Annotated in this window: 54 protein-coding genes and 1 pseudogene (2 of these 55 cut by a window edge); 18 read left to right on the top strand and 37 right to left on the bottom strand. The window is 34.6% G+C overall.

Annotation, left to right across the window (positions count from 1 at the left end):
- Together ASE21_RS11470 and ASE21_RS11465 are read right to left on the bottom strand one after the other, a co-directional pair.
- Positions 1-910, bottom strand: the beginning of a protein-coding gene (locus ASE21_RS11470) for an efflux RND transporter permease subunit (RefSeq protein WP_057122807.1). Its footprint begins 2,213 nt before the window's first position; the window shows 910 of its 3,123 coding nt (coding positions 1-910); its start codon is at positions 908-910; its stop codon lies off the left edge, out of view.
- 101 nt (positions 911-1,011) lie between these two features.
- A complete protein-coding gene (locus tag ASE21_RS11465) occupies positions 1,012-1,392 on the bottom strand; it encodes a DUF6660 family protein (protein ID WP_242410259.1) in 381 nt (126 codons plus the stop codon).
- Between the two features lie 198 nt (positions 1,393-1,590).
- On the opposite strand from ASE21_RS11465, the gene ASE21_RS11460 reads away from it, so the two are divergent.
- Complete coding sequence (locus ASE21_RS11460) at positions 1,591-2,712, top strand: hypothetical protein (protein ID WP_057122806.1); 1,122 nt, start codon at positions 1,591-1,593, stop codon at positions 2,710-2,712.
- A gap of 10 nt (positions 2,713-2,722) precedes the next feature.
- The gene (locus ASE21_RS11455; RefSeq protein ID WP_057122805.1) at positions 2,723-3,496 is read left to right on the top strand and encodes a porin family protein; all 774 of its coding nucleotides are present in this window, start codon (positions 2,723-2,725) and stop codon (positions 3,494-3,496) included.
- Here ASE21_RS11455 and ASE21_RS11450 read toward each other — a convergent pair.
- From ASE21_RS11450 to ASE21_RS11430, 5 genes are all read right to left on the bottom strand, one after another.
- Positions 3,493-4,083: a chemotaxis protein CheB gene (locus tag ASE21_RS11450; protein ID WP_057122804.1), complete on the bottom strand. Its 591-nt coding sequence runs from the start codon at positions 4,081-4,083 to the stop codon at positions 3,493-3,495. The two genes, ASE21_RS11455 and ASE21_RS11450, sit on opposite strands and share 4 nt — an antisense overlap.
- Positions 4,065-4,874, bottom strand: coding sequence for a CheR family methyltransferase (locus tag ASE21_RS11445; protein WP_057122803.1), 810 nt, complete (start codon positions 4,872-4,874; stop codon positions 4,065-4,067). The genes ASE21_RS11450 and ASE21_RS11445 overlap by 19 nt, the downstream gene beginning before the upstream one ends.
- Before the next feature lie 7 nt (positions 4,875-4,881).
- The gene (locus ASE21_RS11440) at positions 4,882-5,247 is read right to left on the bottom strand and encodes a response regulator (RefSeq protein ID WP_057122802.1); all 366 of its coding nucleotides are present in this window, start codon (positions 5,245-5,247) and stop codon (positions 4,882-4,884) included.
- Positions 5,248-5,312: 65 nt separating this feature from the next.
- Positions 5,313-8,885, bottom strand: coding sequence for a response regulator (locus ASE21_RS11435; protein WP_057122801.1), 3,573 nt, complete (start codon positions 8,883-8,885; stop codon positions 5,313-5,315).
- A 15-nt stretch (positions 8,886-8,900) separates the two neighbouring features.
- Positions 8,901-10,115, bottom strand: coding sequence for a response regulator (locus tag ASE21_RS11430; RefSeq protein ID WP_057122800.1), 1,215 nt, complete (start codon positions 10,113-10,115; stop codon positions 8,901-8,903).
- Between the two features lie 374 nt (positions 10,116-10,489).
- On the opposite strand from ASE21_RS11430, the gene ASE21_RS11425 reads away from it, so the two are divergent.
- Positions 10,490-11,338, top strand: coding sequence for an SDR family oxidoreductase (locus ASE21_RS11425; RefSeq protein ID WP_057122799.1), 849 nt, complete (start codon positions 10,490-10,492; stop codon positions 11,336-11,338).
- A gap of 45 nt (positions 11,339-11,383) precedes the next feature.
- A complete protein-coding gene (locus ASE21_RS11420) occupies positions 11,384-11,644 on the top strand; it encodes a SemiSWEET family sugar transporter (protein ID WP_057122798.1) in 261 nt (86 codons plus the stop codon).
- Positions 11,645-11,757: 113 nt separating this feature from the next.
- Here the strand turns inward: ASE21_RS11420 and ASE21_RS11415 are convergent, their stop codons facing one another.
- Positions 11,758-12,552, bottom strand: a complete 795-nt coding sequence (locus ASE21_RS11415; RefSeq protein ID WP_057122797.1) for a hypothetical protein — start codon at positions 12,550-12,552, stop codon at positions 11,758-11,760.
- 308 nt (positions 12,553-12,860) lie between these two features.
- Complete coding sequence (locus ASE21_RS11410; protein ID WP_057122796.1) at positions 12,861-13,199, bottom strand: hypothetical protein; 339 nt, start codon at positions 13,197-13,199, stop codon at positions 12,861-12,863.
- Positions 13,200-13,422: 223 nt separating this feature from the next.
- Between ASE21_RS11410 and ASE21_RS11405 the strand changes: the two genes are divergently transcribed.
- Positions 13,423-16,629, top strand: coding sequence for a PAS domain-containing protein (locus ASE21_RS11405; protein WP_057122795.1), 3,207 nt, complete (start codon positions 13,423-13,425; stop codon positions 16,627-16,629).
- Positions 16,630-16,669: 40 nt separating this feature from the next.
- Here ASE21_RS11405 and ASE21_RS11400 read toward each other — a convergent pair whose 3' ends face one another.
- Entirely contained in the window at positions 16,670-17,101 is a 432-nt protein-coding gene (locus ASE21_RS11400) for a response regulator (protein WP_057122794.1), read from the bottom strand.
- A gap of 213 nt (positions 17,102-17,314) precedes the next feature.
- On the opposite strand from ASE21_RS11400, the gene ASE21_RS11395 reads away from it, so the two are divergent.
- Positions 17,315-17,815, top strand: coding sequence for a pyridoxamine 5'-phosphate oxidase family protein (locus ASE21_RS11395; protein ID WP_057122793.1), 501 nt, complete (start codon positions 17,315-17,317; stop codon positions 17,813-17,815).
- Positions 17,816-17,959: 144 nt separating this feature from the next.
- Here ASE21_RS11395 and ASE21_RS11390 read toward each other — a convergent pair whose 3' ends face one another.
- From ASE21_RS11390 to ASE21_RS11380, 3 genes are all read right to left on the bottom strand, one after another.
- Positions 17,960-18,670: a DUF72 domain-containing protein gene (locus ASE21_RS11390; protein WP_057122792.1), complete on the bottom strand. Its 711-nt coding sequence runs from the start codon at positions 18,668-18,670 to the stop codon at positions 17,960-17,962.
- Positions 18,667-19,398 (bottom strand): DNA-formamidopyrimidine glycosylase family protein, encoded by a 732-nt coding sequence (locus ASE21_RS11385; RefSeq protein WP_057122791.1) that lies wholly within the window; start codon positions 19,396-19,398, stop codon positions 18,667-18,669. The genes ASE21_RS11390 and ASE21_RS11385 overlap by 4 nt, the downstream gene beginning before the upstream one ends.
- A 75-nt stretch (positions 19,399-19,473) precedes the next feature.
- Positions 19,474-20,046 (bottom strand): ferritin-like domain-containing protein, encoded by a 573-nt coding sequence (locus ASE21_RS11380; RefSeq protein ID WP_057122790.1) that lies wholly within the window; start codon positions 20,044-20,046, stop codon positions 19,474-19,476.
- A 188-nt stretch (positions 20,047-20,234) separates the two neighbouring features.
- On the opposite strand from ASE21_RS11380, the gene ASE21_RS11375 reads away from it, so the two are divergent.
- Positions 20,235-20,804 carry a hypothetical protein gene (locus tag ASE21_RS11375; protein WP_057122789.1) on the top strand — a complete coding sequence of 190 codons (570 nt, stop codon included), beginning with the start codon at positions 20,235-20,237 and terminating at the stop codon, positions 20,802-20,804.
- Between the two features lie 66 nt (positions 20,805-20,870).
- Here ASE21_RS11375 and ASE21_RS11370 read toward each other — a convergent pair whose 3' ends face one another.
- The 5 genes from ASE21_RS11370 to ASE21_RS11355 form a co-directional block, all read right to left on the bottom strand.
- Positions 20,871-21,518, bottom strand: coding sequence for a DUF5661 family protein (locus ASE21_RS11370; RefSeq protein ID WP_057122788.1), 648 nt, complete (start codon positions 21,516-21,518; stop codon positions 20,871-20,873).
- Between the two features lie 88 nt (positions 21,519-21,606).
- Entirely contained in the window at positions 21,607-21,768 is a 162-nt protein-coding gene (locus tag ASE21_RS21585) for a DUF1328 family protein (RefSeq protein ID WP_035644678.1), read from the bottom strand.
- Positions 21,769-21,848: 80 nt separating this feature from the next.
- Positions 21,849-22,931: a DNA topoisomerase IB gene (locus tag ASE21_RS11365; RefSeq protein ID WP_057122787.1), complete on the bottom strand. Its 1,083-nt coding sequence runs from the start codon at positions 22,929-22,931 to the stop codon at positions 21,849-21,851.
- Positions 22,932-23,036: 105 nt separating this feature from the next.
- On the bottom strand, positions 23,037-23,276 hold the full coding sequence (locus ASE21_RS11360) for a hypothetical protein (RefSeq protein ID WP_057122786.1): 240 nt from the start codon (positions 23,274-23,276) through the stop codon (positions 23,037-23,039).
- Between the two features lie 237 nt (positions 23,277-23,513).
- Positions 23,514-24,008 carry a hypothetical protein gene (locus ASE21_RS11355; protein WP_057122785.1) on the bottom strand — a complete coding sequence of 165 codons (495 nt, stop codon included), beginning with the start codon at positions 24,006-24,008 and terminating at the stop codon, positions 23,514-23,516.
- A 247-nt stretch (positions 24,009-24,255) separates the two neighbouring features.
- Between ASE21_RS11355 and ASE21_RS11350 the strand changes: the two genes are divergently transcribed.
- Complete coding sequence (locus ASE21_RS11350; RefSeq protein WP_057122784.1) at positions 24,256-24,843, top strand: DUF4142 domain-containing protein; 588 nt, start codon at positions 24,256-24,258, stop codon at positions 24,841-24,843.
- Positions 24,844-24,978: 135 nt separating this feature from the next.
- On the opposite strand, the pseudogene ASE21_RS11345 reads toward ASE21_RS11350, so the two are convergent.
- The 3 genes and pseudogenes from ASE21_RS11345 to ASE21_RS11335 form a co-directional block, all read right to left on the bottom strand.
- Positions 24,979-26,031, bottom strand: a pseudogene (locus ASE21_RS11345) (NAD(P)-dependent alcohol dehydrogenase).
- Between the two features lie 111 nt (positions 26,032-26,142).
- The gene (locus ASE21_RS11340) at positions 26,143-26,550 is read right to left on the bottom strand and encodes a cupin domain-containing protein (protein WP_057122783.1); all 408 of its coding nucleotides are present in this window, start codon (positions 26,548-26,550) and stop codon (positions 26,143-26,145) included.
- A 231-nt stretch (positions 26,551-26,781) separates the two neighbouring features.
- Complete coding sequence (locus ASE21_RS11335; protein ID WP_057122782.1) at positions 26,782-27,654, bottom strand: helix-turn-helix domain-containing protein; 873 nt, start codon at positions 27,652-27,654, stop codon at positions 26,782-26,784.
- A 200-nt stretch (positions 27,655-27,854) separates the two neighbouring features.
- Here ASE21_RS11335 and ASE21_RS11330 point away from each other — a divergent pair, with 200 nt between their 5' ends.
- Together ASE21_RS11330 and ASE21_RS11325 are read left to right on the top strand one after the other, a co-directional pair.
- A complete protein-coding gene (locus ASE21_RS11330) occupies positions 27,855-28,442 on the top strand; it encodes a Crp/Fnr family transcriptional regulator (protein ID WP_057122781.1) in 588 nt (195 codons plus the stop codon).
- A 101-nt stretch (positions 28,443-28,543) separates the two neighbouring features.
- Positions 28,544-29,521, top strand: coding sequence for an SMP-30/gluconolactonase/LRE family protein (locus ASE21_RS11325; protein WP_057122780.1), 978 nt, complete (start codon positions 28,544-28,546; stop codon positions 29,519-29,521).
- A gap of 57 nt (positions 29,522-29,578) precedes the next feature.
- Here ASE21_RS11325 and galA read toward each other — a convergent pair whose 3' ends face one another.
- Positions 29,579-32,398, bottom strand: coding sequence for a beta-galactosidase GalA (galA, locus tag ASE21_RS11320; protein ID WP_057122779.1), 2,820 nt, complete (start codon positions 32,396-32,398; stop codon positions 29,579-29,581).
- A 210-nt stretch (positions 32,399-32,608) separates the two neighbouring features.
- Between galA and ASE21_RS11315 the strand changes: the two genes are divergently transcribed.
- The 3 genes from ASE21_RS11315 to ASE21_RS11305 all read left to right on the top strand — a co-directional run bounded on the left by ASE21_RS11315 (position 32,609) and on the right by ASE21_RS11305 (position 34,439).
- Positions 32,609-32,992: a hypothetical protein gene (locus ASE21_RS11315; protein ID WP_057122778.1), complete on the top strand. Its 384-nt coding sequence runs from the start codon at positions 32,609-32,611 to the stop codon at positions 32,990-32,992.
- Between the two features lie 18 nt (positions 32,993-33,010).
- Positions 33,011-33,877, top strand: coding sequence for a chromate resistance protein ChrB domain-containing protein (locus tag ASE21_RS11310; protein ID WP_057122777.1), 867 nt, complete (start codon positions 33,011-33,013; stop codon positions 33,875-33,877).
- A 61-nt stretch (positions 33,878-33,938) separates the two neighbouring features.
- Positions 33,939-34,439 carry a hypothetical protein gene (locus ASE21_RS11305; RefSeq protein WP_057122776.1) on the top strand — a complete coding sequence of 167 codons (501 nt, stop codon included), beginning with the start codon at positions 33,939-33,941 and terminating at the stop codon, positions 34,437-34,439.
- 163 nt (positions 34,440-34,602) lie between these two features.
- Here ASE21_RS11305 and ASE21_RS11300 read toward each other — a convergent pair whose 3' ends face one another.
- Positions 34,603-35,097 carry a TlpA family protein disulfide reductase gene (locus ASE21_RS11300; RefSeq protein ID WP_057123178.1) on the bottom strand — a complete coding sequence of 165 codons (495 nt, stop codon included), beginning with the start codon at positions 35,095-35,097 and terminating at the stop codon, positions 34,603-34,605.
- 251 nt (positions 35,098-35,348) lie between these two features.
- On the opposite strand from ASE21_RS11300, the gene ASE21_RS11295 reads away from it, so the two are divergent.
- Together ASE21_RS11295 and ASE21_RS11290 are read left to right on the top strand one after the other, a co-directional pair.
- A complete protein-coding gene (locus ASE21_RS11295) occupies positions 35,349-35,651 on the top strand; it encodes an ArsR/SmtB family transcription factor (protein WP_012025367.1) in 303 nt (100 codons plus the stop codon).
- 7 nt (positions 35,652-35,658) lie between these two features.
- Positions 35,659-36,765, top strand: a complete 1,107-nt coding sequence (locus ASE21_RS11290; protein WP_057122775.1) for an NADH:flavin oxidoreductase — start codon at positions 35,659-35,661, stop codon at positions 36,763-36,765.
- A gap of 169 nt (positions 36,766-36,934) precedes the next feature.
- Here the strand turns inward: ASE21_RS11290 and ASE21_RS11285 are convergent, their stop codons facing one another.
- The 4 genes from ASE21_RS11285 to ASE21_RS11270 form a co-directional block, all read right to left on the bottom strand.
- The gene (locus ASE21_RS11285; RefSeq protein ID WP_057122774.1) at positions 36,935-38,071 is read right to left on the bottom strand and encodes an acyltransferase family protein; all 1,137 of its coding nucleotides are present in this window, start codon (positions 38,069-38,071) and stop codon (positions 36,935-36,937) included.
- Positions 38,072-38,191: 120 nt separating this feature from the next.
- Positions 38,192-38,839 carry a DUF1349 domain-containing protein gene (locus ASE21_RS11280; RefSeq protein WP_057122773.1) on the bottom strand — a complete coding sequence of 216 codons (648 nt, stop codon included), beginning with the start codon at positions 38,837-38,839 and terminating at the stop codon, positions 38,192-38,194.
- A 202-nt stretch (positions 38,840-39,041) separates the two neighbouring features.
- Positions 39,042-41,258 (bottom strand): glycoside hydrolase family 3 C-terminal domain-containing protein, encoded by a 2,217-nt coding sequence (locus ASE21_RS11275; RefSeq protein WP_057122772.1) that lies wholly within the window; start codon positions 41,256-41,258, stop codon positions 39,042-39,044.
- A 205-nt stretch (positions 41,259-41,463) separates the two neighbouring features.
- A complete protein-coding gene (locus ASE21_RS11270; protein ID WP_242410257.1) occupies positions 41,464-43,092 on the bottom strand; it encodes a DUF6377 domain-containing protein in 1,629 nt (542 codons plus the stop codon).
- Between the two features lie 157 nt (positions 43,093-43,249).
- Here ASE21_RS11270 and ASE21_RS11265 point away from each other — a divergent pair, with 157 nt between their 5' ends.
- A complete protein-coding gene (locus ASE21_RS11265) occupies positions 43,250-43,594 on the top strand; it encodes a 5-carboxymethyl-2-hydroxymuconate Delta-isomerase (protein ID WP_057122770.1) in 345 nt (114 codons plus the stop codon).
- A gap of 89 nt (positions 43,595-43,683) precedes the next feature.
- On the opposite strand, the gene ASE21_RS11260 is transcribed toward ASE21_RS11265, so the two are convergent.
- From ASE21_RS11260 to ASE21_RS11245, 4 genes are all read right to left on the bottom strand, one after another.
- A complete protein-coding gene (locus tag ASE21_RS11260) occupies positions 43,684-45,942 on the bottom strand; it encodes an acyl-CoA dehydrogenase (RefSeq protein WP_057122769.1) in 2,259 nt (752 codons plus the stop codon).
- Positions 45,943-46,039: 97 nt separating this feature from the next.
- Positions 46,040-46,828, bottom strand: coding sequence for an SDR family NAD(P)-dependent oxidoreductase (locus ASE21_RS11255; RefSeq protein WP_057122768.1), 789 nt, complete (start codon positions 46,826-46,828; stop codon positions 46,040-46,042).
- 60 nt (positions 46,829-46,888) lie between these two features.
- Positions 46,889-47,437: a Crp/Fnr family transcriptional regulator gene (locus tag ASE21_RS11250; RefSeq protein ID WP_242410256.1), complete on the bottom strand. Its 549-nt coding sequence runs from the start codon at positions 47,435-47,437 to the stop codon at positions 46,889-46,891.
- Between the two features lie 348 nt (positions 47,438-47,785).
- Positions 47,786-48,703, bottom strand: coding sequence for an EamA family transporter (locus ASE21_RS11245; protein ID WP_057123177.1), 918 nt, complete (start codon positions 48,701-48,703; stop codon positions 47,786-47,788).
- 97 nt (positions 48,704-48,800) lie between these two features.
- Here ASE21_RS11245 and ASE21_RS11240 point away from each other — a divergent pair, with 97 nt between their 5' ends.
- A complete protein-coding gene (locus ASE21_RS11240) occupies positions 48,801-50,225 on the top strand; it encodes a PLP-dependent aminotransferase family protein (RefSeq protein WP_057122766.1) in 1,425 nt (474 codons plus the stop codon).
- 158 nt (positions 50,226-50,383) lie between these two features.
- Here ASE21_RS11240 and ASE21_RS11235 read toward each other — a convergent pair whose 3' ends face one another.
- The 6 genes from ASE21_RS11235 to aspA form a co-directional block, all read right to left on the bottom strand.
- Positions 50,384-51,331, bottom strand: coding sequence for a bestrophin family protein (locus tag ASE21_RS11235; RefSeq protein ID WP_057122765.1), 948 nt, complete (start codon positions 51,329-51,331; stop codon positions 50,384-50,386).
- Positions 51,332-51,423: 92 nt separating this feature from the next.
- Positions 51,424-52,143 (bottom strand): hypothetical protein, encoded by a 720-nt coding sequence (locus ASE21_RS11230; protein WP_057122764.1) that lies wholly within the window; start codon positions 52,141-52,143, stop codon positions 51,424-51,426.
- Positions 52,144-52,220: 77 nt separating this feature from the next.
- On the bottom strand, positions 52,221-53,624 hold the full coding sequence (locus ASE21_RS11225) for a sensor histidine kinase (RefSeq protein WP_057122763.1): 1,404 nt from the start codon (positions 53,622-53,624) through the stop codon (positions 52,221-52,223).
- A gap of 1 nt (position 53,625) precedes the next feature.
- Entirely contained in the window at positions 53,626-54,300 is a 675-nt protein-coding gene (locus ASE21_RS11220; protein WP_057122762.1) for a response regulator transcription factor, read from the bottom strand.
- 206 nt (positions 54,301-54,506) lie between these two features.
- Positions 54,507-55,781: a BamA/TamA family outer membrane protein gene (locus ASE21_RS11215; protein ID WP_057122761.1), complete on the bottom strand. Its 1,275-nt coding sequence runs from the start codon at positions 55,779-55,781 to the stop codon at positions 54,507-54,509.
- Positions 55,782-55,920: 139 nt separating this feature from the next.
- Entirely contained in the window at positions 55,921-57,330 is a 1,410-nt protein-coding gene (gene aspA, locus ASE21_RS11210; RefSeq protein WP_057122760.1) for an aspartate ammonia-lyase, read from the bottom strand.
- Between the two features lie 156 nt (positions 57,331-57,486).
- Here aspA and ASE21_RS11205 point away from each other — a divergent pair, with 156 nt between their 5' ends.
- Positions 57,487-57,671, top strand: partial view of a pentapeptide repeat-containing protein gene (locus tag ASE21_RS11205; RefSeq protein ID WP_057122759.1) — the beginning only. It continues 394 nt past the right edge of the window; the window shows 185 of its 579 coding nt (coding positions 1-185); the start codon lies at positions 57,487-57,489; the stop codon falls past the right edge of the window.

The raw sequence follows: 57,671 nt of genomic DNA, 5'->3' as shown, positions 1-57,671 counted from the left end.
CAACGGCACTCGAATTTTCTCCTTTCAGCATTAAAACTAAACCGGAAACGATTTCTCCTTTACCATCTTTTGTCGAAGCACCGTAACGCAGCGCCACGCCTTCGCGCACCTCAGCAACATCACGAACGAGAACCGGAGAACCGTTTCTGTTTTTAACCACAACATTACCAAGGTCTTTGACTCCTTTTGCCATTCCGACACCGCGAATGAAATATGCATATTGATCTTTTTCAATATAAGCGCCTCCGGTATTTTGATTGTTCTTTTCAAGGGCATCAAAAATTTCGGTAATCGTTACGCCTAAGCTGTTTAACGTGTTGGGATTTACGGCAATTTCGTATTGTTTTAATTTTCCGCCCCACGTACTTACTTCGGCCACACCTTTAATTCCCTGCAGCTGCGGAATAATAATCCAATCCTGAATCGTTCTTAATTTTACTGCATCGTATTTGTTTTCGAAACCTTTTTTGGCATAAACATCATATTGATATATTTCTCCCAATCCGGTTGTAATGGGAGCCAGTTCCGGAGATCCCGCATAATCAGGAATGTTTTCTTCGGCTTGTTTTAAGCGTTGAAATATTTGTTCTCGAGCCCAGTAAATATCAACATTGTCTTCAAAAACAACGGTAACGACAGATAACCCAAATCGGGAAATACTGCGGAGTTCTATAATATCCGGCACCGTTTTTACAGCCTGCTCAAGCGGATAAGTTATTAATTGTTCTACCTCCTGACTTGCCAGAGTTGGTGCCGTTGTAATAATCTGAACCTGATTATTGGTAACGTCCGGCAGGGCATCGAGCGGTAATTGTTTAAGCGAATAGCTTCCCCAGGCTATTAAAACAAGGGTAAATAAGAGTATAACGAATTTGTTCCGTATACTAAACTGAATGATTTTATCTAACATTTGAATATATAATGACGTGAGAAATTAGGCAGAAATTGCCCTTATCTGTGGAAAGTCCACAACTCTCTAATCCGATTCTGATAATTATCGGATTGAAATCATTATATTATTTGAGGCGGCTGCCAGATACTTCCGTAGAAATTGGAAGTAAACACTGAATTATAACTTGGTAAAGGAATTGAAATTTTAGTATAGGCTGCAGGAAATTCATAAGCTGCAGAGATCTGGTAACTTAAAACTTGTGCACCGCAGCAGTTACAAGCGCAAAACGGCGAACACAAATCATTGTCTTTGTCATGCGAATGATTTGTTTCTGATGAATACTGGGCTGTTTTATGCATAGCGCTATTGACTTCCATATCTGCACAGGGCATATTTGAAAGTGCCATCAGGTAAATTGACAAGATTATAGCGATCCATTTCATGACTGTAAAAATAATACTTTTATTTTTTCTTTTAAAAAAATATTGTAACACACTCATTTTAAATGCTTTTATCCAAAAATAAATTAAAACAAAAGAAATTTTTAGTTAACTTTAACACTAATTAACGTATAATATATCCCTCTCCTTCCTTTTTTTATACTCCGCTAAGAACAAAAAACAAGCCGAAATTCTCCCAATAAATTAGTGCATATCTATTTCAAGCAGTTTTATTTTAATCAATTAATACTCAAATCTATGAAATGTAAAAAACTAATATCAGCCTTTTTTTTATTATTTAGTATTCCGTTTTTCGCACAGGTTTATACTGATAAAATTGTTGGGCAAAAAAATCAGCAGTTAAAAGACAGCCTCAAAGTCGTAGAATATTCATATGCACTTCCTATTTGGGGAGAAAAAGTTGCCCAGAAAGGATATAAACTTCCTTATTCAGCGGGATTATCTGTAAATTACTTTTGGCAGGATTCTGAAATTACTATCAATACGCTGGAAGTTGGTTTTAATAATGGCCCCATGTACAACTTAGATGAAATTGTTCGTTTTGACAAATCTTCTGTTGAAGCCGGTGCGCTTACTATTCGTCCAGACATCTGGCTTCTTCCCTTTTTGAATATTTACGGAGTCTTTGGAAAAGCCAATACTTCGACCAAAATCAATGCCGGAATATGGATTCCGGATGCCGATAATAATTGGTCGCAGGCAGCATCATTCAGCACCAAGGCAAATTTTAATGCCACCACTTTTGGTTTTGGTATGACACCAACAATTGGAATTGGCGGAGGCTGGCTCGCACTCGATATGAATATGGCCTGGACGGATATCAGCTCACTCGACAAACCTGCATTTTCTTATGTTTTTGGTCCCAGACTGGGCAAAACTTTTAAGTTTAATAAAACAGATCAAAATATAGCATTTTGGGTGGGCGGATTCAGAGTTCATATTTCTGGTGATACAAATGGAAACATTCCGCTTTCGGATATTTTTGATCTGACTACAGCACAAAGCAAAGTAGATTCAGGTCTCGCAAAAGTATCTGAAAATCAGGAAAAAGTAGATACATGGTGGAACAGTTTAACTCCGGCCCAGCAAAATAATCCTGTAAATGTGACAAAGCATAATACAGCCAACCGCGCACTGGAAAGAGCCGGAACTTTTTTAACCACTTTAGACGGCGCTTTGAGTACGGCAGATCAGTCTACAATTCAGTATTCTTTGCAAAAAGCGCCAAAAGATATGTGGAATTTCATTGTGGGATCTCAATTTCAGTACAACAAACATATTATGTTTAGAGTTGAAGCTGGTTTTCTGGGAAGCCGTACACAGTTTTTAGGCGGACTTCAATATCGTTTTGGATTGTAAACCTCGTTATATGAAAAAAGTCTTTCTACTATTTGCCGTATTTTTTTGTGTTCAGCAGGTGAAATCTCAGGTTTTGATTTCTTTGATTTTTGGAGACAAACTCAATTCCCCATTTTTAGAATTTGGTCTGGAAGGCGGTATTAATCTTTCTGATATTTCGAACATGGAAAGTTCAGGAACTAATCCCGGTTTTAATCTTGGTTTTTATTTTGATATGCGGTCAAGGAAAAATCCGTCCTGGATGATCAATACCGGAGTAATTGTAAAATCGCCAATGGGTGCACGCCATATTCCGATGTATTCTTTAGAAGATGAAAATCTGGATAACACTTTTGCGGGCGGAACTGTCGACCGCGAGATCCGGTATTTTAATGTTCCCATTTTAATTAAATATCAGTTTAAGAACAGGATTTTTCTTAAAGCAGGACCCCAGCTTGGACTTTTAGCTTCGGCATTTGATCAGTTTAAAAATGAGGTTAAGGATAATGATGTTGTTTATAAAAAGAAAATAAAAGATCAAATACATGTTATAGATGCCGGTATTGCTTTTGGAACCGGATATCATATGAATGTTGGCAGCGGATTAAATATTACGATTCAGTATTATTACGGTTTGGTTCCTGTTATGAAAGGTGACGGACCCAATGTGTACAACAGATCTTTATATTTTACGGCCGGAATCCCGATTGGTAAAGGAAAAGCTGCACAGCGCCGTGCCGAAGAAGATGCTGAAATGAATAAGGTTATCCTTCCGGAAGAGGAAGCTCCAAAACCTAAAAACTAAATCGAAGTATTTATTGAATTCAGTAATACTAATATTTCTTCATTGTCTAAGACATAGTCCGGTTTTGTAAACAAGATGGCATTGTTGGGCATAAAAGGCATATCTGCCGAAAGCGGATTTTGAACTACAATTGTTCCACCTGCAGCCTGAATGGCTTTTAAACCTTCTGTTCCATCAGAATTTGATCCGGAAAATAAAATACCGACTAATGAAGTTCCGTAAACTTCTGCTGCAGATTCAAAAGAAACATCAATACTTGGACGGCTGTAATTAATTTTCTCTGAAATATCCAGCGCCAGTGTGTCGTCTTTTTCAAATAATAAATGGTAATTTGAAGGTGCAACATATACAAAACCGGGTTTAAGAACGGTTTTATCTTCTATAGCTTTTACCGGAATGGCTGACTTTAAAGTAATCAGTTCTTCTAACGTCTGATCATCTGTGCTTTTGCGGTGTACAACTATAACAATCGCAAAATTATGTAAATGTATTAATCCCGGTAAAATCTGCATTAAAGCATTTAAGCTCCCTGCAGATCCTCCTATCATAACTAATCTGCAGTTTGATATTATCTTATTTTTCTCCATATTTTCTCTTTTTCATACTGTTTGTATTTCCCCGGAGAAATTGAATATTTTATAGTTTCTTTTGTACCTAATGCCAAAAAACCTAAAACAGCTAAACTTTCATCAAATAAATTAATAACCCTTTTTTGAAGTTGATTGTCAAAATAAATTAAAACATTGCGGCACAAAATCATATCAAATTCATTAAATGATGTATCTGAAACTAAATTATGCTGTGAATATACCATTTTTTGAGACAGCTCTTCGTTGAACTTCGCAATACCGTAATTGGCAGTATAGTAACTGGAAAAATCTTCCTGTCCGCCTGCATCACGATAGTTTTGCGAGTATTCTTTCATCATTCTCAACGGAAAAATTCCTTTTTTGGCTGTTTCTAAAACTGTGGCATTAATATCTGTTGCATAAATTAAAGATTTATGCAAAAGGCCTGCTTCTTTAAGCATAATGGCCATTGAATATACTTCTTCGCCTGTAGAACAGCCTGCATGCCATAACCTGATAAACGGTTTTGTTCCCAGTAATGGCAGAATTTCATTTCGCAAAATGCTGTAAAAAGACGGATCGCGAAACATTTCGGTAACATTTACCGTAATTTCGTCGACCATTCTTTTATAGTATTCAGCATCAGTACGAACTCTCGAAAGAAATTCATGAAAATGGGTAAATCCATCTAACTGATATACTCTATAAACACGTCTTTTTAGCGATGCTCTCGAATAACTGCTGAAATCAAAACCATAATATTCATAAACCTCATTGATAAGTGTTTCCAGTTCAATATCCTCAATCATAATTCATTCAAATTTTGCTTAAAATAAGCAGTAACTTATCAACATCTACCGGTTTTGAAATATAATCATCTGCTCCTGCTTCTAAACATTTCTCCCTATCGCCTGTCATGGCCTGCGCCGTTATAGCGATGACAAAAAGTGATTTTCTTGAAGGAATCGCTTTTATAAGCGGAATTGCATCGTATCCATCCATTTCGGGCATCATCATGTCCAGTAAAACTGCGTCGATCTTTTCGTCTGACTTTAATAACTTTAAAGCTTCTTCGGCACTTGTACAAGACAAACAATCGTATGATTTGACACGCAATGTATGTTCTAATGCGAAAATATTCCTGGAATCGTCATCTACAATTAAAAGTCGTTTCTTACTCATTTAATTTTATTTTATCAGATCTGACTATCATAAAATGGTCAAAATCTTCGTTGAAATCTTTTATTTTAAACCTTATCGTAAAGCCAAACACGCAGTAAGGATAACAGCTGGTCAACATCTACCGGTTTTGTAATATAATCTGAAGCTCCCGCCTTAATGCATTTTTCCCTGTCGCCTGTCATTGCTTTTGCTGTTACGGCGATTACCGGTAAATTTAAAAACTTAGAATTGGCACGTATCTTTTCGGCTGTTTCATAACCGTCCATATGCGGCATCATCATATCCAGCAAGACAATATCTGTATCCGGATTTTCTTCTAAAACCTTAATAGCATCATTTCCGTCAAAAGCTGTAACGATCGTCATTTTAAACACTTCCAAAGCTTTTGTCAGCGAATAAATGTTACGAACATCATCATCTACAATCAGTACTTTTTTGTCGTGCAGAATATTGTTCAGTAAATTTAGTTTTTTGTGTCCTTCTTTTGTGTCTTTTCCTTCCTTTCTGTCTTCTACTAAATGCAGGAATAAAGAAACTTCATCTAACATTCTTTGGTAAGAATGGGCCGTTTTTACAATAATAGAATCGGCATATTTCTTAATTTTCACTTCTTCCTTAATCGACAAACTTTTTCCTGTAAAAACAATTACCGGAAGTTTTCCTAAACCTGGATTTTTCTTTACACCATCCAGAATTTGATACGCCTGTTTGTCCGGAATTCCCATATCGAGAATAACACAGTCAACTTCTGACTTGTTTAAAGCCTGAATTCCTTCAGAAACTTCACTTTTTATTTCAGAATTAATATTATAAGTTTCTAAGAAAAAAGCCAGCGCCTTTGCATGTTTTGGATTATCCTCTATAATTAAAACTTTTTGTGCTTCTTTATTAATGATGTGTTCGATTCTCAAAAATACATCCGGAATTTTTTCAAAAGCAACCGGTTTATCTAAGAAATCGACAGCTCCCTTTAATAAACTTTCCTGTTTCAATTTATGCGATGACATAATGTGCACCGGAATATGTTTTGTTTCGGCATGATTTTTTAATTCTTCCAAAACTTCCCAGCCGCTCTTCACCGGAAGTTCAATATCCAGCAGAACTCCAACCGGTTTATACAGAAGTGTAAAGTTCAAGGCATAATCACCGCGTACGGAAACAATTCCTTTATATCCTTTATTTCTTGTAAATGCTAAAAGTGATTTTGCAAAATTAAGGTCGTCTTCGACAATCAAAATTACTTTATCTCCTTCTTTAATAGTATCTCTGTCATCATCAATTTCATCCGGAATGGTCGGGCTGATGTATTTTTTTACCGGTGCATCAGGATCTTTTTCGGTTTCTAATTCAACAAAATCTGTTGGTGGAATTTTATCCACATTTACTTTATTAAGCGCAGATCCGTATATCGGCAGACAAAGTGTAAAAGTACTGCCTTCATTAACTTTGCTGTGCAGGATAATCTCTCCTTTAAGTAATTTTGCCAGTTCCCTGCTGATAGAAAGTCCCAAACCTGTTCCTCCGTATTTACGTTTTGTAGAACCATCAGCTTGCTGGAATGCCTCAAAAATAAGCGGCTGTTTTTCTAACGGAATTCCAATTCCGGTATCTTTTACTATAAAGCAGATAATTTTATCATCGTCTGTATTGATTTTGATTTCGAGCGTAACTTTTCCTTTTTCTGTAAATTTAATAGCATTAGAAATCAGGTTTTTCAAAATTTGCTCTAAACGCATTTTATCGGTTTTGATAACAATTGGAGCATCTTTGGCAATAATTTCAAATTCAATTCCTTTTTCTTTTGCCACCAGATTAAACAGATTCCAAAGTGTGTTGGTAATCTCTTTTGTTGAAATATCCAAAAATTCAAGCTCCATTTTTCCGGCTTCAATTTTAGATAAATCCAGAATTTCATCAATTAACCCTAATAAACTATTTCCTGAACTTTGAATAACTTTCGCAAACTCGACTTCTTCATTGTTCATGCTTTTATTATTATTTTCAGATAATAATCGGCTTAAAAGAAGAATAGAATTAAGAGGTGTTCTTAATTCATGCGACATATTGGCCAGGAACTCCGATTTGTAACGGGTTGTCAATTCAAGAGCTTCCGATTTTTTCTGAATTTCATTGTTTTTTTCTTCCAGTAAAACACTTCTTTCAGAAAGTTCTTCATTGGTTTGTTCCAATTCTTCCTGCTGTACCCTTAATTCTTCTTCAGAAGCCTGTAGTTTTTCAGTCTGCGCTTCCAATTCTGCATTAATGGCTTCAAGTTCGCTGTGCTGTGTCTGAAGCTCTTCAGACTGAGATTTCGTTTCTTCTAATAATTCTAAAACTCTTTTACGGTTTTGAGTCGATTTGATCGCAATACCGATATTATTGGAAACTGATTTTAAAAACTCCAGATGCAATTCAGAAAAGCCATAAATACTAGCTAATTCTACTGCACCTTCTACTTTTGTATCCAGTAACGGAACTGCTACAATATGAGTTGGTTTGATTTGGCCTAACGCATAATTGATCTGGATATCATCCGGAGATAATGTTTTTAATTCTAATATTTTTCCGGAAGCAATTGCCTGACCAATCAAGCCTTCGCCTTTCTGGATTCGTTCGCGGTTTTTACTTGGTATATAACTGTATCCTCCGGAAGAAATAAGTTCATTATCTTCTATAACATACAAAACCCCTGCATTACTGTTGGTATACTGGCATAAAAACTCGATAACATCTTTTGAAAGTTTGTTGAGCGATTTATCCCCAAGCATTACATTATTTAATTCGGCAATACCGGTTTGAAGCCATTCTTTCTGCGAAAGCAGTTCAAAAGAGCTTTTAAGAGAAATTCCCATACTGTTTAGCGATTCTCCAACACTTCCAAGAGCATCTGCTTTTGTATCGTCTACGCGAATGTCATAATTTCCGTTAGATATATTACTTGCAATTGAACTTATTACTTCAATTCTCTGGGCCGTTTCAATATCTTTTTTCTCCAGTTCGCGCTGCAATGCAGAACGTTCGTTGTAATCTTTCAGGATTCTCAATAAGAAAACTATCGAAATTATAAAAGCAATGAAAAACGCAACAATAATTAAAACTAAACTATAAGTACCGTAACGGTCTGAATTGCCGTTGCGCTCCGCCAGAAGATTTTGCTCTGTAGTCTCGATTTTTTTAATAAGTGCACGTAATTCCGTCATCATCGCACGCCCTTCGTTTAAGTCGAATATAAGCGCATCTTTTCCAAGACGTTTTTTTACAATTTGATTATTTAAGTACTTAAAAAAGCCGGAACGTTTTGTTTTTAATTCTGAAAGCTGCCTTTGCTGAGAAGCATTATCTATTGTTAATTCTTCTACTTTTTCAAAAAAACTGTTCGATTTTGCTTCTGAGTCATTGTACCGTTCTATAAACTGATCATCTCCCGTTATCAAGTAACCACGCATGCTGGTTTGTGCTTCTGTAATAAGCGATGCGCCTTCATTTAAATTGTAAATAACTTCCTGGGTATGATTTACCCACGAATTACTTTTTAATAAACTTTTGATGCTTATAAACGAAGCAACAGAACTAATAGTCAGTACCAGTAATGAAACTAATGAACTAATTAGCAGATTTCTTTTAAAGTTACCATTCATGTTTTTAGATTGTATTTATTCGTATTTTAAGGGAAGAATAATAATAAAGCTTGCGCCTTTGCCTACCTGGCTTTTTGCGGTAATTAACCCGTTGTGTTTTTCTATGATTTTTTTAGCGATTGCCAGACCAATTCCCGTTCCTTCGTAAGACTGACGGTCATTTAAACTCTGGAAAATAATAAAGATCCGGTCCAGATAAACTTCATCAAAACCAATTCCGTTATCTTTTACAATAATTCTGCAGTATTTCCCTTCCGGGGAAGTTGGACTGTCAAATGATTTATCGACAATGAGTTCTGAAATGATTTCGATTACAGGAGGTTCGTTTGTGCCTGAAAATTTAAGGGCATTTCCAATCAGATTCTGGAATACCTGCCTCAGCTGACTCGGAATACTGTCGATTGTAGGAAGTTCTGTTGTTTTTACAATGGCATTTTTTCTTTCAATTAAATAATCAAAATCAGAAAGTACTTCCTGCAAAACAACATTTAAGTCTGTAACTTCAGGTTTAACCTGAGCTGATAATCTGGAATAAGCAAGAAGATCCGTAATCAGTGTCTGCATTCTTTCTGCCGACTTTATCGTTCTGTCAACATAATCAATGCCTTTTTCATCTTCTTTTAAATAATGCTCTTTGATTATTTTGATAAAAATCTGGATTTTCCGTATCGGCTCGTTCAAATCGTGCGAAACTACCCAGGCAAATTGCTGTAGTTCGTGATTTTTCATCTCTAATTCTTCGTTTTTCAGAACCAGTTCTTTGGTTCTTTCCGCGATTTTAATTTCGAGATTGTCCTGTGCTTCTTTTCTAATTTTAATTTCCTGGGAAAGAAGATCTTTTATTCCTTTTAATTCGTTTTGCTGTTCGTAAATTTTAATGAAGGTTTTTACCTTAAGCATCAGCAAATCAGTATCAACCGGTTTGGTAATATATTCTACGGCGCCGGTTTCGTAGCCTTTAAAAATATATTTCTTTTCAATATTTAAAGCAGAAAGGAAAATTACCGGAATATCTTTAGTTCTTTTATTTCCAGAAAGGATTTTAACTACTTCAAAGCCGTCAAGTCCAGGCATTTGAACGTCCATAATAATAAGACAGTAATTGGTTTTTAATATCTTTTTAAGCGCTTCTTCGCCTGACTCGGCTGTATCTACATCAATATTGTGCAATTCTAATGTTTTCTTTAAGGCAATAATATTTGCCTTGATATCATCTACAATTAATACCATACTGTAGTGGGGAATAAAGCGTTAAAGAATTAAAAAAATATTTGAAAAACTCATTTTCAGGCCTATCATTTTGTACATCTGATACTATACAAAAGGCAGTCAAAACTTCCAAATTTAAAAATTAAAAGAAGAATCGACTTTTATTCAAAAGTAAAATCGTTACATAATTCCCATGTTAAAAATTAACTTCTACTAAATCAATGATTCATATTTTGAATAAAAATTTCCTAAATGTTAAAAAACCAGAAAAACTATAGCTATTTTCTTTCTTTTTAATTTATTTAAACTTTTTTGAGGTAATCTTAAATTTATTACAGCCGGCATTTTATCTCCAATTGGGTTAATTTTAATAATGAAGATTAAAACCACATACCATGAAAAAGCCGAAAAAATTCCCTGAACAAAAACAGGAACTTCCGGGACATGAATATAAAATGAATCCAGAACCGGAAATTATTAGAGAAAATTATACAGGAAGCGGAAAACTTTTAGGTAAAACCGCATTTATAACAGGCGGCGACAGCGGAATTGGCAGAAGTGCTGCTGTACATTTTGCCCGTGAGGGCGCCAATATTGCGATTGTCTATTTTAAAGAAGACAAGGACGCAAAAGAAACTAAGGAAATGATTGAGAAAGAAGGCCAGCAGTGCCTGCTCATAAGCGGTGACTTAAAGGATGAAAAATTCTGTAAGGCGGCCATCAAAAAATGTATTGCAGCTTTTAAAACCATCAATGTTTTGGTAAACAATGCCGCTATCCAGTTTCCGGAAACCGAATTGGAAAAAATTACTTCGGCTCAGTTGCACAAAACGTTTGAAACCAATATTTACCCGTATTTCTACATTACAAAAGCGGCGCTTCCGTATTTAAAAGAAGGTGATTCTATTATCAATACAAGTTCTGTAACTGCTTATCGCGGAAGTGAACATTTAATCGATTATTCGAGCACAAAAGGCGCTATTGTTAGTTTTACCAGATCATTGTCGACTATACTGGCCAAAAGAAAAATCAGGGTAAACGGCGTTGCTCCGGGACCAATCTGGACACCTTTGATTGTGGCGACTTTTGACAAGATTTCAGATTTTGGAAAAGACAACCCAATGGAAAGAGCCGGACAGCCATCAGAAGTTGGACCTGCGTACGTTTTTTTAGCGTGCGAAGACAGCAGTTATATTACAGGTCAATTTATTCATATCAATGGAGGTGAATTAATTGGCGGATAAAAAAAATTAGCATCAAAACATCATAAACTTAGCATCTTAAAAAAAATGAACTACATAGACATCATAGGATTATTTGCAGGAGCCTGCGTTACGTTATCGACAATTCCACAGATTATGAAAGTCTGGAAAACCAGGAAAGTAAAAGATATTTCGCTAAAAACTTTCAGCATCCTGACTTTTGGAATCGCAGTCTGGGTTATTTATGGAATTTTAAAAGAAGACCTTCCTATCATCATTACCAACAGTGTTTCTTTATGCTTAAATCTTACTATGGTTTATTTTATAATTTATTATGAGAAGGAGTAATTTTTTAAGTTGCTGAGATTCTAAGATACTAAGCTAATGAGCTAAAATAAAAAAACAGCTTCTATAAGAAAAGCTGTTTTTTTCGTAATAGTAGTGTTAATATATAATGCTTGTCAGCTAGCTAATTTTTGATTGTATGGTTTAAGTGAGAAATGATATTTTGTTCTAAAAAGTCTTGCTGCCGCAAGCATTTCAGAGAAATTCATAGTTGAAATTCGTTTAATTTCATTTATTGGTTTCATAGCAAGATTAACAACAGGATCAAATGTTCTCAGGTAATTAAAGCTGTGCTGCTCTACTTCTATTTGTATAATATTTCTTAAAATACTTTTTTTAAGAAGCGTACCCACAATCCCTTTTTGCGGAACTGTTTTAAACTCTTGTATCTTTTCCAATATTCTTGGATTTGCTTTTCCAACATACATGTAATTGCCTGAATAGTTCGTAAAACGCTGTTTTACCTGCGAAACTAATTCGGTATTTTTATATTCTGAAGTCGGCATTGCCAATAAACTAAACTGAATGCGTTTATGACTTTCAAAATATAAAACACTGTTGATTACTGAAGAATTACTCAAAACAGCTGACTGATTTTTGCTCAACACTTTTCTTTCTCCATTTGCGCCAAAACTATGGCTGATATTTCCGTTTTCGCAATAAGCAAAAAAGACCGGTGCTGTTTTAAATGACTCGATACTAAGGCTGACCTCCTGATGAAACTCAAGATCAAAATGCATAAATAAAACTTTGTCGTCAAATTTGGTTCCTTTTATAGAACCTTTTGTCCATTTTGATTTTATTTCCAAATTATATTCATCGTCGTTAGAAGTAAGCTCACCGCTAAAACTATCTTTTAAGTCGTTAAAAACGGCATCAAATCCTCCAGTATTTATGTAAAGTTTTTTCATTTGCTTTGGTTTATTAGAAAAGTAGTTTGTATTTAATTGGTACAAAAACAACTTTTAGTTTTTTACTCATTTTCTATAACCCAAATTTCGTACTAATTGCAAATCAAAATCTTATACAATTACCATCAGAAATTTCATAATTTTTAGTTTCGTGTTTTGAAAGGCTTTAAGGATTAAAAGGTCAAATTTTGATGTTTTTTGAGGTACAAAGGAAAACCTTTACCTCTTTAAAAAGAAAAAACAGCTGCTCCAGAATAAATCTGGAACAACTGCTCCTCAGCAAAATAAAAATACTTATCTATTTTATTTTATGTAAGTTCACTGATATCAGCATTTTTTGAATAATTATTTTTCGGTATATCCTTAAAAAATTCTGCTTCTTCCAAATCAGCTGTCGGGCCATATCCTAATAAATAGGTTCCCTTTTCCTGATCTTTTGTTTCGATAATATATAAAATTGACATATCATCCGGATCGCTCATGCCTTCATAACGATGATGCGCTACAATATAGATTTCATCCGGCTGGTAAGCATATTTAGTTTCTGAATCAATCAGGCATCCATTTTCGAATAAATAATTCTTTGTATAGCCCTGGTCCTGATATTTTTTTATATAGTCGGTTTCGTGTTTTTGCTCTTTTTTCATGATTTCACTGATTTAGATTAGTTGATAATCTTTGTTAATTCAAATTTCACCATTAATATCAATGAAAATTAACTCTATTAATTTTAATGTTAGCTCATTCAAAAAAGGAAAAAAAAATCAAAAATTATTTTTATAATTTTAAAACTTAAAGCAAACAGACTTAGAAAATGCTATATTTATTTAGTTAAAATTTATTGTTTCAAACAAACAAAACATTTTATTAATGAACAATACAAATCAGGATTTCCTGGCAAAAGGAGGCGAAATGGGCGAATTAATACGCGCCAAAGACTGGAGTACAACTCCTGTAGGGTCTGTTGACACATGGCCGCAGAGTCTTCGTACTACTTTGGGAATCCTTTTAAATTCAAAATTCCCAATGTTTTTGTTTTGGGGACCTGAACATGTTTGTTTTTACAATGATGCTTATCGCCCAAGCCTTGGAAATGATGGAAAACATCCTGGGATTTTAGGACATAAAGGTGCTGAATTCTGGCCGGAAATCTGGGATTTCATTGGTCCTCTTATTAATCAGGTTATGACAGAAGGCGAAGCCACATGGCACGAAGACTTACTGCTGCCTATTTACAGAAACGGAAAAATGGAAGATGTGTACTGGACTTTCAGCTACAGTCCCGTAACTAATGATGACGACCAGATTGCCGGTGTCCTGGTGATCTGCAATGAAACGACCGATAAAGTAAATATTAGGAAAAAACTGGAAGAAAGCAACGAAAGATTCAGAAATAATATTCTGCAGGCACCAAATGCAATGTGCATTTTGAGAGGAAGTGACTTTGTGGTAGAAATTGCAAATGACTCCATGCTCGAAATTTGGGAACGCAAGGAACACGAAGTGCTCCATAAACCTATTTTTCAATCGCTTCCGGAGGCTTCTGGTCAGGGCTTAGAAGAGATTTTGTTGAATGTTTATACAACCGGAAAAAGATTTACTGCCAACGAACTGCCCGTAAAACTTACCAGAAAAGGCAAAATCGTAAATACTTTTATAAATGTTACTTATGAGGCTTTCAAAGAGCCGGACGGAACAATTTCCGGTATTGTAGCTATTGCAAACGATGTTACGCTTCAGGTAATAGCGCGCACTGCGATTGAAGAAAGCGAAAAACGTTTTAAAAATATTGTCAGGCAGGTGCCGCTTGGAATTGCGATTCTGAAAGGGTCAGATCTGAAGGTCGAAATGGTTAATGAAACATACTTGCAAATTGTAGATAAAACCGAAGAACAAACGCTTCACAAATCGGTTTTTGAATATTTGCCTGAAGCCAGAGAAACGGTTGAGCCGCTGCTTCTTCAGGTGTATGAAAACGGAGTTCCTTATTTTTCAAACGAACTTCCGGTTACCTTAAACCGATATGGAAAACAGGAAGATTGCTATTTCAATTTGGTTTTTCACCCGTTACGAGAAGAAAATAATATTGTAACCGGCGTAATTGTCGTAGGTTATGAAGTGACCGAAGCCGTAAAAACAAGATATTATCTGGCTGAAAGTGAAAAAGCTTTTAGAAATCTTGTCATGCAGTCGCCAATTGCCATGACTATTTTTAAAGGAAAAGATTATATTATTGAACTGGCCAATACCAGTATGCAGAAAGATATATGGCAGAAGGAACTCAGTGAAACTATTGGAAAACCCGCTTTTGAAGTATTTCCTGAGCTTTTGGATCAAAAATATGCGAAATTGCTTGATGATGTATTATACAATGGGAAAACTATTCGTGAAAGTGAATCTATTGCTTATATTAAAATTAAGGGAAAATTAGAAAAGTTTTATTTCGATTTCCAGTTTACTCCTTTGTATGAGAAAAATGGCGAAATTTCGTCGGTTATGATTACCATAAGCAATGTTACGGAGAAAGTTGATGCCCGTAAAAAAGTGGAGGATGCTGAGGAAAGAGCACGTCTGGCTTCTGAAATTGCCGAAATTGTAACCTGGGATCTTAATATTCCAACGCAGGAATTAATTTATTCTGATAATCTGCCAGCGCTTTTCGGCCTTCCAAAAAACATAAAAATCTCGCGTCCGCAAGTGCTGTCACGAATTGTACCTGATGATTTTGATACCATTTTAAAAGCTTATCAGACTGCTTTAAAAACGAATATTTACAAATATGAAGCGCGCATTATAAAACCGGACGACAGTATTGCATGGATTCGGGTGCACGGAAAAATATTTTTTGACGAATTAAAAAATCCTGTCAAAATGCTGGGAACTGTAATGGATATTACAGATGAAAAAAACAGACAGGATATTTTAATGAAAAGCGAAAAAAAATTCCGCGTCCTGGCAGACTCAATGCCGCAGTTTGTGTGGACCAGCGATGCTATGGGAAACCTGGATTATTTCAATCAGTCTCTTTATGATTACTGCGGCATTACAAAAGCCGATGTTGATCAAAACGGATGGCTGCAGGTAATACACCCTGATGACCGCGAAGAGAATATTAACAGCTGGATGCAAGCCGTAAAAACCGGAAATGAGTTTTTATTTGAGCACCGTTTCCTCCGCCATGATGGTGAATACCGCTGGCAGTTCAGCCGTGCAATTCCGCAGCGTGATCCTGAAGGAAAGATTCAAATGTGGGTAGGTACAAGTTCTGATATTCAGGATCAAAAGAATTTCACAAACCAGTTAGAGAAGCAAGTTCATGACCGCACGGAAGAACTGGAACTTAAAAACCGCGACCTGATTAATATGAATATTGAGCTGCAGTCTTTTGCTTATATTTCGAGTCATGATTTACAGGAACCACTTCGTAAAATTCAGACCTTTGCGAGTCGTTTAGCAGAGCTGGACGAGCAGAATATTTCATCAAAAGCAAAATCATATTTAGAAAGAATTGAGGTTTCTGCCAAAAGAATGCAGACTCTTATTCAGGATCTTCTAACCTATTCCAGAACAAATTCTGCCGAAAGGATTTTTGTAAAAACCAATTTAGACGAAATTGTAGAAGAAGTTTTAATGGATTTTTCTGAGCGTATTGAAGAAAAGCATGCTGTTATTGAACTTCATCCTTTGGGAGAAGGAATCGTAATGCCGTTTCAGTTTAGACAGCTGCTTCATAATCTGATTGGAAATGCATTAAAGTTTACCCGCAAAGATATTCCGCCGCATATCAAGATTAAAGCACGGCGCGTAATCGGAAAAAAACTTAATTTTAAAGTCAATTATCCGGAAAAAATATACTTCTGTTTAAGCATTTCTGATAATGGAATTGGTTTTGAAGATGAGTACAACGAACGAATTTTTGAAGTTTTCCAGAGGTTAAACACAGAAAGCGAATTCTCCGGAACTGGTATTGGCCTGGCAATCGTTAAAAAAATTGTTGAAAACCACAAAGGGGTTATAAAAGCAAAAAGTAAAAAAGACGAAGGCGCAACTTTTAAGATTTTCCTTCCCGAGTTATAAAAAAAACACCAGACTCATTTAAGTCCGGTGCTTTATTTTATTAGAGTTTGTATACAAAACTTTTTCTGTCAGGAACAAACTCTTTCCAGTTTATGGTCAGCGAATGTTCAATCGATTTTATAATATCTTTCATCAATACAGGTTTGGTAATGAAATAATTCGCTCCCAGTGCCATACACTTTTCAATAATGCTCGGTTCATTTGACGTAGAAAAAATAATTACTGGAATATCGCTTTTTTCTTTAGAACCTTTTAGTTCGTTTAAAACATCAAAACCATTTTTTCCAGGCATATTTAAATCTAAAAAAATTACGTTTGGGGTTGGCGGAGGATTATTAACAGCATTTAAGAGCTTTTCTCCTCCTGAGTAAGTCTGCAGATTAACTTTTAATGATAATGCCTCTACAGCGTCTGTAAATATGCTTAAATCGTCTTCATCATCATCTGTGTAGAATATTGTCCACTCCTTCATACGTTTTTTTTGGATAAATCTGTTTGTTCAAAGATAGTTTAAATTAAATGAATTTTGACGATTTGTTTAAAAATTCTCACAATTGTGTTAATTGAAATAAAATAATTTAAAAGCATAATTCTGTAAGTCATTTTGAAGGCAAAAATCTCAATTTTGTTATACAAGTGGTAATCACTTTCAAATCAAAATATTAAATATAAAAATTATAAAGCCATGGGAGATCATAAAGACCTTACAGACGTATTAGCTGCTGACAAAATCAAAGAATTAGCAGAAAACATAAAAACATGCATGTTTTGCACTTACAACAGCGACAGACTTCAGTCACGCCCAATGTCTGTTCAAAAAGTAGACGATTTAGGACGACTTTGGTTCTTATCGGATCGAAACAGCAGTCAGAATGCTGAAATTACACTGAATCCGCAGGTAGAATTATTTTTTTCTGAACCGCATGATAAATTCCTGACCCTGCACGGGACAGCCACTATTTCTTACGACAGGGAAACGATTAAAGAATTATACGATCCTATTGTAAAAGTATGGATGCCGGGCGGAGAAGACGATCCAAATTTGAGCGTTATTACCGTAACTCCTGAAGACGGATATTACTGGAACAACAAACACGGCAAAATGGTTGCCATTGCAAAAATGACGGCTGCTTATGTAACAGGTAAAGTTATGGATGATGGTATTGAAGGGAATTTGAAACTTTAAAATTACCCTCATTTTATATTATTTCAGCTGAAACGAGAAACCGCACTAGTATATCAAAAGATTGGAAACTTCTTTAAAGATTTACTAGTGCGGTTTCTCGTTTTAGTACAAACGACAAAATTTTATCTTAAAAATTGTATTCAGCTAAATGAGCTTTTTCAATTCCAAAGCATTTAGAATTCCTGCTTCGCTTGCTGTGTTATTAAAATACACAAATCCTGATTTTAAATTAGTTGCCTCTTTTATCTGAAGTAATTCTTCAGGTGAATAACTAGAGTAAAACATATTTGGAACTCCGTGGAGACGAATATAAATTAGGGGAAAATCTTTAAAAATTGTTTGCGGAAGCTGCGGATGACTCACACTGCAAAATGTAATGTTATTTTCCATAAAAGCGTCCCAAACTTCCTGATTCCACCAGGATACATGGCGAAATTCAACTACATTTTTAAATTTTAAATCCAAACTGCCTATTATTTGTTTCAATCTTTCGGAGGTAAAAGAATAACTCGGCGGGAATTGAAATAACACGCAGGCTAGTTTTTCATTTAAACCCATTTCGCAGATAGTATAAAATTCTGAAAGCAGGTTTTCGCAGTCTGAAAATCTTTTAATATGGGTAATTTCTTTTGGTGCTTTTACAGAAAAAAGAAAGTTTTCCGGTGCCTTATTGTACCAGTTTGTAAAGATTCTAAGGGTTGGAAACTTATAAAAGCTTCCGTTGAACTCATACGTGCTAAAGTACTGGCAATAAAACTCAAACCATTGCGAGTATGTCAGATTGTCAGGGTAGAATATTCCCTTCCAGTAGCGATTATTATAACTTGAACATCCTATTAAAATTTCATCTTTCATTTGTGAAGCTGTTGACAGTTAGTACAGAAAAAACTTCGGCGGTTTTTCTTCCCTGTTGGTTCTTTTATCATCGGCAGATTACATCTTTTGCATTCCTTTTTTGAATAAGCAAGCCAATGTTTTTTAAGTTCAAATTTCTTTTTCCAGTACAAAAATTCAAAACTGTAAATAGAACATTCGGCAATAATTTCATCAATTTTTTCCGGCGGAATTTTTCCCACCAATGATTCCGGATGAATATAACATCGGTATAAAACTTCATTTTTAATGATATTCCCTACTCCTGAAAATATATTTTGGTCCAAAACTGCATCACAGATCATTTCATCCGGAATTTTATCCAGACTTACTTTTGCCTTTTTAGGATTCCAGTTTTCATTTAAAACATCTTCGCTCCAGTCATAATATTGCTTTATAGAACCTTCTAAAATCTTTACAGAACAAGTATAAAAGTTAATTTCACCATTGGAAAATCCTAAATGCAACCTTGGTGCAGTTTCTTTTTTTTCGTTGATTCTGTAAGTTCCAAACATCATTAAATGGATTTTTACCGTAAAATCTTCAAAACAAATTAAAAAATGCTTTCCCCAGGTTTTAAAAGACAAAATTGTTTTATCTCTCAAACGTTCCAGATCAATACTGGAGTTCCCGGAAACATCAATTACTTTTTTTCCCGCAAAATGCTGGACTTCTTCTTTTAAAATTAATATAGACGGACCTTCGGGCATAACTTTTCTTTTAAATTTTTAATGAAAAAAAGTGCAGTCTTTAAGAACTGCACTTTTTTTTTGATATTTTAAATCTTATTCTGCTTCAGCAGCTTCAAGATTAACAGCGTTTACAGCTACTTCTGTGAGTAATTTGTCTGCACCTTTTTCTTCGTCAAGTGTCTCCTCCAATAAAGCTGCCGCTTCTTCATATCCTAAAGTTTCAGCAAATTGTCTCAGAGTTCCGTAAGTCGCAATTTCATAGTGTTCGATTTTCTGACTCGCAGCGATGATTCCCGCGTCACGAACAACACCAATTTCAGTTTCTTCAAGAATTCCTTTTCCTTCTTCGATTAAACCTTCCATAGCATCGCATTTTTTTGCGGTTGCTTTTTTACCAATAAGGTCAAAAACTTTTTCCAGGCGTGATACATGTTCTTCAGTTTCAACTAAATGGTTGTTAATAGCATCGATTAATTCTGCTGAAGTGGCGTTTTTAGCCATTGTCGGTAATGCTTTTGTCAAGGCTTTCTCTGCCCAGTAAATATCTTTAAGACTATCTTCAAATAACTCTGATAATCCTGCCGCAGCATTAGATTTTGGTTTTGTCACTCCTCTTTTTACAGTTTCTTTTGATTTTGTCTCCTTCGTACTATTTGTAGTTTTCATGGTAATAATTTTTATGATTAATATTTCATAAAATTACTTTTCCTGATCCCAAGAGAGGTTATAAGATTTAGCGTTTAAATTTCATTCTAAACATCTGTTAATTATACAATTAGATTAAGTAATTCTATAAGAAAATCTTTCGGTTTCAGAATTAGATTTGTATATGTAAAATATTTAAAACAGACATTATGGACACCACAGATAACAGAAATGGCGCTTTTCCGAAAGATCCGGGAAGCCCATCTTCAGACAGAAATACGGTTATGAACGAGGAACTTTATGATTTAAATACCAGAGAAACTCAAAGCAGCCGCGCAGAAGACGCAGAACGCGGTTATACGGTTCGAAATGGCCATAACCCGGACATACCTAATCCAGACGAGAGATCGGGCGTTTACGACGACGATTTGGATGATTTAGATGATGATTTTCACAAAGACAGAGATCTGGAAAGCAGCAACGATGACATTTACGAAGTTGTTTTAGAAGAAGATGATGCCCGCGATGAAGATTACGACGACGATGACGATGAATATATCGAAGAAGATTTAGACGATAATGTGGATTTGGATGAAGATCTTGAAAATGATGAATTCGATAATCCGTCTGATACTTTTGAAAACGACTTTAGTGAGACGGAAGATGATCTTGAAGACATCGACGATGAAGAAGACGAAGAAGATGTAGACAACAATTATATCGAAGATGATGTTCAGGAAGATGACGATTACAACGAAGAAGATAAAAGAAGATTATAATTTTTTATAAGCCAAAATAAAAAGGGCGTTAAGTAAAAACTTAACGCCCTTTTTATGTGATTTATACTAGTCGCCTATTTTTTCCAAAGCCGGAATATCATCCATTTTTTGAAGACGTTCTACAAGTCCTTCCTTAGCTTCTGCTAATTCTTTTTCGGCTTTGCCTAATTCTTCGTACCATTTCTCTTTTTCAAATTCTGAACTTTCAATTTTACGCATTATTTCATAAATTTCGCCTTCGGCTTCCATTACTTTTAAGCGTTTATAATAAGTTAAACTTTCGGTCATGTGAGCCAGCGCAATCATGGCAGTCAGAAAAGGGTGGTTGTTTGTTACATTAACATCTCTGATTTTTCCGTGCTCCAGTTCTACTTTTAAGGCAAAAGCAAATTCTTCCATATTAAAATCGGCATATTTGCTTTCCGGATTCAGATAAGCTTTAATCGCTTCAACATTATCCATTGTCGAAAGATCAACCTCTGTATCTGTGGTTTCCAATAAATCTTTATACACCACATTTGCTATAGCTCTGGCCTCTCCCACTGTAGGATCGTTATCGGGATTTTCAAAATCTCTTGTCGACCAATCCCAGTTTTCAGGATGTACAGGCTTAATGTATTTTTCGCAAAAATCTGTTACATCGTTTTTCAAACTCACCATTTCGTCCTGCCTTTTAATATAAACGTCCTGATAAGCACCGCTTTTAGTTCCCATAGTTTTTATTGTTTTAAAAAGTAAACGACACATTTACCGAAATATATGTGTCGTTTTTAATTTGTTATTATTTTACTGAATTCCAGTGTTAAACACTTCTTCTTCCGCTTATTAGCGAAATAATAAATAACACTAAGAAAATAAAAAATAAAATTTTTGCTATACTAGCGGCTCCGGCAGCAATTCCGCCAAAACCAAATATCCCCGCAATGATTGCCAGAATAATAAATATGACTGTCCAACGTAACATAATAATTGATTTTTAGTTAATACTGATTTTTGTTTGTTTAAACGTTTGCTTTTGAAAAGAGATGCAGTAACTCTTATGTTTTACAGCAGACTAACCTGATAATTCTGGATCAGTTCTGCAAAGGCACTTTCGCTTCTTGAAAAGTACTTTTTTGTGCTTCGGCTCTTCTTTACTTTATCAAAATACTGCTGAATCGATCCGTCTTCATAAGTTGTAACCAACAAAGGATGAACATAATAATTCTTGCAGACTGTTCTGGTATTTCCAAGCGCTTCTGCCGTGGCATCATAAGCCAGGACAATATTTTTTTTGATTTCTTTTTCATCAGAGGTAACTCCAAGTTCCATCAGATTTTCAAAGAATATGATGGATGCGGCCCAGGTTCTGAAATCTTTGGCGCTAAAATATTCGCCCGAAATTGCGTGCAGATATTGATTGACCATGTGACTATCTAAAACCTTTCTTTCGCCGTTTTTATCGTAATATTTAAAAACTTCCCAGCCCGGAATTTCCTCGCAGCGGCTGACCAGCTTTATTAATTGTTTGTTTCTGGTTGTAATCGTGTGCTGTTTCCCTTTTTTTCCGATAAATTCAAATCGGAGGGTATTTTTATTGATATTGATGTGTCTTTTTCGTAAAGTCGAAAGTCCGTATGATTTATTGTCTTTGGCATATTTTTCATTTCCAATTCGAATATGGGTTTCTTCCATCAAACGAATCACCAGTGCAATTACTTTTTCTTTCGTCCATTCTTTTTGTTCCAGATCAATATCGACTTGTTTTCTTATGGAAGGAAGTTTTTGTCCGAATTCTGCAATTTTATAAAACTTGGTTTGATTTCGAATTAAATTCCACTTAGGATGGTATCGATATTGTTTCCTGTTTTTTACATCAAGGCCGACCGCCTGCAAATGTCCGTTTGATAAATCGGTAATTTTTACATTTACCCAAGCCGGCGGAAGAACGAGGCTGTTAAAACGTTTTATTTCACTCTTTTGCTTAATACAACGTCCGTTTTTTTTATATATAAAACCATCTTCTCCCTGGCATCTTTCAATTGGTAAATTTTGATTGTTTACATAAACTAATTCTAATTTCTCCAACACCAAATGTGGTGTTTTAATTAGCTGAGTCATTAGTTTTTGAGTTTTGGCAGTATTCATGGTATTATAATTTATTTACAGCAGATTGCACAGATTCAAAAAGATTTCTTTCTTCATTAATTCACCAGCGTAACCAGATGAACCTGTGCAATCTGCGGCACTATTTTAGTTATTTCTTAAAGATTTTATCAAACTTTTTTTATTCATATAAGAACGTCCTGAAACACCTACTTTTTTGGCTTGTTCATAAAGTTCTCCTTTTGTCCATTCTTCATAAGGCTTTGCTTTTCCGCCTTTTTCTCCTGAATCTGGCGTATTGGCAATACGCGCTGATTTTTCTTTACTATATCCTTTTTTTACTAAGGCTTCGTATTGTGCTTCGTTTTTAATTCTTGGATCCGGCATAACATAAAAATTAAGATTAATAATTAGTTGTAAGGTTATTTCAAAGTTCCCAAAAAGAAAGATTTTTCCGTTATACAATTTTTGTTATTCCTTTCATAATTAGGGTTATGAGTTAACTGCTAATTACTCATGCGAATTGCAAAAAAATCCCATTCGTTGTCGAATGGGATTTTTAGTTAATGATATAATTTAAAAATTTTGATATTTAAACCTAAAAAAGTCTATAACAATAATAAATCAATCCGTAAAAGTCTTAATGTATGCATATGATATTTTACCCGATCCATTATTAAAAATATTAATTTCATTTATACCTTCTATATCTTTCCATCTTATTAGATTTTGTGGATTACTAAACTCTGGTCTGGTGATAGGAATTCCAAATATTTGTATATTTTCTTCTGTAAAATCATACTCTGATAAGTTATTAATGGTTATCCAATCAGCTTTTCCTTTAATAAATATAATTTCATATTTATCTTTTTGATAATAAGCCTTTTCACATGGTTCTTTTTTGCATGGGGTGCTACTTTCAGTAAATGGTTCAACTTTATCAGATTTACCAAGAATCTTATCTACTTCTATTTTACTTTTCCCTGTAATTTTTTTAACATCAACAACAACTTGTATTTCAGGAGCTGGATTTTTTATTACTGTAGGTTGATTATCATTTTTTTTGTTGTTACAAGAAAGTAAACCTATAATAATTAGTGAGAATAAAATTTTCTTCATTTGACTGTTTTTTTAAGTGTATAATTTTGAAAAAGACAAATATTAAATATTATAATTAAACTTTTTTATGGAAATCCACAATGAAGCAAATTAGTAACAAGTATACTAATAAATTAAAATTAGAGAATACATATTTATACTCGTTTATAATACAGCATCCAAATCATATAACAATCTCTAAAAATCCTGTAAGTCATTCTTACAACTTCTCGATAATTTTACATCATAACATTTAAACTATAAAATCATGAAAAAGATATTATTAGCCAGTAAAGCAATTTTAGGAGCGGGAATTATTATTTTATCGCTTAACTCTTGCAAAAATGAAACAAAACAAGAGGATCCGAAAGAAGTTGCAGAAGATGCTAATGAAGCAAAGTTTGACTCAGTTGACAACAAAGAAGATGATTCGGAGTTTTTAGTAGATCAGGCTGAAATTAATTTAGCTGAAATCGAAATTGGAAAACTGGCGCAGCAAAAAGGAACTAATGCAGAAGTGAAAAATTTTGGTAAAATGCTTGTTGATGAGCATACTAAAGCTGCATCTGAAGTTAGTGCTTTAGCAAAAGCGAAAAACTTTACACTGCCTACTTCTCTTACCGAAGAAGGTCAGGATGAATATAAAAAATTAAATGAAAAATCAGGTCTTGATTTTGACAAAAAATTCACTGATATGATGATAGACGGCCACGAAAAAGCAATTGACAAACTTCAAAAAGCTGCTAAAGATGCACATGATGAAGATGTCAGAACCTGGGCAACTAACAATATTGCGGGTTTAACTTCACATTTAGAACATGCTAAAATGCTGAAACAAAATCTAGACAAAAAGTAAAATAAATTTAATTGGTTATTATTTATTTTTAAGAAACCCCTCAAGAGTTGAATTGCTTGAGGGGTTTTATTTTTTTTAAAGATGCTGAGATGCTAAGTTTCTGAGTTTGTCTTAGCATCTCAGAAACTTAGCATCTTATTTTAAAGAAGCCATATCAATTACAAAACGATATTTTACATCTCCTTTTAATAATCTTTCGTAGGCGTCGTTTACATCATTTACGCCAATAATTTCGATATCTGCCCTGATATTGTGTTCTGCACAGAAATCCAGCATTTCCTGAGTTTCGGCGATTCCGCCAATAGCTGATCCGGCGAAACTTCTTCTTCCTAAAATAAGTGTAAAAGCCGCTACAGGAAGAGGATCCATTGGTGCACCAACCAACGTTAAGGTTCAGTCTACTTTTAGTAAGTTTAAATACGAATCAATATTGTGATCTGCAGAAACACAGTCTAAAATAAAATTCAAGCTTCTGGCATACTGCGCCATCTGATTTTCATCTGTAGACAAAACAACCTCATCTGCTCCTAAGCGTTTTGCATCTTCAGTTTTAGATAGCGAAGTAGTAAAAACCACAACATGGGCGCCCATGGCTTTTGCCAATTTAATTCCCATATGCCCCAAACCGCCAATACCAACGATTCCAACTTTTTGTCCGGGACCAACTTTCCAGTGTTTCAAAGGAGAATAAGTCGTGATTCCGGCACAAAGTAAAGGTGCAACTCCCGCAAGATCAAGTTGATCTGAAATATGCAAAACATAATTTTCATCTACAACAATGCTTTGAGAATAACCGCCAAAAGTATGGGTTCCTAAATGTTTGTCCGGAGAATTAAATGTAAGGACACTTCCCTGATCACAAAATTGTTCTAAATCGTTTTTGCAATGCTCACATTCTCTGCAGGAATCCACCATACACCCTACACCAGCAAATTCTCCAACTTTAAATTTTTTAACGTGATCGCCTACTTTTACAATTCGCCCCACAATTTCATGTCCGGGAACAATTGGATAAAGAGTGCCGCGCCATTCATTTCTGGCCGAATGAAGATCAGAATGGCAGATTCCACAGTATAAAATTTCAATTTCAACATCGTGCGCCTGTACAGCGCGACGCTGAATATCTAATGGTTTCAACGGAGCTTCAGCAGCTTCTGTACCAAAGGCTTTTACGTTTTTTGTTTCCATAAAATAAGTTTTTGTTTAGTTTTTTTGTTTCAGGTTTGAAGTTTCAGGTTTGAAGTTTCAGGTTTCAAAACTTAGCATCTTAGAAACTCAGCGCCTTAGCATCTTAGCACCTTATCTGCTGCTCAAAAGAAAATATTCTCCATCGGTTACTTTTTCTAACCAGGTTCCATGGCCTTTATCAATTTCTGTGATAATGGCAACATAAGAGAACTTATCAAATGGAGTTGCTCCATACCAATGTTCTACTCCCGGCAGAATCGTAACTACCTCATCTTTAAGCAGTATGCGTGCTGCACTTCCTCTTTCCTGATAATACCCTACTCCATCTTTTGCAATAAGCATGTGCAGACTTGCATTACTATGCCAATTGCTTCTTGCGCAAGGTTCAAAAGTAACTTCCTTAATAACAGTATTTTCAGGATGAATATCACTGCTTTGTTTCTTATAGGAAACGTCGCCCGTCATATATGCACTAGGGACTTTTCCTTCTTCGATAACGGCTGAATAATTTGTTGACATAAATTTAGTTATTTTTTTGAGATTTACTTTGTTTGAAATTACATAATATGACTCAACAGTATCAGAATCAGTAACCTAAATTTAAAAAGCTAGAATCCGCTTTATGAAGTAATTATTTAGTTTTTAAAAACTGATAAATGATTAACACTGTAATTTCAGAAGCAAAATTAGGACAGAAGTCCTTTTGAAAAATAACAATATTCAAACAAAAAATTATGAAATTGAAACAATTTAAGATCTTAACGATTTTGGGACCGTTCCCGTTAGTCTTTTAAAGTAATTATTAAAATAACTCGGATATTCAAATCCAAGCGAATATCCAATATCCGAAATACTCCAGTCTGTATGCTGCAATAGTGCTTTTGCTTCGCTGATAATTCTCTCTGTAATGTGCGCCGTCGTTGGTTTTCCCGTAACTTCTTTTACAGAACGGTTTAAATGATTTACATGTACTGCCAGACTTTGCGCATAATCCTGAGGCGTTTTTAAAGTCAGGGGCTCGCTTTTAGTTTCAATTGGAAACTGCCTTTCTAATAATTCTAAAAATAAAGAAGTAATTCTCGAAGAAGCATTTTTAGGTTTAAAGAAATTTTCTGTGGGCTGCATCTTCATCGATTCATGAATAATTAAGTTGATATAATTACGCATTAAATCATCTTTAAAAACATAATCGGTTTGCTGTTCTTCGATCATTTTCACAAACAATGAATCTATAAACGTCTTTTGTTCAGTAGTTAAGTTAAAAATTGGCGTTCCTCCTATTTTAAATAAAGGCGATTCATGAAGTGTTTCAGAGCGGTCGTTTGCTTTTAGAAATTCTTCCGTAAAAACGCAGGCAAAACCCTGAGATTCAGATGAAACAATTTCCCATGAATATGGAATGATCGGATTTCCGAAAAATAAAATAGTCCCGTCGGTTTGTATTCCGCGGTCAGCATAATGTATTAAGCTCTGGCTTGTATTAATACAGATTTTGTAAAAATCCCTTCTGTTATAAGTAGGTATCTTACTTACGTCTTTTCCAACTTCATAGACTTTAAAACCTTTTAATTTTAAATCTGAAGTATTAAAATCGCAGTTTTGAGTTTCGGCTTGATTATTCATTCGACAAAGTTATGAAAATCAAATATTAGTTTTTTATTTTTTTGTTCAGGTTTTAATCGCACGGAATTTTAAGGATTAGAAAAGGATCCAAAGAAAATAAACTTTGCGGCCTTGCGACTTTGAGAGATTATTTCATCTGCTTTAAAACTTGAAATAAGTAAAAACCTGAAACTAAAAACTAAAAACTTTATCTTTGTTTAATGAAGGATTTGCAGCCCGTTATAGATTATATTTCAAGATATGTTGATTTAACAGATGATGAAAAAAATCATCTCGCTTCGTTTTTGAAAATTACCAAAGTAAAAAAAAGACAATTTATTGTACAGCCGGGTTTTGTATGCAAACACAAAAGTTATGTGGTTAAAGGCGCATTTAGAGGTTATTTGGTCGATAATGAAGGGAAAGAACACACTTTATCCTTTGCAATTGAAGACTGGTGGATTTCTGATTACAGCAGTTTAATTTATCAGGAACCTGCGACTTTGTTTGTTGAAGCGCTGGAAGATTCGGTTCTTATTCAGATTGAATATGAAGACGAACAAAAATTCCTCCAGGAAATTCCGAAACTTGAAAAATTCGAACGCATTATAACACAGCGTTCACTTGCATTTCAGCAAAAAAGGCTTTTATCTAATTTTACAAAAACCGCCGAAGAACGTTATGATGAATTTATGAGCAAATATGCCGAAATTGCAAAACGTGTTCCACAATATGCCTTAGCTTCCTATCTTGGTTTTAGTACGGAGTATTTAAGCAAAATACGTAATAGAAAAACTTCAAAAAGTTAAACCAGTTCAACTAAATTTCCTAAACCAGTTCATTTTTATTTTTCCTGTTCTGTCCCAGATTTGCATTGTCAATAAGGACAAATAATTTTAATAAAGTAAAAATGAAAAATACTATTTTAATTACCGCTTTTTCAATTCTTTTTGCCGCCTGCGACAGCGAGAAAAAAACTGTGATTCCTGTTTCGCTTCAAAGCAAATATACCGTAACAGATATTGGTCTTTATCCGGAAGGAATTGATTACGATTCTAAAAACGAAAAGTTTTTATTTAGTTCATTATATAAAGGTGCCATATATGCGATGAATACAAAAGGCGAAACAGCCGTTTTTGCCACCAGTAATACATTAGTTCTCCCAACCGGAATTTATACTGATGAAAGCAGAAACCGTTTAATTGCAGCCAATGCCGATTTAGGGATTTCACAAAAAAGTACCGCCAAAAGTGCCGGAACTATTGCTTCTGTAAGTATTTTTAATCTTACTTCCGGAGCTTTAATCAAGGAAATTGATTTAAAGAATTTTACGCCAAATGCAGGATCATGTCCAAATGATATTGCAGTAGATACTGAGGGAAACATTTATATAACAGATTCATTTTCGCCTAATATCTATAAAATTGACACTAGTTTTAAAGCATCGTTATTTGTTACCAATAAAGTATTTGAGCCAACTCCGGGTCAATTTGGCTTAAATGGAATTGTTTTTCATCCGGATGGTTATTTATTGGCTGTAAAAACAGATGATTCTAAATTATTTAAAATTTCTATCTCCAATCCTTCTGTTATTACGGAAGTTCAGGACGCAGCATTCAGTGCTCCTGACGGAATCGAATTAGATAAAAACAATAATCTGGTTGTCGTAGAAAACGGATTAGCTTTAGGCAAAACTTATACTTTTTCGAGCAGCAATAGCTGGAAAAGTGCTTCAAAAATTAGTGAGACCAATATTGGTAAAGAAGATTTTCCAACCACTGCAGCTTTAGCCTCAGATGGAAATGTGTACGTAATAAGTTCAAAATTGGGCAGATTGCTGGGAGGAGATAAAACTCAGTCTTCTTATGATATCCAGAGAATAAAATAATTCAAGCAAAAAACCCGACAGGATTTAAGCCTGTCGGGTTTAATATTTGAGCTAAAACTATTTTAAACTTAAACTCCCGGCTCGTAATCCTTTTGCGGAAGCAGATAAACTTATATCTTTTACATTTTCATCTTTTTGGATAATTATTTGTGCATATCCGTTAAAAAGCTTTCTTTTCCAGGGCTCCGATGGTGTTATGACCTGAATAATTCCCGGATCTGTATTCATAACATCCCAGTCTTTTATTTTTTGTAACGGAACTGCCGCGATATGAATCCTATTTTTTCCTTCCTTTAAAACTGCCGGATCCAAAATATATTGCTGCGGATCTTCTGAACTCGCCTTTACTCTGTTTCCATTAATAAAAACAACCGCTTCAACACCAATTTTCTTGTAAAAGAAACTGACAATATTGGCCTTATTATTATTTTTTAAATCAAATTCTCCTTTATAAATATAAGACGGAGCCTGTTTTTTATAATCGCGGTCTTTAAATGCGGGAATCCATTCGGTATCAGCATAATCGGGAAGCTGCTGCGGCAAAATTGCTTCAGATCTTTTTTGTTCCTCAAAATTGGTAATTGGCAGTAGTGAAACAGCATCCAGGAACTGATCTTTCTCCAATGATACAGGGTCTCCATTTCCAACGCCTAAAATTTTTCCGCCTTTAATCGAAAAAACAATTTCATCATTGGCAGTTGGAACATGTAATCCGTTTTTATCTGTAACCTCAACTGTTACAACCGTAACTTTTGAATTTGGAATATTTTCTTTATCAACAGAAAGTTTAATATTTTCAGCCTTTCCGGTTGTTTTTTGAATTTCAGAAAGCACTTTTTTTCCGTTTTTATATCCAATTGCTTCAAGAGTTCCCGGTGTGTAATTTACTTTCCATTCTAAGTGGCCGTTTTGCTCCATTTTCTTTCTGCCAAGACTTTTTTTGTTCAGGAAAAGTTCTGCTTCGTCACAATTAGAATATACCCAGACATCGATCTGCTTACCTTCCATTCCACTCCAGTTCCAATGCGGCATGATATGCAAAACAGGCTCTGTTCCCCACCATGATTTTAAATAAAATACATTGTCCTTCGGGAAACCGCAGACATCCATCATTCCGAAATATGAAGTTACCGAAGGCCAGCCGTAAGGAGTGGGTTCGCCGCGATAATCAAAACCGGTCCAGATAAACATTCCTGCCAGATAAGGTCTTTCGGCATAAAACTTCCAGCCTTCTTCAATACTGTAAAAAGTTGGCCTTGGTTTTCTGTCGTAAGCACTTTGGTAATGTTTGGCATCATCTGTAAAATAAATTCCGCGCGCCGCAAAAGTAGAGCCTTCTTCTGTTCCCATTCCGGATTGGTTTTTAAACTGGTTTCGATGCGCATCAATATCTCCGTTCCCCAGATAATTGTACCCCATGATTTCAACTACAGACGAAATGCCGCTTCTAAATCCGCTGCTGATTCCCACGGTTACAGGTCTTGTAGAATCGATGCTTTTTGCAAAATCCTGCATCACATTTGTAATGCGCTCGCCCACAATATTTCCTTCGATGTTCCATTCTTCATTTCCAACCGACCAGCAGAAAATACTCGGGTGATTTCGGTCTCGTTCTATCATTCGTTTTAAACTATTTAAATGATAATCGTTAATTCCCATTAACCGCGTTTCATCAATCACCAGCATTCCCAGTTCATCACAGGCTTTCAGCAATTCAGGTGTTGACGGATGATGCGAACAGCGATAGGCATTTGAACCCATTTCTTTCAGTTTTTTGATTCTGAAATACTGCAACTCATCGGGCAGCGCAGTTCCAATTCCGGCATGATCCTGATGATTATTGGTTCCTTTTAATTTTAAAGGTTTTCCGTTGAGAAAAAATCCGTTTTCAGGATCAAACTTAATTGTTCTGATTCCAAAAAGCGTTTCATAACTGTCAATTATTTTTCCGTTTTGTTTTATCTGAGTTACCAAACAGTATAAATTAGGACTTTCAATATCCCATAAAGACGGATTAATGACATTTAGTTTCGACACATACTTTGTTGCTTTATAGAATTCAGGAGCATTTACATTTTCAGAAACACTTGCAATTTGTTTATTTGAAGCATCAAAAATGGTTTGTATAATTTCGACAGAACCTTTATAGTTTCCTTTATTTTCGATTGTAACTTCTACACGAACACCGGCATTCTTATCTTTAATTTCTGAGGTTACATATGTTCCGTTTGGCGCAACACGGAGCGGATTTGTTTTTTGCAAATAAACATGCCTGTAAATCCCTGCTCCTTCATAAAACCAGCCTTCTTCCATCGATGCATCTGCCCGGACCACAATTGTATTTTCTCCACCATAATTTACATAAGCTGTTACATCATACTCAAACCCGTTATAGCCGCTTTCTTCTGTTCCGAGATAATATCCGTTAAAAAACACTTTTGAATTTCTAAAAACGCCGTCAAATTTCAGGCTGATTATTTTTCCGTTATCGGTTTCCGGAATAGTGATTTTTTTTCGATACCAGCCAATACTTTTTTCCGGAAAACCTTTTCCTGCGGTTTTAAATCCGTGGCTGTAACTACCTTTTTCGCTAAAATCCTGTTCGACAGCCCAATCGTGCGGCAGATCTAACTTTCGCCAGGCACGGTCGTCAAAATCTTTTCCGGCCGGTCCGTCGCCAAAACCTGTTTTCGTTAAATATGAAAAATAGCCTTCTGCATGGCCAAAATCCTTTTTTGTATCAAATAAATGGCCTAAAGAAAAACGCCAGTCTTTATCGATCAAAATTAATTCCCTTTCTGATTTTTGGGCGAAAGCCATACCCGAAATCAAAAAAAACAAAAACAAAAGAATTCTTTCAAAAGAAATCATTTTCATAAACAACGTGGTTAAGTAAAGTTAGAACGATAAAATTATGCTATAAAAAGGACTTAACTTGATAATATTTTATCAAAAAGTGCACAATTATTTCCTCCAAAGGGTCTGAAAATGATGATTAAAAATTTAGAATCATTCTATTGTCTATACTTTTTTAAATGATTCTGATTTGATGTAATTTTATATAAAATTAAAAAAAACAAAGATTGTATGAGTACTATAAAAGATGAAGAAAAGCTTCTTAGTACCATTAAACGAATCGATGAAAAGATCGATAAGAATAATGATCAAAAGATATTAGCTTTTTTTGAATCTCTTGGTTTAACAGAAAGAGATGATGTTCCCAAAGATTTTCTGGATTGGGATACGATTCTTATTGTCGTTCCCAACCGTCATATTTCGCATGAATTAAAATATTATAAATATTCTATATCAAGACTTTTCTTTGTTACGAATCCGTATGCTGATAAAATCCATATTTATGATTTTGACCAATGGAAAAACGTAACCCGAAATAAAACCCAGTTTCAGATTAGAGAAATGATGAAAACAAGTTTTGGCGGCGTAAAGAAAACTCCGGGAGAAAATGATTAAATTATTTTATTTCACAATATGAAATGGATTACGCGCGAAAGACCTAAAATTGACAGAATTGCCTGTCCATGGCTCATTAAAAATTTTATTGATGCTGATGCTGAATTTATTTATGTTCCATTCAAAGATGTTTTAGAAAAAGCAAAAGAGTTAGACGCAATTCCATTTGATATTCCAAATGTAGAATTTACTCATTATAATGAAGAATGTACTTTTGATTACATCATAAAAAAGTATCAAATTCAGGATCCCGCAGTTCACATTATGGCAAAAATCGTTCGTGGTGCCGACACAGACCGCCATGATCTTGCAAAAGAGGCTGCGGGACTTTGGGCAATTTCTGCCGGTCTTTCGCATAATATTACAAACGATGCCGAATTATTACAAACCGGATTAAAACTCTATGATGCTTTGTACAGCTGGGCAGCACATTTGTACAACCAAAAACACCTCCAAAACAGTCCGTTCGAAAATTTGCTGCATGAAGTATATAAGAAGTTTTTAACTGAGAAAAAGACAAGTCAGAAAACGCCTTTATGGGTTAAAGAATTAAAAAACATAATTCAGGACCAGATCGATGCGCAGTTTACTTTTGACCTAAAGAAAATCTCAAATGATTTAGAATTAAATCCTTCGTATTTATCAAGGGAGTTTTCTAAATATTTTGAAGATTTGAATTTTGGCGAATATGTGCGAAAACTAAGAATCGAAAAAGCGATAAACCTCATTCAAAATTCGAATTATACCTTAACTGAAATTGCGTACATGACAGGATTCTCAGATCAAAGCCATTTTACCCGAATTTTTAAACTGCAGACCGGAAAAAATCCTTCTTCTTATAGAAAAAATGCTTTAAAAAGTAATTCCCGTACAAAAGGTAAATAGTATTCTATTTCTAAATTTATATTGGCGATAGTTTTGTGTTAATTAATTAACAAAACTATCCATGATTTTATTAAGACGTATTTTAGTAATTACTTTATTATTTTTAAGTTACAATTCATTTTCCCAAACCACTTATCCAAAAATTACGGGATATTTTGGAATCATGCACCCCATTGTAACTTTTAACAGTGAACAAACAAACGTAAATTTTAGAGATTATTATGCGGTAGGATTTCCAACCGGAATTAACATCTGGAAGAGTCAAAAAATAGGTTTTTCTTTTGAAGTTGTTCCCAACATTAGAGCGCAGGGAAACAGCGATAAAGTAACCAATTTACTATTTCATCCCGGAATTCTGGTTTCTCTTGGAAATGGCTACACTTTTGCCGGAAGAGCCGCTTTTGAAAGCAGCGGAAGATACGGTTTTACTCCTGTAATCAATAAAACCGTTATAAAAAATGACAATTGCAGTTATTTTGTGGCTGTTCCTCTTCCCGTTCGTTTTGGCAATGATCATCCGGCTTCTGCTACAATTGGTTTTCAATTTGGAATTGCTTTTTAATTGCAATTTTTTTTACGCAGAGAGCGCTAAGGTTTACGCAAAGTTACAAGGTTAAATCTCGCCAAGACGCGAAGCCGCAAAGTTTTAAAGTTGTTTTGCGGATTTGCGTCTTGGCGGGCATATTTTTTTAATAAAAATCTTAGCTCTCTTTGAGGTTAAAAAATTATTGAGCAGTTAACAAACCATTTACCATATCTTCCAGCGCTTTTCCATGAATATTTTTAGCGAGTATAATTCCGTTTTTGTCGACTAAAAAATTCAACGGAACCGATTGAAGCATGTAAGCACCAATTACCGGAGACTGCCAGTATTTTAAATCGCTTACTTGTATCCAGGGCAGTTTTCCTTTTGCAATAGCACCTACCCAAAGATTTTTTTTAGTATCCATTGAAACACTGTAAATCGAAAATTTATCCGGATAAGCGGCGTATAATTTTTGCAAAGTCGGCTGTTCTTTAATGCAGGGTCCGCACCATGAAGCCCAAAAATCGATCAAAGTCAAAGAACCTCTTAGAGACGAAAGTGTAACCAGGTTCCCTTTTGTATCCGGAAGTTCGATTTCGGGAGCAATGTCTCCAACATCAACACCTACAACCTGAGCGTTGGTTATTAATAGATTAAAAAATGTAAAGAATAATACAAAGTAGATTTTTTTCATAATTTGATTAAGTTTATTTGTTTGGGACGTTTTTAAAATCTGATAAAACTCTGCGTTTGTCATTTCCGTTGAAATGAAAAAAAAATATGCAAAAGAACTTCCCCTCTTTATGGGATTATTCTAAAAGCAAATATAATTTTTCTTTGATACAATTCCGCGTCTTTAACTCTAACTATTGTTTCCAATCATAAAATTATCATAAAAGCATATCGGGAAATTGGTATATCGGGAAAAGTCGATATATTTGCAGTATGGAAAATATAGAAATTTTTAAGGCGCTCTCTAACAAGTCCAGGCTGCAGATGCTGGAATGGCTTAAAGAGCCCGAAATAAACTTTCCCGGCCAGCTTGAACATGGCGGATTTGAACACGGAGTATGTGTTGGGCAAATTCAGGCCAAAGCCGGTTTAACACAATCTACAGTATCAGAATACCTGTCTATTTTACAGCGCGCCGGTTTTATCGAAGCCAAACGTGTTGGGCAATGGACTTATTATAAACGTAACGAAGGTGCCTTTGAAGCACTCAGTAAATTAATTCAATCTAATTTGTAAAATTACTATGAGTACAAACAACCTGTTTTCAGAATTTAATTTAAAATCTTTAAATCTGAAAAACCGAATCGTAATGGCGCCAATGACGCGTTCATTTTCTCCAAACGGAGTCCCAACTGATGATGTAGCAGCTTACTACCAAAAAAGAGCTGAAGGAGAAGTTGGTTTAATCTTATCTGAAGGAACTGTTATTGACAGACCTTCATCATCAAATGATGCAAATGTTCCTCATTTTTACGGCGAAACTTCTTTAAACGGATGGAAAAAAGTAATCGACGAAGTTCACGCTGCCGGCGGAAAAATGGGACCACAAATATGGCACATGGGAATAATGGATAATCATCATTCAGGATGGATTCCTCCTGTTCCTTTTGAAGGTCCGTCCGGATTAAACCGTCCGGATTTCAGAAATGGAATTGCCATGTCTGAAAAAGATATTGAAGATACTATCCTTGCTTTTGGTAAAGCAGCTGCCGATGCTAAAAGACTAGGTTTTGATACTATTGAAATTCATGGTGCGCACGGTTATTTAATTGACCAGTTCTTTAGAGCCGAAACCAATTTACGTGAAGATATCTACGGCGGAAAAACATTGCCGGAACGTAATCTTTTTGCGATTGAAGTAATAAAAGAAGTTAGAAAACAGGTTGGAAATGACTTCGCAGTTATTATGCGTTTTTCTCAATTTAAACCATCTGACTATAATTATAAACTGGCTAAAAATCCTCAGGAATTAGAAGCCTGGCTTACACCTCTTGTTGATGCCGGAGTTGACATTTTACACTGTTCTCAACGTCGTTTCTGGGAAGCAGAGTTTGAGGATTCTGATTTAAATTTTGCCGGATGGGCCAAAAAAGTAACCGGAACCCCAACTATTACTGTAGGTTCTGTTGGACTTTCAGGCGATTTCTTTGGTGCATTTGCCGGAGAAAGTTCTGAACCAACTTCTTTAGAGGAATTAAACAGACGTTTCGACAGAGGCGATTTTGATTTAGTTGCAGTAGGAAGACCTCTTTTATCTGATCCAAACTGGGTTGCGAAAATTAAAGCAGGAAAAACAGATCAGTTAAAAGGTTTTACCAAAGAAGCTTTAGGAGCGTTGGTTTTGGAATAAGGTTCTGAGGTTTCTGTTGGAACTTTGCTTATTAAAATATAAAAGGGATAAACAATAATGTTTATCCCTTTTTTTTGAATATCTATAACTAACAAAATTAGAAATTCAATATTTTTAGTTAAAGCTGCAGAATAACAGAGGTTTCTCTTTCAGTCTTTCTCTTAGAACCTTAGTTTCTTAGAACCTCAGCACCTTTGTATTTCTGAAATTTATTCTGAAGCCAATTGCGTACCGGTTCATCGTATAATTTTAAACATAAATAAGCCATTAAAACAGAAGCAATCAAAACCCCGATTCCTAATGGATATCCTTCCTGAATGGTTACTTTATTATCTACAACCCAAGCGGTATACCAATAAATAAGCGGATAATGGGTTATGTAAATTGGATATGAAATATCACCTAATAGTTTGCATATTTTAGCAGAAAAAGCACTCTTAATCTGTCCTCCCGCTCCTATTGCAACTATAACAGGGAAAATTAAAATGATACAAAAAGATTCATACAAACCATTAATCCATAAAGTGTTTTCATTTCCAAACCTTGGCAGTGCGAGAACAATAGTAATCAAAATACTGCAAACCCAAAATGCGCCTTTAATGTGAATTAGTTTTCCTAAACGGCAAAGTAAAACACCGGCAAAAAACGGATATAATAATCTGGTAAAACCAACATTAATCTGTTCTGCATTTAAAGACCATCCGCCAATTACGTCGCCTTTTGGACCAAAAACGGTATAGTTAATTAACAGTCCGGCAAATATCAGTACAAAAACTGACAGCACTTTATTCGAAAATCTGCGAAAAATTAGGGCGTACAAGATGTTTGCGATGTACTCGAAAAAAAGTGACCATGCCGGACCATTTAAAGGATGCATTTCACCCCAGCCTCTAATTTCCATTGAAGGCGGAATTGGCAGTAAGGTGAAACCAATAATCATTGTTAAAACAACTTTCCAAACTGCCATTCCTGCAATTTGTGGAAACAATATATCTGAAGCCTGAAAATAATAAAATATGGCACCAATGATCATTCCCATGATTACCATAGGCTGTAAACGGATCAATCGGCGTTTGTAGAATTCCCATTGGGTCATATTTCCCCAACGGTCATCATATGCGTATGCAACAACAAATCCGGATAAAAGAAAAAAGAAATCAACGGCTAAGTATCCGTGATTTATAATTTGGACAAAACGATTTCCTCCGTTAAAAGCTTCAAAAATATGAAATGCAACAACTAATATCGCTGCAACGCCGCGAAGCCCGTCGAGAATTTCGTAATGTTTTTTTGGTTTAATGTTCATTGGTTATGAGTTATTAGTTATGAATTATGAGTTTTTAGTATCGGTACTCCGAAACTTTGTCAAAGTTTTAAACTTTGACAAAGTTATAGTAACTAAAAACTCATAATTTAAAATTCAAAATTATTGATGATTTTTCAGCCATTCCAATCTTCTTTGGTCCGGCAAATGTTTTACAGAGAAATTTTCGAATTTTGCTTCAAAACCTTTTCCATCCGGAGAAGCGGCCATTAACCCAACCATTACAGGAGTATTATCTTGTAAAGGCGCATTTCTTGTCATGATGTAATTTTTATCATCAAAAGAATAAAATACTTCAACAGCATCTAATCTTCTAACTGCTTTTATCCAGATGAACGGCGGTGATTTTTCGAGAGTGGTTACGCTCCAGTCACTTTTATCGTGCGTTACAACCGTGCTGATATTAAATTTTCCATCAACAAATTCAACTCCGGTTTTAATGTAATTTTTTTCGTCAATGCGAATCATTAGACCCATCTGATCAAAGCGGGCAATATAATTTCCTGTAATTTTTACCTTTGCTTCAAATTCACCTCCATAAAGGGCGTAATAAAACGGTGCATCATCAACTGTAAATCCGTAATGGGAAATTCGCCAGTAATCGCTGTTTGCCGTTACATTCATAATTAATGCATTGTTTTTTATTTCCCATTTTTCAGGTTCATTAAACCATTGCATTTTTTCCAGGCTTTGTGCCGAAATATTTTGTGTTACCAATAAAGTAAAAACAATAAATAGAATATTTTTCATGTTATTTATTTTTTATTGAACCATTAAAAGATTAAGAGAAATTAAGCAGTGTCTTCAAACTTTTAAACCATTAAACATTAAGTTTAAAGCTTAATTAACTTAATATATTTATGATAAAAAAGAAAAACTTAATTTTAAAAAGCAAAGCTGCAACTTTTTACACTTGCAGCTCTACAAACCAACCAATTTAGAAATAATGAAATTATTGAAGTGAGAATCCCACTTTAGATTTTATATCAGTTGAAGATGCTCCTATGACAGCTTCAAAAGCTCCCGGTTCAGCAACCCAGTCATGTTTTTTATCGTCGAAGAAACTTAAAGCTGTCTTATCAACTATAAACGTTACTGTTTTTTCTTCTCCCGCTTTTAGCGAAACTTTTTCAAATCCTTTTAATTCTTTTACAGGACGAGGCAAAGATGATTTTAAATCGCTGATATAAAGCTGTACAACTTCAGATCCTTCTCTGTTTCCTGTATTTTTAACCGTAACAGAAAATGTAATCTTGTCATCGCTAGAAATTTGTTTTTTATCTGCGGTTACTTTTCCGTATGCAAAAGTTGTGTAGCTTAATCCGTGTCCAAAAGAGAATAATGGTTTTACTTTTTGTTTGTCTGCCCAACGGTACCCTACAAAAATCCCTTCGTTATATTTCACTTCGTCTTTGCCTGGAAATTCACCTAAAGCGTGCGCTCCGTTATCAGACAATTTTACAGGGAAAGTGAAAGATAATTTTCCAGAAGGGTTAACATCTCCAACTAAAACTGCCGCCAAAGCATTTCCGGCTTCTGTTCCTAAAAACCATCCCTGAACAATTCCGGGAACTTCTTTGATCCAAGGCATTGCTACAGCATTTCCTGAAATATTTACGAAAACAATATTCTTGTTTACTTTTGCCAATTCGCTGATTAATTTATCCTGACCGTATGGTAATCCTAATTCTAAACGATCGTGACCTTCATCATCCTGATTTGGGCTTTTATTCAAACCTCCAATAAAAAGAACAATATCAGCATCTTTGGCCACTTTTAAAGCTTCTGCAGTTAACTCAGCCTGCGGACGTTTTTCTTCTAAACTTACTTTTGCGATAACCCCGTTATAGTTACTTGTCGGGTCACCAACATAACCTCTTGCATAAACGATTTCTGCCTGGTTTCCAATTCTTTTCTTTAAACCTTCAAGCGGAGTAATTTCGTATCTCGCTTTTAGAGAAGAACTTCCTCCTCCAACAGTCATCATTTTAATAGCATTTTCTCCAATAACTGCAATTTTCTTTGTTTTAGAAAGGTTAATTGGCAGAATGTTGTTTGTATTTTGTAATAAAACAATTCCTTCTTCTGCAATTTTTAAACCTGCTTTTGCGTGTTCTTCTGTTCCAAAAGATCCAAAAGGACGATTTCTATCCATTGTAGTCAGGAAAGCTAAACGAAGTATACGGCGTACTTTTTCGTCTAATTCTTTTGTTCCAACTTCACCTTTTCTAATCATTTCAGAATAAGGTTTTGCCAGATAATAATTGTCATAAGCATTACTTGTTCCCCATGAAAGTCCATTGGTCCATGAACCAAATTCCATATCCAAACCATTATGTATTGCTTGTTTGGTATCGTTTACACCTCCCCAGTCAGAAACTACAACGCCTTTAAAACCCCATTCCCCGCGAAGAATATCGTTTAATAAATATTCGTTGTGGCAGCATTGCTGTCCTTTGTATTTATTGTAAGCGCCCATAATTGCCCATACTTCACCTTCCTGAACTGCAGCCTTAAAAGCCGGAAGATAAATTTCGTACAAAGCACGATCGTCAACCACTACGTTTACTGAGTTTCGGTTTGTTTCCTGATTATTCAGCGCAAAGTGTTTGACACAGGCTGCAACTCCATTCGATTGCACACCTTTAATATAAGGAACTACCATTTTTGAAGTTAAAAAAGGATCTTCTCCTAAATATTCGAAGTTACGACCGTTTAAAGGGCTTCTGTAAATATTTACCCCAGGTCCTAATAGTACGTTTTTGTTTCGGTAACGGGCTTCTTCTCCAATTGATTTTCCGTATAAAGAAGCAAGTTCTTTATTCCATGTTGAAGAAAGTGCCGTTAAAGCCGGAAATGCAATACAAGAATCATTTGTCCATCCTGCCTGATCCCATTCGTCCCATTTTACTTCGGTACGAATTCCGTGCGGCCCGTCGGTCATCCAGTTTTCCGGAATTCCAAGGCGTTTTACACCAGGTGAACTAAATTTAGACTGCGCATGAATCATGGCAATTTTTTCTTCGGTTGTCATTCTTGAAAGCGCATCTTCTACACGCTCACTAATTGGCTTTTTATCATCAAGATAAACCGGAACTTTATTTTGTGCATTCAATCCGAATGAACTCAATAAAACTAAAACAACGATTGTTTTAACGTTTTTAAACATAACTATTAATTATTTAAGCATTCAATATAATTAAAGATACAAGTGGTCAAATGTACCTTTTAATAATATTGTAAAGCTAAAACGTTATAGTTCGTTTTGAATTTTTAAACGAAAAAAAGTAGTGAATTAAAAAATTAAAATATTGATTATCAAATTTTTAATAAAAAACAAGAGGTAAAAAAAGTAGTGATTTTAAAATAAATCTTTAGATTTTCAATGTAATTAAACCGATTTTCATGACCATTTCTTCAAAATCATTTCTCGAAACTGCCGCTTTATTTCTGGCTCTTGTCCTATAATTGTAAATTGTGCTTAAAGAGTAACGAAGAAAGGCTGCAATTTTTACACTGTCGCTAATTCCTAAACGAATTAACGCAAAAATACGAAGCTCTGTATTTAACAATTCTCCTTGTTTTAAAACGATTTGCTCTTCTTTAATTAAAAGCGCATTAAAGTCTTTTACAAAAGTTGGGTACAAGTTCAGGAAAATAATGTCAAAGTTTTTATACAATTCTTCTAATTCGTTATCAACTAAAGTAGTTGACTTTAGCATTTTATAGATTTCGTCAAATTGTTTTGCCGTTGCTTTTTTGTTTAAAATGATTCGGTAATTCTCTAATTTATTGATATAAGTGGAGCAAAGACTGAAAAAATGCGCAATATATTCTTCTTTAATATGATTCGATTCTGATAATTGTGCATTACGTTCCTGCAGCTGATTATTGGTTTCTGTAATATCCTGATTTAGTTCTGCAAGCTTCTGACTGGTTTCATACAATTCTCCCCTAATTCTTGAAACCTTTTTCATCTGCTTGTAAACATAAATTACAGCAATGATTAAAAATACTGAAAGCAGGCTGATACAAATAAGATAAAGCTGTAACTCTGTTTTCCTTTTAGCCTCTTTTTCTAAATAAACAGTATTTATAATCGAATAAACTTCTGACATTAAAAGTGTACGGAACTGTACATTGCAATATAAGGCGTCTTCAATTGCCGATTGTGTGAGTTTATACGCCATATCAACATCTTCGATTTCGTAAAAAACCAAAGCCAGTTCCTGAAGCGAAGCATTGTCTTTATTGGCATTTTTAAGATCTGATGTAGCCGAAAGCGCATAATATTTCTTTCGAAGTTCCAGATTATTTGTTGCTTCGTTTATTTTTCCAAGCAAATAAGTAATCATCGCATACTGCGGATTTTCTTCGGACGTATTTTTTAATAATATCAGTAACTGTTTTTGTGTATTGTCATATTTTTTTCCACGAAAGATGTCCTGCTGAATTTTGTTTATTTTATAATCTAAGGATTTAGGATTTAAAATAGAAATAAGCGAGTCTCTGTATGTTATTATTTGACGGCGGTACTCTTCGTTATAACTGTTTGCCGCATAATGTTCAAAAAACTCGCGATAAGAAATATAATACGTTGGCAGTAAATGCGGAGAAAGTGTTTTTTTATTAATGCTTTTTAAAATAGCTTCTGATTCGCGGTATTTTCCTGAAGAAGAATAAAGGGTAACCAATTGCAGATTGGCCAAATCTTCTAATTCTTTATTTTGAAGTTCGCCGGCAATTTTTAAATTCTTTTTTACATATAAAATAGCCGAATCTGAATTGAATTTTTGATATTCTATATACAACGTTTTGTTGTAATTGTACTCCTGCTCTTTTGTTAAATCTTCTGATTTTATTTTTTTGAAGTTTAAAATCCTTTCTTCTTTTAAACGGACATAATGCTCTTTGTTTTTTAGCGCCAGATTTAACTTTGCAATAATATCATCTGTGCTTTCAGAAGCAAAAACCGGAAAGCTCAAAAGGATTAAAAGAAACAAAAATGGATTTTTCAAACTAAATAAAAGATAAATGTGACGTACAAATATAATAAAGTGTAAATAGAAAATTGAATTATTTATATGAAGAAGAAATAAGTAAACTTCATAATGTTTTCATAATTTTGGCTGAACTTAATTTCTAATTAAAACCTGTAAAATGCCAAATTTCATTATTGACTGCTCTGAAAATGTATTAAGACTAAAATCTGCAGATGAAATAATGCAGGAAGTTTTTGATTTAGCTTTATCTACCAATCTTTTTACAGCACCGGAAATAAAAGTCCGCATAAATCCTTTTTCTTATTATAATAACGGAAATACTTTAGATGATTTTGTGCACATTTTTGGTTACATAATGGAAGGCCGAAATGAAGAACAAAAAAATACTTTATCAAAAGCCATTGTGTCGAGATTGAAAACAATACTTCCGGAAGTTCACTCCATTTCTATGAATATTGATGATTTTCAAAAGGCTGGTTATTTTAATAGTAAAATGATTTGATTTATTTCTTTTGATATAAAAAAAATTATAACAAATTAGCTTTGTCAAAGTTTAAAACTCTGACAAAGCTAATCATAAAACTTATAAAATTAAACCGCAATTGGCGCCACAAGACAGCTTTCCGGAATATCAAAAGCATTTACCAGTGCCACTGCGTTCGGGCGAATATCCCAGCAAAGCTGATTGACCAGTTTACGAACCGCTTTAGTTTTTACAGCTTCCATATAACCATCTTCCAAATACCAGCCCTTGTTTTTTTCTATCTGCGAAAGCGCATATAATTGATATAATTTTGTCAATATATTTTTAGCATTTTCGTCTTCAATCACTTTAACTGCTTCCTGAAACTGCTCTAAAACAATACGTTCCAAATAAGCCTGCGCAACATCGATCATTTGATGCTGTACGACATTAAAAGCATCATAAGCTTCTAAGCCGCCATCGACCAGTTTTTTAATACGTCTTGCCGCCGAAGCCAGAATTGTTTTTTCTCTGTGCACAAAAGCCTGAAGATGAAATTCTGCATCGAGCAAATGTTCATCATCTGCTCTTCGGGTAGCGATTGGATTTTTTTCTGTAATGACCGTTTTAGCATTTTCATATACGTAATTGATGATTCCCAAAGAACCCATTTCTCCAAATGATTTTCTAAATTCAGACAAACGATTTTTGGCAACCAATTGCATTAAAACCGTATTATCACCTTCAAAAGTGGTGTAAATTTCGGTGTCGTTTTTTAAAGCATCAATTCGGTTTTCAGATAAATACCCTTTTCCGCCGCAGGCTTCCCGACATTCCTGCAAAATATCTCTTGTACTCCAGGTTGAGTACGATTTCATTCCTGCCGCCAGTGCTTCTATTTCCTGCATTTCGGTTTCTGTTCTGTTCAAAAATCTTTTTGTCAGATACTGAAGGGCAAAATGTACGGCATACGTTTTTGCCAAATGCGGTAATAATCTGCGCTGATGCATTCTGTAATTTAAAATAGGAACTTCTGATCCGCCTTCCGGTCCAAATTGTCTTCTTTGATCGCTGTAGCGAATGGCAATTGTTAATCCAGATTTGGCTGCAGCCAAAGCCGAACGCGGAATTCCAATTCTTCCTCCGACTAAAGTTCCCAACATGGTAAAAAATCTTCTGTTATCACTCGGAATAGGGCTTTCAAATTCACCTTTATCGTTTACAGAAGCAAAACGATCGAGCATATTTTCTTTCGGAATCACGACATTATCAAAACTAATGGTTCCGTTATCCACTCCGTTTAAACCCATTTTATGACCGCAGTCGCCAATTGTAATACCTTGCAGAACATTTCCTTCTGAATCTCTTAAAGGAACTACAAACGCATTTACGCCGTAATCATGTCCATCGATAACCAATTTAGCAAAAACAGTTGCGGCTTGTCCATGAACCGCTGCATTCCCAATATATTCTTTTTGAGCGTTTTTATTTGGTGTATGAATAGTAAAAGTCTGATCGTTATGATTATAAGTTGCCGTAGTTTCCAGACCTTTTACGTTTGATCCATGATGTGTTTCGGTCATCGCAAAACAACCCGGAAGTTTCAGAGAACCAATATCTTTTAAATATTTTGCATAATGTTTTTCGGTTCCGAGAGACTGAACACTCATTCCCCAAAGTCCAAACTGTACACCAAATTTTATCACTAAACTCAAATCGTGATAACTCAGCGTTTCCATAATCGCGAAGTAATCTTCTACATTTCCTCCGCCGCCGTATTCTTTTGGATAGGCCATGTTTCCTAAATTTTCATCGGCCAGGATTTTACACCAGTTGTAAACCGTTTTGCGGAAAACATTAATATCTGTTGAAGTTTCATAAGCAAATTCAGGTCTGGAAATCACTTCTTTTACCTTTTTTATAATCGGTGCTTCTTTTCCGTCCAGAAATTCGGTTATTTTTTTAATATCGAAATTGTCTGTCGTCTGCGAATTTGCGGTAAAAGAATCGGCTTTTGTTTTGAAGTTCTGCAGTGCTTCTTCGCCTAAAATCCCAAGGTCATTTTCGAGTTTTGTAAAATCGGATTCAATTGGTGTTAAATCCAAATCGTTTCCCGAAAGTGCTTTTGCAATATCAAAAATGGATTTAAGAGACGATTTATCCTGAATACTTTTTTCAATATCCAATTTCCATTGTGTGAGTTCATTTCGCGAAGGCGGATTTGAAATATCTACTTTAGAAAGTAAATATTCTTTTTCTTCTTCCGATAAAACATTTAAAGAATGTATAAACTCTTTTAGTGTAGCAAATTCTTTCTGTGTGAGAAGATCATCGGACCACACTAAATAAAACAAAGGAATAAAGGCTTGAAGTTTGGTATTTTTCATAGAGAATCTTAATTTTTACTTTTGTTAAATTAAAGAAATTTCGCTTAAAGTACGTTAAGATTCTCATAATATATTACTGAAATTGCAGCGCCGGAAATTATCCGTTTACTTTGCTGTTCATCATGCCGCTAACCACATTAATCATCGCTTTTCTTGTTAAGAATCTTGGCAGAAATGATTGGACATAATTCATTTTACCCACAATTTTAAAACTTTTGTTTTGCAGAAGTGCTTTAATTCCTTGTTTAGCCACTTCATTTGGTGTATCAGCAGGCATTCCTTTTGTGTTTGCTTTTGCAACAGATTGAAAACCAGTTGTGGTATTGCCCGGACAAAGCGCTGTAATCGTTATTCCCTTTTTACTGTATTCTCCATACAAAGCTTCTGAAAAATCCAAAACAAAGGATTTACTTGCACAATAAACGGCAACATAAGGACAAGGCTGTAAAGCACCTGTTGATGCGACATTAATAATGGCACCTTCTCTTTTTTGAAGCATATCCGGCAGTACTAAATGACATAATTTGACCAGCGCATTAATGTTGATTTCTATCATATCTTCATATTGCTGTGTAGTTTCGTCCAAAAAATTTGTCCATTTACCAAATCCGGCATTATTTATAAGAATATCTATAGACAACCCTTTTTGTTTTATTTGAGAATATAATTGTGACGGAGTATCTTTTTGCAGAAGATCGCCTGCGAAAACATCTACTTTTACATTATATTCTCTCGAAATTTTGTCTGCCAAAAAGTTTAATTTGTCTTGAGATCTTGCCGTTAATATCAAATTAGATCCTTGTTTTGCTAATTCATAAGCAAAAGCTTCGCCAATTCCGGAAGATGCTCCGGTAATTAGTGCTGTTTTATTTTTTATTGCTTTCATTTGAGTTTGTTTTACTGATGCAAAATTCAGTAACAACAAAACCAATCTACTTGACCTATGTTAGGAAATCAGTTTTCTTCTAATTCGGCTTAAGCTTTCGGGTTTTATTCCTATGAAAGAAGCAATGTATTGCAGCGGAACATTTTGAATAATATCAGGATTGTATTTTAATAGGTTTAAATAGCGTGCTTCTGCAGATAAATTCATAATATCTTTGGTTCTCTGCTCATTGTAAATCACTGAATTTTCATAAACAATTCTGGCAAAATCAGTCCATTTTTGACTTTTACCGCATAAAATATCAAGATTGTTTTTAGTAATTCTAAGTACTTCACAATACGTTATGCATTCAATATTTTCGTTAGAAATTGTTCCGTTTATAAAACTGTTAAATGAAGTAATAAATCCGGAAGGACAGTTGATATGCGTTGTCTGCTCATTTCCATTTTCATTATAAAAAATCCTGATAAAACCGGAGTTGATAAAATACAAATATTTTACCGGTTTGTTTTCTGCTTCCAGAATTTGTCCCTTATCACAAAAAAGAGGTTCAAAAAACGACTCAACAATCTCAATGTCAGAAGCATCAAGATGAATAATTTCGCGCATCAGGTTTAGAAGTTTACTGTACATCAGAAAGAGTCAGATTGTATTATTGTATTATTGTCAGCCACAGATTTCACAGAGTAAAAGGATTTTTCTGTCTGCCACGAATTGCACGAATTACACAAATTTTTATTTGACGAAAGTGATTAAAAATATAATTCGTGCAAATTCGTGTAATTAGTGGCTAAAAAATCATTGAATCTGTACATCCCGACAGCTATCGGGAGTGGACTGTAATTTCATTTTTCTGCATAAAAAAACAGGAATGAAAAATACTCATTCCTGTTTTAAAATCCTGTTAAGGTTCTCGTAATTTTTACATTTTAAACCAATAAAAATACAAGAGTTACTTTACTGAGAATCTTTAGACGACAGGATATATTTCTGTTTCATGGCAAAAAAATGATTGGAATTAAAAACTAACACTGCAATAAAAATAATGCCGTAAGCACTGATTTGCAACGCGCTGATTTTTTCGTGATAGACAAAATTTGCCAGTAAAAATGCAATCATCGGGTTGATATTCAACAACATTCCAACCGTTGATGAGTTAATTCCTGAAAGGGCGTACAAGTTTAGGAACAACGGAATGATGGTAAATGCAATCGCAATGGTCTCTATACAGAAATAAAATTTAAATTCGGTTGGGATAGTTCCGCTGTATTCCGGATAAAAAGGGAACAAAACTATTGCCGCAAGCGTAATATGAAAGGTAAGTACAATGAATCTGTCAAACCCCTTATTTACACGCTGGCTTACCAGATAACAAGCATAAGTAAGACCAATGATAATGCTGAAAAACATATCCATAATATCAGCATAAGACAAAAGCAGACATCCAAAAATACTTAAACCAACTGCCAGCCACTGTGTTTTGGCCAGCTTTTCTTTTAAGATAAAATAGGCCAGCAATGTCGTTAAAATTGGACAGACAAGATAAGCCAATGAAGTTGCTTTAACGCTTACATGGTTCATTACATAAATAAAAGTAAACCAGTTTGCCATTAAAAAGATACTTCCGCCAATGTTTAATAAAACAGCTTTTTTCTTTTCTGCAGCTGATAAAGATTTGAAAACATTTATACTTTCCTGTAATGCCTTTCTTTTAAACAAAAATGTAATTATCAGCATTAAAATACAACAGCTAAAAACGCGGTAAAATAAAATATCAAGTGCAGGATATTCGTGAATAGGTTTTAAAACTAAACTAAAAAATCCCCAAACGGTATAAGCTGTAATGGCTGCGATGTAATATTTTGTTGTTTTCACTGCTGTTTCCTTTATTTTTTTGATGAAACAAATTTCTAAAAAATAAAACAGCAATACAGATACAGTTTTTGTAAATTGCAGCATAACAGTTATTTTTATGAAAAGCTCAAATTACTTGTATCTGCAATTTGCAGATGTCATTGAAAAACAGATAAAATCAGGCCTTTTAAACGTTGGAGACAAACTGCCTTCCATTAGGGAAGTCTGTGCTGAAACGGGTTACAGCATGAGTACAGTTAGTAAAGCGTATTATGAAGTCGAAAGCCTTTCGCTGATTGAATCCCGGCCGCAATCTGGTTATTATGTGAGTAATACCTCAGCAAGATTAATTACAGAACCTTCGCCAAGTTCACCCATTTTAACTGTTGAAAATATCGAGCGCGAAGATCTGGTTGACCTGGTTTACAATGATATGCGCAAAAAAGACCTTACGATGCTTTCGCTTGGTTTTCCTTCAAACGAGCTGCTTCCTATTGCAAAACTGAACAAAGGAATGGTTCAGGCAATGCGACAGCTGCCAAACAGCGGGACAAGTTATGAGGAAATTCAGGGAAACAGTAATCTGCGAAAAGAAATTGCGCGCTGGTCTTTTACCTGGGGCGGCTCATTGACAGAAGAAGATATTATTACGACTCCAGGCTGTATTTCGGCTATTTCAGACTGCCTGCTGACTTTAACGAAACCCGGAGATACAATTATTACAGAAAGTCCGGTTTATTTTGGGATCCTGCAGCTGGCAAGGTCTTTAGGTTTGTATGTAATGGAACTTCCCTCCAATATGACCACCGGAATTGAACTTGAAGCTGTTAAAAAAACACTTTCAACCAATAAAGTAAAAGCCTGTGTATTGATGAGTAATTTCAGTAATCCGTCGGGAAGTATGATGCCAAACGAACATAAAAAAGAAATTGTACGCCTTATGGATTTTTACAATGTTCCGCTGATTGAAGATGATATTCATGGCGATTTGTATTTTGGCTCAAGCCGTCCAACGAATTGCAAAACGTATGATGAGAGCGGAATAGTACTTTGCTGCAGTTCTGTTTCTAAATCTTTGGCACCGGGTTATCGTGTCGGCTGGGTTTCTCCCGGGAAATTTAAAAAAGAAATTCTGAGAACAAAACTATACCACACTATCTCCTCTCCTACTATTACGCACGAAGTTGTAGGTGATTTTTTGAAAAACGGCCGTTATGAAAACCATCTTCGCAAAATACGCCAAATCTTAAATCGCAATTGTAATAATTATATTAATACGGTTTTGGAATCTTTTCCCGCCGGAACAAAAGTAAGCCAGCCTCAGGGCGGTTTTTTTCTCTGGGTAGAATTAGATCAAAAAATTGATACCTCCGCTTTTTATCATCTGGCTTTAAAACATAATATCAGCATAGCGCCCGGAAGGATTTTTTCTTTTCAAAATCAATTCTCAAATTGTATGCGATTGAGTTTTGGACTTCCGTGGAGTAATGAATTACGCGAATCTATCCGAACTTTAGGCAAATTGGCAGCAAAGCAGTTGTAGTTTGTTATTATGAGAAACGAAGCAATATCATTGGATAAATTAAACTTTGCGCATTATTGTTAGTGAGATTGCTTCGTTCCTCGCAATAAAAAAAACCGGACAGTGCAACTACTTCACTATCCGGCCAACAATTAATTAAGAAGACCAAAATTAAAAAGTTATAAAACGAAATAAGCGTCTTTTTCGACCTTCTTAGGTTCGTCGTTTAAATCAAATTCTTTTAGGATATCAAATTCGCTTTGATATTCGTTAAGCATTTGTTTGATATTTTTCTCAATAGTATTTGCAATTGTCGTAACAGGCGTATCAGTTGGTCGGTTTTCAAACGGGTCCTGCAAATGAATCGCCATTCTTTCGATCAAAAAGAAAGCTGCAGCGATAGCTGTAATTAACGGAATAGCAAACCAGCTTAATACACTTGTTAATCCAAAAGGCAGTAACAAAATAAACAAACACAACGTTAGTCTGATATACATGCTGTAGGTTGTTGGAAAGATTGTGTTTTTAATTCTCTCGCATTTTCCCATTTCATCACACAATCGCGATAATGTATTATCGATCTCAACTTGTTGGTACATGTTGATTTTTTTATCGTTTTTGGCATTTCTAAGATCGCGTGCATGAAGCATTAAAATAGCATTTGGAACATTTTGATGATTCTTAATGTATTTTATTTCTTCTTCACTCATTAATCCTTTTAATGGTTTTACGGCATCTTTATTTCTTAAAGCCTGCCCTAAACTATAACACCATGCGATTTGTCTTTTTGCAAAATTTTCTTTGAATTCACTCGCTTCAACAGAAAAATCGGGATCTTTATAAAATGTCAGCACCTGACGAATTAAAGTTCTGGAATCATTTACGACAGCTCCCCAGACAATGCGTGCTTCCCACCAGCGATCGTAAGCCTGATTGGACTTAAATGCCAGTAATAAGGAAATAATCGTTCCGATCATCGTCGGAATCGCAATTGGAATATCAACGGGAAGATTGATGAAATAGTGATGAAATATTTCAAATAATACAGTATAAGCCAGTACTAAAGCAATTTCTACTTTAATTTTCCCGAGAACGTACTTCATTGGTATTCTTTTCTTTAATAACATATTTTCGGTTTTAAATTAATATTTATTTAGTTTTTAGTTTTTTTAGTTCTTAGACTAAGAATTAAAAAACTTAACGGCTGTCGACTAAAAAATTAAGCCAGTTCTTCGTATAATGAAAGAACCGGAAGACCTAGTTTTTCATTAATGTTTTGTTTTTTTACTTTTTTAAATTTTATTTTTTCCCCTTTTCGAGTTTCTACTAAAAGATCGATCTCATATTTCGAAATAGCTTCTGTCAAATATGGTGCAGCTTCTTCAAGATTATCATCCATTCTGGAGGTTTGGCTTACGATTTCATAAGAGAAATTTTCATTCAAAAACTGCTGTACATCTTTTACATGAACATTTGCCGAACTGTTTTCTATATAAAGTGCTTTTGTAAAATCTTTTTTAAATTCATTTCCTAAATGTAAAATAGGGCATTTTTGGTTGGCCGCCAACTGCACTAAATACTGATGAATACGTTTTGTTTCCTGTTTATAAGAATGTGTCAGAATAACTAGTTTTACAGCAAAATGTTCAATAATTCCTCTGAATATTGGAGACGAAAGTCCGTATTGATTGTGAATTTTAATTTTGCAGTTTTTAGCATGATCGATCATATACCTGCAGGTTTCGAGTACTTCTTCCTGACTTTTGGTAAGTCCGGTTCTCATTTCACGCAAAAAATTAGATGATGAAAAAGCATCTGGAGTTTCAGAAACCATCATTAAAACAATTTCGCAGTCAGATTCTTTTGCCTGGCATATTGCTGATTTTACAGCAGAAATTGTATCATCTTTTAAAGTTGTAGGTATCAGGAAATTTTTCATATGTATAATCTTTTAGTTTATACAGACAAAATAACTACCTGAATATTAGAAGGGTCTTAATCTTAAATTAGAATTTTCTAAGATTCAACATTAGAATTTTTAATGTTGCTTTTTTTAGTTTTTGTTTTTTTGAAGATAATCGTTACGATCGTACCTTTATTTTGCTCAGACTGTACTTGTATCTCGCCATCATGCATACGGATGATTTTTGAAGCCAAAGGCAGTCCTAAACCATAACCGATATATTTTGCGGCAATTTTCCCTCTAAAGAAAGGTTCATACAAATGCGGAATATCCTCTGGCGGAATACCAATTCCGATATCGTTGATGGAAATTTTTATAGCTTCCTCATTTGCTGTAAGCGTTACAAATACCTCATTATTGTCTGAGTATTTTACGCCATTTGTAATAATATTATTAATCGCTAATTCTAAAAGCGGTCTGTTACACGGAATTAAAAGCAGATTGGAATCTTTTGGCACAAAATTAAGTTTGATACTTACTCTGTTTTCCGGAAAAATTTTATCTAAATCAGATTTTACGTCTAATAATAACTCATCAATTCTGGCGATATCCAAAACCTGTTTATTTCCGTCATAGCCTGTCTGAGTAAGTTTTAATAAACTTTCGGTTAAGTTTCCTAACCTTGATGCCTGATTGTAAATATTTTGCAGTGATTCTACATATTCTTCCACCTGACGTTCTTTAAGAAGCATAATTTCGGCCTCGGCAATGATCGTTGTAATTGGTGTTTTTAATTCGTGTGAAGCATTATTAATAAAATTAGCCTGAATCTCGAATGATGTTTCAAGTCGGTCTAACATATCATTAAAGGTTTCGGTCAGATCTGAAATTTCATCAGAGTTTTTGACTTCCGGAAGTCTGTTATGAAGATTTGAAGCGCTGATTCTGTTTACTTCCCTCGTAATCCTGGCCACCGGATTAATAACACGTTTTGCCAAAAAACGACCTAAAAAGAAAGCAAGAAGAATAAAACCAATACCTCCAAAAACCAATATTTTTATAATATAAATAGTTGTTGTTTTCCCTCTTCGGTCTCTGGCGCCAACAATTACAATATATTTTTGATCTCTTTCTGTAAAAACCTGACCAAGATAATATTTACTGTTAATTTCAAAATAATCTTTTCCGGTCTGCAGTATATTGGAATAAAATTTATTGGGAAGATTTAATTTTGTATTGTAATCAAAACTATTGGCACTGTTGATTTTCAGGACATATTCTTCTTCTTCAATAAGTTCTTCAAGTCCGTTTTTCTTTAAATTACTATAATATTTACTTTTTTCAGGATCATGCTGAAAGTGAATTGAAGCCACAATTTTAGCACGGTCTTCTAACCTTTTCAAAAAATGGTAACGGTTATTTTCCCTAAATAAAACGAATACTATAATACTCAATAGCAATGTACTAAAGGTAGAAAGTGCTACATAAGTAAAAGTAATTTTTTTTCTAATATCCATTTTATGTTTTTATAACATAACCTAAACCTTTCATGGTATGAATAAGTTTGGTTTTGAAAGGTTTATCAACTTTTTTTCTTAAATAAGTAATATAGACATCGACAACATTGGTATTCATATCAAAATTGATATCCCAGACATTATCTAAAATCTGATCGCGGGAAACAATTCTTCCGGCATTTTTTCCCAGATAATACAGCAGTTTAAATTCCTTTGCCGTTAAAATTATTGGTTCTCCGGCTCTTTGAACGGTTTTTGCCCTTCCGTTTATCTCTAAATCTCCAATTGTAATAACATCAATTTTATCTGTTTCCTGATGTGCTCTTCTGTGCAGGGCATTTACTCTGGCATCGAGTTCTCCAAATTTAAAAGGCTTTACCAGATAATCATCGGCACCGGAATTAAGTCCGGTTACAATGTTTTCTGAAGTTCCAAGCGCCGTTAAAAGTAAAATTGGAACAAAGTTTTTGCTTGCGCGAAGTCTTCTGCAGATCTCAATTCCGTTAATATCCGGCAGCATAACGTCTAAAACGACAACATCAAAGTTATAATTGTGAATCATTTCAAGAGCAGTTTTGCCATCGAGAGCCACGCTAACTTCGTTGTTATTTTCTGCAAATCCTTTACGCAAAATCGATAAAAGATTTGGTTCGTCTTCGACTATTAGTAACTTCATGTTAATTTGTGTATACAACAAAAATAAGGATTGAGTTCAAAAATATTATTCATAAAAGTTATAAATTATGATTTAATTATGAACAATAGCTTTCAAAAGCAGCTTTGTTTAATTGTTGGTTTAAAGCTGGACTATGATTAAATGCATAAAAATATAGATTTTAGGACTTTAAAAGGCGTTTGACTTGTTTTAACAAATAAACGATTCTAAAAAGTTTCTCCGGCATTTAGATAAAATCCTTTTGAATTATTTCCCCAGGCATTATCGATAACCAAATTTGTACGTGTTTTTTTGTCTATTAATAAGCGAAGGCCAACGCCTGCTGCTGGCTGAACAGAATGAAAAAGCGGAGTATTAGTATCTGAATTGCCTGCCGTTACAAAATTAGTAAAAACTGTACCGCTCAGCATTTGATTGCAGGTTATTGGAAATCTGAGTTCTGTGGATAGATAAATTAAATTATTTCCCCGAAACAATCCCTGCGTATAACCTTCTCCACTTCTGCTGCGCTGATCCCAGCCAATTGCCGGCAGATTTAAATACGGAACTTCTCCTCTGGTCACAAACTGTCCGTAAGACCAAATTGCAAGAATATAGTGATCGTTTTTCTGCGAAAGCGGAATAAAATTACGATATTCTGCAAATAAAACATTGCTGTATTTTTGATTATGAAATAAAACAGGATTAAAACGGTAATTGATATTAGCAAACCATCCTCGTGAAGAATTAACCTGATTATCGCGTGAATCGTAAACAAAATTCAGACTCACTCCCGTTAGAAAATATTCTAAATTATCAAATCCATGTGTTTTGCTGTAATTATAATGATAGGTCAGGCTGCCGTTTTCAACATCCAATTTTTTATCATTTATGTCTGTGTACCAATCTATGTTGATTCCGCCGCCAGCATAAAAATTCTTTTTCACTTCAAAAGAAGCAGTCTGATGAAATTTAAAATAATTATAATCCATGGCCTGTGCCAAAGAATCAATACTAAAACCAGGCGGCTGATCCCTACGCGGCGGAATTATATCGGTTCCGAGTCCGTAATTGGGCTGCGAAAATATATAAAGCCTATAATCTCCGCTTAAAAATATTCGGTTATTCCTGAGCAGAATATTATTCTTTACATTTATCATCCATTGTTTTTTGAGTGTATAAATTATGCCAAGATTTGCTATTGAATATTTATCTGATGCTTTTTTTCCTTTAAAGGTATATTGCGCAACAGCACCAAAAAAAAATCCGGTTGCAGGCTGAGAACCAATGGCCGGAATTACAAGAAAAAAATTATTTTTTGTGGGTTTCACAACGAAAACAGAATCGCTTTTTTTGAAGATTTCAAAAATGGTTTTAGGCGGGCATATTTCTTTATCCGGAGAATCAATTTGAGCTTGGGCGCATAAATAGAATGGAAACAGAATGAGCAAAACTGTAATTTTAATTTTGTGCTGAAAAAAATTATTGTTTAAGAATTTCACTTTACAAAATTTTAAATTCTACTAAAACCAAATGCAAACTTTATTGTAAATATAACTCATTTTCAACACATTAAACAATATAAAACAAAAAAGCCGTCAATACAAATGACGGCTTGTTATCATATTTATTATAACAAAATTATTTTGTGATAAATTTTGGATGTATTAAATTTTCCAATGAATAAATTTCATCCCATTTTTCCTGAGTAATCAGCTTTCTTTCTACAACAGCAATTTGATGTACGCTTTTGTTTGTTTTTAAAGCTTCACCCGCAATACTTGCACTTTCTTCATAACCAATAATTGGATTTAACTGCGTTACAATTCCAATGCTGTTCATGACCATATTATAGCAGTGATCAACATTTGCTGTAATTCCGTTTATGCATTTATCAATTAAGGTTTGAATGGCATTCGAAAGATAATCTAAAGACGTAAACATCGCAAAAGCAATTACAGGTTCCATTACATTCAGTTGTAACTGTCCCGCTTCTGCAGCCATTGTAACGGTTAAATCCTGACCAATTACATAAAAACAAGTCTGGTTTACGACTTCCGGAATTACCGGATTTACTTTCCCCGGCATAATCGAAGAACCCGGCTGACGCGCTGGTAAATTAATTTCGTTTAAACCTGTTCTTGGCCCCGAACTTAATAATCTTAAATCGTTGCAGATTTTAGAAATCTTAACTGCAGAACGTTTTAATGTTCCCATAATCTGCACATAAGCTCCTGTATCAACTGTCGCTTCGATTAAATCTGGTGAAAGCGTTAACGGGATTCCAACTTCTTTTGCTAAGTATGAAACACAAAGTTCAGGATAACCTTCTGGAGCATTTACTTTTGTTCCAATTGCCGTTGCACCCATATTTATTTCTAATAATAACTGCTGCGCATTTTTTAAACGCTGAATGTCTTCGCCAATTGTAGTTGCATAAGCTTTAAATTCTTGTCCTAAAGTCATAGGCACAGCATCCTGCAGCTGTGTTCTTCCCATTTTTAAAACTTCTTTAAATTCTTCTCCTTTTTTAGCAAAAGCCACTTCTAAACCCGCCAGCGTTTTAATGAAACTTTCCATTTTTAAGTACAATGCAATTCTAAATGCCGATGGATACGCATCGTTTGTAGACTGCGAACAGTTTACATGATTGTTTGGATGCAAAAAGCTGTACTCTCCTTTTTTATGTCCAAGATATTCAAGTCCGATATTGGCAATTACTTCGTTGGCATTCATATTTACAGAAGTTCCTGCCCCGCCCTGAATTAAATCGCTTACAAATTCACCATTAAATTTTCCGGCAATAACTTCATCGCTTCCGTAGCAAATAGCTTCGGCAATTTTTGGGTCTATTGCGCCACAGTCTTTATTGGCAAGAGCTGCAGCTTTTTTTACATAACCTAAAGCTTTAATAAACAACGGTTCTTTTGAAATAGGAATACCGGTAATATTAAAATTTTCTACCGCTCTAAAAGTTTGGATTCCGTAATATAGATGATTAGGAATTTCTAATTGCCCTAAAAAATCATGCTCCTTTCTTGTTGGTTCCATATAATAAAATTGATATATTTTAACTTGAAAATGAGTGTAAAGCTACATCAAATTATGGATTAATGATGTAAAGGAAATCAAAATGATTTTTGATTTACGAATAATATTTTGTTCTAAATTATTACCTTTTCAGCTTCAAATAATTATCGAAAAGAGTTGAAAAAAGAAAGCGAATATTTTCTTGACAAAGAATATAATACAATTGTTTATGCCCAAGATGATCTTAATTTTAAAGATTTTGAATGCTGTGTTTTCAATAATTGTAATTTTTCTGCCTGCACTTTTTTAGCGGTTACTTTTATCGATTGTGTTTTTAACGACTGCATTTTTACCGAAGCAAA

This window comes from Flavobacterium sp. Root901 (assembly GCF_001429765.1).
Taxonomy (GTDB): Bacteria; Bacteroidota; Bacteroidia; order Flavobacteriales; family Flavobacteriaceae; genus Flavobacterium.
The sequence above is the reverse complement of the archived record's forward strand: the minus strand, read 5'-3'. Positions and strand labels throughout refer to the sequence as shown.

Coding starts and splice junctions, on each gene's coding strand:
- ASE21_RS11465 (WP_242410259.1), bottom strand. CDS start 1,392: ATGAGTGTGTTACAATATTTTTTTAAAAGAAAAAATAAAAGTATTATT.
- ASE21_RS11440 (WP_057122802.1), bottom strand. CDS start 5,247: ATGAGTAAGAAACGACTTTTAATTGTAGATGACGATTCCAGGAATATT.
- ASE21_RS11220 (WP_057122762.1), bottom strand. CDS start 54,300: ATGAAGTTACTAATAGTCGAAGACGAACCAAATCTTTTATCGATTTTG.
- ASE21_RS11445 (WP_057122803.1), bottom strand. CDS start 4,874: ATGATTGAGGATATTGAACTGGAAACACTTATCAATGAGGTTTATGAA.
- ASE21_RS21585 (WP_035644678.1), bottom strand. CDS start 21,768: ATGTTACGTTGGACAGTCATATTTATTATTCTGGCAATCATTGCGGGG.
- ASE21_RS11285 (WP_057122774.1), bottom strand. CDS start 38,071: ATGAACATTAAACCAAAAAAACATTACGAAATTCTCGACGGGCTTCGC.
- ASE21_RS11405 (WP_057122795.1), top strand. CDS start 13,423: ATGAACAATACAAATCAGGATTTCCTGGCAAAAGGAGGCGAAATGGGC.
- ASE21_RS11390 (WP_057122792.1), bottom strand. CDS start 18,670: ATGAAAGATGAAATTTTAATAGGATGTTCAAGTTATAATAATCGCTAC.
- ASE21_RS11435 (WP_057122801.1), bottom strand. CDS start 8,885: ATGAATGGTAACTTTAAAAGAAATCTGCTAATTAGTTCATTAGTTTCA.
- ASE21_RS11310 (WP_057122777.1), top strand. CDS start 33,011: ATGAAATGGATTACGCGCGAAAGACCTAAAATTGACAGAATTGCCTGT.
- ASE21_RS11240 (WP_057122766.1), top strand. CDS start 48,801: ATGAAAAGCTCAAATTACTTGTATCTGCAATTTGCAGATGTCATTGAA.
- ASE21_RS11400 (WP_057122794.1), bottom strand. CDS start 17,101: ATGAAGGAGTGGACAATATTCTACACAGATGATGATGAAGACGATTTA.
- ASE21_RS11305 (WP_057122776.1), top strand. CDS start 33,939: ATGATTTTATTAAGACGTATTTTAGTAATTACTTTATTATTTTTAAGT.
- ASE21_RS11460 (WP_057122806.1), top strand. CDS start 1,591: ATGAAATGTAAAAAACTAATATCAGCCTTTTTTTTATTATTTAGTATT.
- ASE21_RS11295 (WP_012025367.1), top strand. CDS start 35,349: ATGGAAAATATAGAAATTTTTAAGGCGCTCTCTAACAAGTCCAGGCTG.
- ASE21_RS11410 (WP_057122796.1), bottom strand. CDS start 13,199: ATGAAAAAAGAGCAAAAACACGAAACCGACTATATAAAAAAATATCAG.
- ASE21_RS11360 (WP_057122786.1), bottom strand. CDS start 23,276: ATGCCGGATCCAAGAATTAAAAACGAAGCACAATACGAAGCCTTAGTA.
- ASE21_RS11340 (WP_057122783.1), bottom strand. CDS start 26,550: ATGTCAACAAATTATTCAGCCGTTATCGAAGAAGGAAAAGTCCCTAGT.
- ASE21_RS11420 (WP_057122798.1), top strand. CDS start 11,384: ATGAACTACATAGACATCATAGGATTATTTGCAGGAGCCTGCGTTACG.
- ASE21_RS11225 (WP_057122763.1), bottom strand. CDS start 53,624: ATGGATATTAGAAAAAAAATTACTTTTACTTATGTAGCACTTTCTACC.
- ASE21_RS11300 (WP_057123178.1), bottom strand. CDS start 35,097: ATGAAAAAAATCTACTTTGTATTATTCTTTACATTTTTTAATCTATTA.
- ASE21_RS11275 (WP_057122772.1), bottom strand. CDS start 41,258: ATGTTTAAAAACGTTAAAACAATCGTTGTTTTAGTTTTATTGAGTTCA.
- ASE21_RS11280 (WP_057122773.1), bottom strand. CDS start 38,839: ATGAAAAATATTCTATTTATTGTTTTTACTTTATTGGTAACACAAAAT.
- ASE21_RS11255 (WP_057122768.1), bottom strand. CDS start 46,828: ATGAAAGCAATAAAAAATAAAACAGCACTAATTACCGGAGCATCTTCC.
- ASE21_RS11235 (WP_057122765.1), bottom strand. CDS start 51,331: ATGTTATTAAAGAAAAGAATACCAATGAAGTACGTTCTCGGGAAAATT.
- ASE21_RS11260 (WP_057122769.1), bottom strand. CDS start 45,942: ATGAAAAATACCAAACTTCAAGCCTTTATTCCTTTGTTTTATTTAGTG.
- ASE21_RS11425 (WP_057122799.1), top strand. CDS start 10,490: ATGAAAAAGCCGAAAAAATTCCCTGAACAAAAACAGGAACTTCCGGGA.
- aspA (WP_057122760.1), bottom strand. CDS start 57,330: ATGGAACCAACAAGAAAGGAGCATGATTTTTTAGGGCAATTAGAAATT.
- ASE21_RS11385 (WP_057122791.1), bottom strand. CDS start 19,398: ATGCCCGAAGGTCCGTCTATATTAATTTTAAAAGAAGAAGTCCAGCAT.
- ASE21_RS11335 (WP_057122782.1), bottom strand. CDS start 27,654: ATGAATAATCAAGCCGAAACTCAAAACTGCGATTTTAATACTTCAGAT.
- ASE21_RS11315 (WP_057122778.1), top strand. CDS start 32,609: ATGAGTACTATAAAAGATGAAGAAAAGCTTCTTAGTACCATTAAACGA.
- ASE21_RS11330 (WP_057122781.1), top strand. CDS start 27,855: ATGAAGGATTTGCAGCCCGTTATAGATTATATTTCAAGATATGTTGAT.
- ASE21_RS11290 (WP_057122775.1), top strand. CDS start 35,659: ATGAGTACAAACAACCTGTTTTCAGAATTTAATTTAAAATCTTTAAAT.
- ASE21_RS11355 (WP_057122785.1), bottom strand. CDS start 24,008: ATGAAGAAAATTTTATTCTCACTAATTATTATAGGTTTACTTTCTTGT.
- ASE21_RS11230 (WP_057122764.1), bottom strand. CDS start 52,143: ATGAAAAATTTCCTGATACCTACAACTTTAAAAGATGATACAATTTCT.
- ASE21_RS11325 (WP_057122780.1), top strand. CDS start 28,544: ATGAAAAATACTATTTTAATTACCGCTTTTTCAATTCTTTTTGCCGCC.
- ASE21_RS11365 (WP_057122787.1), bottom strand. CDS start 22,931: ATGAATACTGCCAAAACTCAAAAACTAATGACTCAGCTAATTAAAACA.
- ASE21_RS11430 (WP_057122800.1), bottom strand. CDS start 10,115: ATGGTATTAATTGTAGATGATATCAAGGCAAATATTATTGCCTTAAAG.
- ASE21_RS11350 (WP_057122784.1), top strand. CDS start 24,256: ATGAAAAAGATATTATTAGCCAGTAAAGCAATTTTAGGAGCGGGAATT.
- galA (WP_057122779.1), bottom strand. CDS start 32,398: ATGAAAATGATTTCTTTTGAAAGAATTCTTTTGTTTTTGTTTTTTTTG.
- ASE21_RS11375 (WP_057122789.1), top strand. CDS start 20,235: ATGGACACCACAGATAACAGAAATGGCGCTTTTCCGAAAGATCCGGGA.
- ASE21_RS11455 (WP_057122805.1), top strand. CDS start 2,723: ATGAAAAAAGTCTTTCTACTATTTGCCGTATTTTTTTGTGTTCAGCAG.
- ASE21_RS11450 (WP_057122804.1), bottom strand. CDS start 4,083: ATGGAGAAAAATAAGATAATATCAAACTGCAGATTAGTTATGATAGGA.
- ASE21_RS11395 (WP_057122793.1), top strand. CDS start 17,315: ATGGGAGATCATAAAGACCTTACAGACGTATTAGCTGCTGACAAAATC.
- ASE21_RS11265 (WP_057122770.1), top strand. CDS start 43,250: ATGCCAAATTTCATTATTGACTGCTCTGAAAATGTATTAAGACTAAAA.
- ASE21_RS11370 (WP_057122788.1), bottom strand. CDS start 21,518: ATGGGAACTAAAAGCGGTGCTTATCAGGACGTTTATATTAAAAGGCAG.
- ASE21_RS11250 (WP_242410256.1), bottom strand. CDS start 47,437: ATGCGCGAAATTATTCATCTTGATGCTTCTGACATTGAGATTGTTGAG.
- ASE21_RS11380 (WP_057122790.1), bottom strand. CDS start 20,046: ATGAAAACTACAAATAGTACGAAGGAGACAAAATCAAAAGAAACTGTA.
- ASE21_RS11415 (WP_057122797.1), bottom strand. CDS start 12,552: ATGAAAAAACTTTACATAAATACTGGAGGATTTGATGCCGTTTTTAAC.